Origin of the sequence: Streptomyces viridochromogenes DSM 40736 (assembly GCF_000158955.1) — a bacterium.
GTDB classification, from domain to species: Bacteria; Actinomycetota; Actinomycetes; order Streptomycetales; family Streptomycetaceae; genus Streptomyces; species Streptomyces venetus.
The window spans coordinates 5,062,753-5,109,948 of the sequence record NZ_GG657757.1 but is presented as its reverse complement, the minus strand read 5'-3'; the positions used below and the strand labels follow the sequence as shown (position 1 = coordinate 5,109,948).

At 71.4% G+C, this 47,196-nt stretch carries 44 protein-coding genes and 1 pseudogene (1 of these 45 only partly in view); 28 read left to right on the top strand and 17 right to left on the bottom strand.

What is annotated here, in order from left to right; genetic code table 11:
- Window positions 1-19: 19 nt before the first annotated feature.
- The 3 genes from SSQG_RS22485 to SSQG_RS22475 all read right to left on the bottom strand — a co-directional run bounded on the left by SSQG_RS22485 (window position 20) and on the right by SSQG_RS22475 (window position 1,156).
- On the bottom strand, window positions 20-199 hold the full coding sequence (locus tag SSQG_RS22485) for an FxLD family lanthipeptide (protein WP_003992136.1): 180 nt from the start codon (window positions 197-199) through the stop codon (window positions 20-22).
- A gap of 94 nt (window positions 200-293) precedes the next feature.
- Window positions 294-428, bottom strand: a complete 135-nt coding sequence (locus tag SSQG_RS39485; RefSeq protein WP_338117283.1) for a hypothetical protein — start codon at window positions 426-428, stop codon at window positions 294-296.
- A 281-nt stretch (window positions 429-709) separates the two neighbouring features.
- On the bottom strand, window positions 710-1,156 hold the full coding sequence (locus SSQG_RS22475; protein ID WP_003992134.1) for an ATP-binding protein: 447 nt from the start codon (window positions 1,154-1,156) through the stop codon (window positions 710-712).
- Window positions 1,157-1,396: 240 nt separating this feature from the next.
- Here SSQG_RS22475 and SSQG_RS22470 point away from each other — a divergent pair, with 240 nt between their 5' ends.
- Together SSQG_RS22470 and SSQG_RS22465 are read left to right on the top strand one after the other, a co-directional pair.
- Window positions 1,397-2,683, top strand: a complete 1,287-nt coding sequence (locus SSQG_RS22470; protein WP_244299225.1) for an XRE family transcriptional regulator — start codon at window positions 1,397-1,399, stop codon at window positions 2,681-2,683.
- Complete coding sequence (locus SSQG_RS22465) at window positions 2,680-3,219, top strand: GNAT family N-acetyltransferase (RefSeq protein WP_208865662.1); 540 nt, start codon at window positions 2,680-2,682, stop codon at window positions 3,217-3,219. The genes SSQG_RS22470 and SSQG_RS22465 overlap by 4 nt, the downstream gene beginning before the upstream one ends.
- Window positions 3,220-3,437: 218 nt before the next feature.
- Here the strand turns inward: SSQG_RS22465 and SSQG_RS22455 are convergent, their stop codons facing one another.
- A complete protein-coding gene (locus tag SSQG_RS22455; protein WP_003992130.1) occupies window positions 3,438-3,764 on the bottom strand; it encodes a DUF6087 family protein in 327 nt (108 codons plus the stop codon).
- A gap of 138 nt (window positions 3,765-3,902) precedes the next feature.
- Between SSQG_RS22455 and SSQG_RS22450 the strand changes: the two genes are divergently transcribed.
- The 4 genes from SSQG_RS22450 to SSQG_RS22435 all read left to right on the top strand — a co-directional run bounded on the left by SSQG_RS22450 (window position 3,903) and on the right by SSQG_RS22435 (window position 7,452).
- Window positions 3,903-4,298 carry a TOBE domain-containing protein gene (locus SSQG_RS22450; protein ID WP_003992129.1) on the top strand — a complete coding sequence of 132 codons (396 nt, stop codon included), beginning with the start codon at window positions 3,903-3,905 and terminating at the stop codon, window positions 4,296-4,298.
- Window positions 4,299-4,736: 438 nt separating this feature from the next.
- Window positions 4,737-5,564 (top strand): molybdate ABC transporter substrate-binding protein, encoded by an 828-nt coding sequence (gene modA, locus SSQG_RS22445; RefSeq protein WP_039933409.1) that lies wholly within the window; start codon window positions 4,737-4,739, stop codon window positions 5,562-5,564.
- Window positions 5,561-6,370: a molybdate ABC transporter permease subunit gene (modB, locus tag SSQG_RS22440; RefSeq protein ID WP_003992127.1), complete on the top strand. Its 810-nt coding sequence runs from the start codon at window positions 5,561-5,563 to the stop codon at window positions 6,368-6,370. Before modA ends, modB begins: the two co-directional genes overlap by 4 nt.
- Window positions 6,367-7,452 (top strand): ABC transporter ATP-binding protein, encoded by a 1,086-nt coding sequence (locus tag SSQG_RS22435; protein ID WP_039933405.1) that lies wholly within the window; start codon window positions 6,367-6,369, stop codon window positions 7,450-7,452. Before modB ends, SSQG_RS22435 begins: the two co-directional genes overlap by 4 nt.
- Window positions 7,453-7,519: 67 nt before the next feature.
- On the opposite strand, the gene SSQG_RS41470 is transcribed toward SSQG_RS22435, so the two are convergent.
- From SSQG_RS41470 to SSQG_RS22420, 3 genes and pseudogenes are all read right to left on the bottom strand, one after another.
- Window positions 7,520-9,136: a hypothetical protein gene (locus SSQG_RS41470; RefSeq protein WP_158681091.1), complete on the bottom strand. Its 1,617-nt coding sequence runs from the start codon at window positions 9,134-9,136 to the stop codon at window positions 7,520-7,522.
- Window positions 9,137-9,236: 100 nt separating this feature from the next.
- A pseudogene (locus SSQG_RS22425) lies at window positions 9,237-10,127 on the bottom strand (M20/M25/M40 family metallo-hydrolase); the annotation flags it as partial.
- Between the two features lie 73 nt (window positions 10,128-10,200).
- Window positions 10,201-10,413, bottom strand: a complete 213-nt coding sequence (locus SSQG_RS22420; protein ID WP_244299224.1) for a hypothetical protein — start codon at window positions 10,411-10,413, stop codon at window positions 10,201-10,203.
- A 181-nt stretch (window positions 10,414-10,594) separates the two neighbouring features.
- Here SSQG_RS22420 and SSQG_RS22415 point away from each other — a divergent pair, with 181 nt between their 5' ends.
- Window positions 10,595-11,398, top strand: a complete 804-nt coding sequence (locus SSQG_RS22415) for a GNAT family N-acetyltransferase (protein ID WP_003992122.1) — start codon at window positions 10,595-10,597, stop codon at window positions 11,396-11,398.
- Between the two features lie 17 nt (window positions 11,399-11,415).
- On the opposite strand, the gene SSQG_RS22410 is transcribed toward SSQG_RS22415, so the two are convergent.
- Window positions 11,416-11,766: a hypothetical protein gene (locus tag SSQG_RS22410; RefSeq protein ID WP_003992121.1), complete on the bottom strand. Its 351-nt coding sequence runs from the start codon at window positions 11,764-11,766 to the stop codon at window positions 11,416-11,418.
- Window positions 11,767-11,790: 24 nt separating this feature from the next.
- Window positions 11,791-12,825, bottom strand: coding sequence for a LacI family DNA-binding transcriptional regulator (locus tag SSQG_RS22405; protein ID WP_003992120.1), 1,035 nt, complete (start codon window positions 12,823-12,825; stop codon window positions 11,791-11,793).
- A 298-nt stretch (window positions 12,826-13,123) separates the two neighbouring features.
- Between SSQG_RS22405 and SSQG_RS22400 the strand changes: the two genes are divergently transcribed.
- From SSQG_RS22400 to SSQG_RS22385, 4 genes are read left to right on the top strand one after another with little or no spacing between them, the layout of a single operon-like run.
- Window positions 13,124-14,401: an ABC transporter substrate-binding protein gene (locus SSQG_RS22400; RefSeq protein ID WP_003992119.1), complete on the top strand. Its 1,278-nt coding sequence runs from the start codon at window positions 13,124-13,126 to the stop codon at window positions 14,399-14,401.
- An 11-nt stretch (window positions 14,402-14,412) separates the two neighbouring features.
- Window positions 14,413-15,396 (top strand): carbohydrate ABC transporter permease, encoded by a 984-nt coding sequence (locus tag SSQG_RS22395; RefSeq protein WP_039935347.1) that lies wholly within the window; start codon window positions 14,413-14,415, stop codon window positions 15,394-15,396.
- On the top strand, window positions 15,393-16,229 hold the full coding sequence (locus SSQG_RS22390; RefSeq protein ID WP_003992117.1) for a carbohydrate ABC transporter permease: 837 nt from the start codon (window positions 15,393-15,395) through the stop codon (window positions 16,227-16,229). Before SSQG_RS22395 ends, SSQG_RS22390 begins: the two co-directional genes overlap by 4 nt.
- Before the next feature lie 24 nt (window positions 16,230-16,253).
- Entirely contained in the window at window positions 16,254-17,894 is a 1,641-nt protein-coding gene (locus tag SSQG_RS22385) for a glycoside hydrolase family 13 protein (RefSeq protein ID WP_003992116.1), read from the top strand.
- 7 nt (window positions 17,895-17,901) lie between these two features.
- On the opposite strand, the gene panD is transcribed toward SSQG_RS22385, so the two are convergent.
- Genes panD through SSQG_RS22360 form a run of 4 tightly spaced genes read right to left on the bottom strand, consistent with a single transcriptional unit; the run spans window position 17,902 to window position 23,398 of the window.
- The gene (panD, locus tag SSQG_RS22380; RefSeq protein WP_003992115.1) at window positions 17,902-18,342 is read right to left on the bottom strand and encodes an aspartate 1-decarboxylase; all 441 of its coding nucleotides are present in this window, start codon (window positions 18,340-18,342) and stop codon (window positions 17,902-17,904) included.
- Entirely contained in the window at window positions 18,260-21,064 is a 2,805-nt protein-coding gene (locus SSQG_RS42915; protein WP_244299222.1) for an MFS transporter, read from the bottom strand. The genes panD and SSQG_RS42915 overlap by 83 nt, the downstream gene beginning before the upstream one ends.
- Window positions 21,061-22,335: an ATP-grasp domain-containing protein gene (locus tag SSQG_RS22365; protein WP_003992112.1), complete on the bottom strand. Its 1,275-nt coding sequence runs from the start codon at window positions 22,333-22,335 to the stop codon at window positions 21,061-21,063. Before SSQG_RS22365 ends, SSQG_RS42915 begins: the two co-directional genes overlap by 4 nt.
- Window positions 22,336-22,384: 49 nt before the next feature.
- Complete coding sequence (locus tag SSQG_RS22360) at window positions 22,385-23,398, bottom strand: hypothetical protein (RefSeq protein WP_003992111.1); 1,014 nt, start codon at window positions 23,396-23,398, stop codon at window positions 22,385-22,387.
- 248 nt (window positions 23,399-23,646) lie between these two features.
- Between SSQG_RS22360 and SSQG_RS22355 the strand changes: the two genes are divergently transcribed.
- The 12 genes from SSQG_RS22355 to SSQG_RS22300 all read left to right on the top strand — a co-directional run bounded on the left by SSQG_RS22355 (window position 23,647) and on the right by SSQG_RS22300 (window position 37,417).
- Window positions 23,647-24,396, top strand: a complete 750-nt coding sequence (locus tag SSQG_RS22355; RefSeq protein WP_039933400.1) for an SDR family oxidoreductase — start codon at window positions 23,647-23,649, stop codon at window positions 24,394-24,396.
- A gap of 234 nt (window positions 24,397-24,630) precedes the next feature.
- On the top strand, window positions 24,631-26,991 hold the full coding sequence (locus tag SSQG_RS42910; protein ID WP_003992109.1) for an iron-containing redox enzyme family protein: 2,361 nt from the start codon (window positions 24,631-24,633) through the stop codon (window positions 26,989-26,991).
- Window positions 26,984-28,816, top strand: a complete 1,833-nt coding sequence (locus SSQG_RS22345; RefSeq protein ID WP_003992108.1) for a carbamoyltransferase family protein — start codon at window positions 26,984-26,986, stop codon at window positions 28,814-28,816. The genes SSQG_RS42910 and SSQG_RS22345 overlap by 8 nt, the downstream gene beginning before the upstream one ends.
- Before the next feature lie 173 nt (window positions 28,817-28,989).
- Entirely contained in the window at window positions 28,990-29,940 is a 951-nt protein-coding gene (locus SSQG_RS22340; RefSeq protein ID WP_039933397.1) for a TauD/TfdA family dioxygenase, read from the top strand.
- A gap of 55 nt (window positions 29,941-29,995) precedes the next feature.
- On the top strand, window positions 29,996-31,273 hold the full coding sequence (locus SSQG_RS22335; RefSeq protein WP_003992106.1) for an ATP-grasp domain-containing protein: 1,278 nt from the start codon (window positions 29,996-29,998) through the stop codon (window positions 31,271-31,273).
- 29 nt (window positions 31,274-31,302) lie between these two features.
- Window positions 31,303-31,608 carry a hypothetical protein gene (locus SSQG_RS42190; protein ID WP_063749170.1) on the top strand — a complete coding sequence of 102 codons (306 nt, stop codon included), beginning with the start codon at window positions 31,303-31,305 and terminating at the stop codon, window positions 31,606-31,608.
- A gap of 228 nt (window positions 31,609-31,836) precedes the next feature.
- The gene (locus SSQG_RS22325; RefSeq protein ID WP_003992104.1) at window positions 31,837-32,022 is read left to right on the top strand and encodes a hypothetical protein; all 186 of its coding nucleotides are present in this window, start codon (window positions 31,837-31,839) and stop codon (window positions 32,020-32,022) included.
- Window positions 32,023-32,077: 55 nt separating this feature from the next.
- Window positions 32,078-32,842, top strand: a complete 765-nt coding sequence (thyX, locus tag SSQG_RS22320; RefSeq protein WP_003992103.1) for an FAD-dependent thymidylate synthase — start codon at window positions 32,078-32,080, stop codon at window positions 32,840-32,842.
- Window positions 32,843-32,864: 22 nt separating this feature from the next.
- A complete protein-coding gene (locus SSQG_RS22315) occupies window positions 32,865-33,425 on the top strand; it encodes a TIGR00730 family Rossman fold protein (RefSeq protein ID WP_003992102.1) in 561 nt (186 codons plus the stop codon).
- A 55-nt stretch (window positions 33,426-33,480) separates the two neighbouring features.
- The gene (locus SSQG_RS22310; protein ID WP_052310330.1) at window positions 33,481-34,530 is read left to right on the top strand and encodes an isopenicillin N synthase family dioxygenase; all 1,050 of its coding nucleotides are present in this window, start codon (window positions 33,481-33,483) and stop codon (window positions 34,528-34,530) included.
- A gap of 56 nt (window positions 34,531-34,586) precedes the next feature.
- On the top strand, window positions 34,587-35,822 hold the full coding sequence (locus SSQG_RS22305; protein WP_003992100.1) for an ATP-grasp domain-containing protein: 1,236 nt from the start codon (window positions 34,587-34,589) through the stop codon (window positions 35,820-35,822).
- 116 nt (window positions 35,823-35,938) lie between these two features.
- Entirely contained in the window at window positions 35,939-37,417 is a 1,479-nt protein-coding gene (locus SSQG_RS22300; protein ID WP_052310329.1) for a uracil-xanthine permease family protein, read from the top strand.
- Window positions 37,418-37,696: 279 nt separating this feature from the next.
- Here the strand turns inward: SSQG_RS22300 and SSQG_RS22295 are convergent, their stop codons facing one another.
- Window positions 37,697-38,566: a hypothetical protein gene (locus tag SSQG_RS22295; RefSeq protein ID WP_039933396.1), complete on the bottom strand. Its 870-nt coding sequence runs from the start codon at window positions 38,564-38,566 to the stop codon at window positions 37,697-37,699.
- A 296-nt stretch (window positions 38,567-38,862) separates the two neighbouring features.
- Window positions 38,863-39,825, bottom strand: a complete 963-nt coding sequence (locus SSQG_RS22290; RefSeq protein ID WP_039935339.1) for a helix-turn-helix domain-containing protein — start codon at window positions 39,823-39,825, stop codon at window positions 38,863-38,865.
- A 443-nt stretch (window positions 39,826-40,268) separates the two neighbouring features.
- Here SSQG_RS22290 and SSQG_RS22285 point away from each other — a divergent pair, with 443 nt between their 5' ends.
- The 5 genes from SSQG_RS22285 (at window position 40,269) to SSQG_RS22265 (ending at window position 45,736) form a co-directional block, all read left to right on the top strand.
- Complete coding sequence (locus SSQG_RS22285; protein ID WP_158681087.1) at window positions 40,269-41,393, top strand: ATP-grasp domain-containing protein; 1,125 nt, start codon at window positions 40,269-40,271, stop codon at window positions 41,391-41,393.
- A 1-nt stretch (window position 41,394) separates the two neighbouring features.
- Window positions 41,395-42,627: an MFS transporter gene (locus tag SSQG_RS22280; protein ID WP_003992095.1), complete on the top strand. Its 1,233-nt coding sequence runs from the start codon at window positions 41,395-41,397 to the stop codon at window positions 42,625-42,627.
- A 75-nt stretch (window positions 42,628-42,702) separates the two neighbouring features.
- Window positions 42,703-43,959 carry an ATP-grasp domain-containing protein gene (locus SSQG_RS22275; RefSeq protein ID WP_003992094.1) on the top strand — a complete coding sequence of 419 codons (1,257 nt, stop codon included), beginning with the start codon at window positions 42,703-42,705 and terminating at the stop codon, window positions 43,957-43,959.
- A gap of 3 nt (window positions 43,960-43,962) precedes the next feature.
- Complete coding sequence (locus tag SSQG_RS22270) at window positions 43,963-45,222, top strand: ATP-grasp domain-containing protein (RefSeq protein ID WP_003992093.1); 1,260 nt, start codon at window positions 43,963-43,965, stop codon at window positions 45,220-45,222.
- Window positions 45,223-45,304: 82 nt separating this feature from the next.
- Complete coding sequence (locus SSQG_RS22265; RefSeq protein WP_003992092.1) at window positions 45,305-45,736, top strand: PPOX class F420-dependent oxidoreductase; 432 nt, start codon at window positions 45,305-45,307, stop codon at window positions 45,734-45,736.
- Between the two features lie 37 nt (window positions 45,737-45,773).
- Here the strand turns inward: SSQG_RS22265 and SSQG_RS22260 are convergent, their stop codons facing one another.
- Window positions 45,774-47,189 (bottom strand): sensor histidine kinase, encoded by a 1,416-nt coding sequence (locus tag SSQG_RS22260; RefSeq protein ID WP_003992091.1) that lies wholly within the window; start codon window positions 47,187-47,189, stop codon window positions 45,774-45,776.
- A protein-coding gene (locus SSQG_RS22255; RefSeq protein ID WP_003992090.1) for a response regulator transcription factor crosses the window boundary here: on the bottom strand, window positions 47,190-47,196 show its end. It continues 716 nt past the right edge of the window; only the last 7 of its 723 coding nucleotides appear in the window; its start codon lies off the right edge, out of view — the gene reads right to left on this strand; it ends in the stop codon at window positions 47,190-47,192.

The following is a 47,196-nucleotide window of genomic DNA, read 5'->3' as shown; positions in this document are numbered from 1 at the left end:
AGAGACGTGAAGCCTCAGGTCAGGCGACGTTGGTGGTGCAGGCGCCGCAGGTGGTTCCGCAGTTGTCGTCGGTCAGGTTGACCAGGCCCGCCGGGTCGGCCAACTCGACGAGGGAAACGTCCAGGTCGAAGCCGTCCGACGTCCCCGGTGTCTGCTGGCTCACCTGAGTGCTGCTCGGTACTACGGTGCTGCGTGTCATGCCAACTCCTCTGAGTAAATGGGATGTTGTTGTGCGGTGCTGCCCGCCTCCGGCCGTACGGCACAGCACCGCACGACCGGGAGCGGGAGTCTGGTCAGACGGCAACTGGCCGTCGCTGCATGAAGTAGGCGAGCGCCCGAGCCTTGAGCCGGTCGAGGCACGGCTTGCAGGAGTAGACCGGGGCGGGTCGCCCGTCCCACTGCAGCGGGCCGAGCCAGATCACGGGCACGCCGGTGCGCTCGCAACCCGAGCCAGCAGTCACCGGTGACCCAGTACTCGTCCACACGCGAGCTCATGCCTAGGCTCCGCTCTGCGGCCTGGGGGTGGGCGACCGGCAGGCGGGCCCACAGACCCAGAGCCGGAACAGCAGGCCCCGATGACGCACATCGACCAAGACCTCGCCGCTCGCACCCAAGTACCGGGCGCAGCGGGCACACTCCATGGCCATCTGCTGGCGTGGCCGGAGGCCCGCGACGTCCGGGATGGGCGGGGTCACCGTGGCCGGGGTGCTCACTCGTCGCCCCCTATGAGGAGTTCGGCCCAGACTTCTTTGCCCCAGGGGCGCTTGTCCGGGCCATAGAGGTCATAGCCCCAGCGGTCGGCGATGCCGTCAATCAGGAGCAGGCCACGGCCTGACTCGTCGTCCTCCCTGGCCTGACCGAGAACCGGCAGGCGCGAGGGTGCCCGGTCCACCACCCCGACACGCACCCGTATCGCACTCGACCGCCCAACGATCAGCCGGATCGAGTGGCACGAGGTGTGCCTGACGGCGTTCGCAATCAGCTCCGACATGATCAGCGCGGCGACGTCAGCGAGGTTGTCGAGGCGCCATACGCCGAGGGCGTCACGGACGAGCCGGCGGCCGATCTCGGCCGTGGCCGGCTCGCACGGGAAGGTCTGGCTGTAGGCGGGACGGCCGATGGGGGCGTCCTGAAGTGGCGTGATGAGACTCGTCATTGGGGTTGAGCCTTCGCGTTGTCTCGGCGCCCGGCTCACCCTGAGAAGGGCGTTAGGGGCGGGCCGGGCCGTCAACAGCCGCTCGCACCGGAGGGAGTGGCGAGCGACCAGCAACCAGACAACTCCCTTTTGGAGCACGGTGATTAGGGCGATCAGCCATCCACCCGAAAGAAAGACCTAGGGTGATTTGACCTTCCCTTTACCTGGTGGGTGAGGGGGCGTGAGAGCTACCGTGCGTGCATGGACACCCCGCGCAACAGGGTTCTCGAGGCGTGGATGGCCGAACACGGCTACAGCTCCAACAGCCTTGCTGACACTGTGAACAGCGCCTTAGAGCGGCTGACCGGGCGGCCTGGCGGCCTCGACGGCTCGTCGGTCCGGGCCTGGAAGGCAGGACGGGTCACGTGGCCCAAATCGGCTACCCGCAGGGCACTCGAGGACGTCAGTGGCCTACCTGCCGTCGCTCTGGGGTTCGTGCCACGGGGCCGGACTCCGTCCAGCCCAGCCCCACCGCAGCAGGAGGACCCCGACATGAAGCGTCGTACCCTCGTCGGCGGCATTGCAGCGGCTGCAGCCGTAGCAGCAGCCGCACCCGGCACCGCATCCCCGCGACGCATCGGCATGAGCGACGTCAACCGCCTGAACACGCGCTTCGCCGAGATCATCGCCAGCGACCACCGCCACGGCGGACAACTCGGCATCGAGCAGCAGGCTGCCGCGCTCGCCGACGAGGCGCTGAACCTCCAGAACGCCGGCAGCGCCACCCAGCGCGTACGCAGCAGCCTCTATGCCTCCGCGGCGGCGTTCCGCTCGTCGGCGATGTGGGCCGCGATCGACGGCCGTCGCTACGACGTCGCCAAGGCACACATGCGTGAGGCTCAAGCCCTCGCCGAGATGTCCGGCGATCAGGCGATCAAGTTCCGAATCTGGAGCCACGCGGGGGCGATGTACCGGCACATGGGCCGACCCGCCGACGCGCTCGCCGCCAATGATGTGGCCCGCAACCTGCACATCACGCGCCGTGACCCGCTGTTCGCGTCCCTGGGTCTGGCCCGGCAGGCGGCGATTCACGGTACGGCGCAGAACCGCACTGGCCTCCGCCGCGCGTTCGATCAGGCACAGGACGCCATGCTGCGCGCCGACCCGGCCGAGTACCGGCCGGTGTGGATGCTCGCGTTCTACGACCAGGCCGAGCTGGACTCCTTGGCGCTGTCCGCCTACTTGGCGCTCGGCGACTACGCGACCGCCGAGTTCCACGCCCACCGCTGCCTGTCCGCGCTGCGGCCCCACATGGTCCGGTCCCGGGCCATCACCACGACCCGGCTCGCGCACGCCCAGCTCGCGCAGGGTGCCGCCGACGCCGCCACGGCCACCGCGATGAAGGTCCCCGCCGACGCCGCCACCCAGCACGCCCGGGTAACGCGCATGCTGCAGGAGTTCGGAGCTGCGCTGCGTGCCACCGCACCGGGCAGCCCCACCGTGCAGACCTGGACCGAGCACACCGCCTCCTGGAGGATGGCCGCATGACCACGGCGCCCGCCATCGAACTGCGTACGTTCACCACCCTCGACACAGCCCGCGGCGATCTCCTGGACGTGTACGCCGAGGTTCGCGCACCGCTCCTCCACCTGCCGAACTATGCGATCACCGCCTTCGGCGAGCGCCTGGACCGACACGGCACCGAGCCGGGGTTCACGGCCGTCCTCGCGTACGCGGACGGGCACCCGGTCGGCTACGCCTACGGCAACACCATCGAGCACGGTGACCGCTATTGGCAGCGCACCAGTCCGACGCCGGCGGACAAGTACACCGAGCATCCGGCCGTGGCTTTGAAGGAGATCGGCGTCCGGCCGACCTGGCGGAAGACGGGCACCGCCCGCCGTATCCACGACGCCCTCCTCGCCACACGCGACGAACCGTTCGTTACGCTCATGGTCAACCCCGCTGCGGGGGACGGAAAGGTCCATGCGCTCTACAGGTCGTGGGGGTACGAGGACATTGGGCAGAGCCAGCCGTCACCGGCCTCGCCAGTCCTCACCGTGATGATCCGCGCCAGCAGCTGACCAGCACCCACAGCAGTCCACCGTCTTCGCATGCCTGGATGAGGGATGTGGCCCGATCCGCTCCTGGTGAGAGTCAGGCTCGGCCAGGCCATGAGCTGTCCGGCATAGCCGGAGTCAGTCCAGACGATGGTGATTTTCGGGTGCATCAGCCGCTGCCGGAACAGGACTTCCTTGGCCGCTTCGCGGTCGTACCGGTCCACGAGCCGCGGCGGCATTGATCACCTCTGTGTACGGCCGCCACCGTCCGGCCTGGGTGCCTGGGGCTTGCGGTGCTTGCCGGAGCCGGAGCCGAGAGGCTTCGCCATCGGCCTTAGGGACGAGGGCTCGTTGGCCTCCGGGTACAGGATGGCTTTGGCGTCGGCCAGGCTCGCGGCGAACCCGTACAGCTCCCATGCGTGCCCGTTCCAGCGCTCGATGGCGCGGGGTGCATCCGGGTTCAGATGCGATGCCCTGGGCCCGTCGCCGGGCATGACCGGCACGGCGCGAAGCCGGCCGATCATCGCATCACGGCGTTCCGCCCAATCCTTCAGCGATTCGTCGTCCATCTGGCGTTCCTCGCGTCGGTGGCGGTTGTCTCAGGAGGGTAGCGCCGGGCATCCCGGACATCAGCCGTCCTGCCTGGTGTGGCCCTGACTCGTCTTCACTTACCCGGCCTTGTCTTGGCCTGGCCTTATCTTGGCGCGATGCAGTCATACACGATCGGCCAGGCAGCCCGGCTGCTCGGCGTGAGTCCGGACACCGCGCGGCGGTGGGCGGACGCGGGGCGGGTGGCGACCCATCGGGACGAGGGCGGCAAGCGGCTCATCGACGGGAAGGACCTGGCCGCGTTCTCCGTGGAGCTCGCCAAGGGCGGGAGCGGCGAGGAGGACGTCTCCTACACCTCGGTGCGCAACGCCTTCCCCGGCATCGTCACCGCGATCAAGCTCGGTGACGTGGCGGCCCAGGTGGAGATCCAGGCCGGTCCGCACCGGCTGGTGTCTCTGCTGACGCGGGAGGCCGTCGAGGAGTTGGGCCTGGAGGTCGGCATGGAGGCCACCGCCCGGGTGAAGTCGACGAACGTGCACATCGACCGCGTCTGAGTCATACCGAGCCGGACCGGTCCAGGGGTGTGTCGTCGAGGGTGAGGTGCAGGAGTGGCCCCGTGAGCGGTGGTGCTGGACGCCGCTGGTGGCGCACTCGAAGCTGACCTGTGCCCGGTGCTGGGGCCATGCGGGCAGGTCGGGCACCGTCAGGCGGGTGGGTCGGTCCAGGTCGCCCGTGAGGGCGAGTTCCGCCGCGGGTCCGGCGGACGTGCGGGCGGCTGCGAGGGGCTGACTCACTGGCTACCACCTCCCCGATGACCGTACCCGCACCACCTCCTCGTACAAACGCACATGCCATGCCGATGCGTGAAGAGCCCGGCTCATGCGATAGGACAGCAGACTTTCGCCTGGCATCTGCGGAAGTATCATCGGCGCATGCGTCCGTCAGGACCAGAGTCCGTCAGGACCAGCAGGACCAGAGGGAGTGGACCCGTGATGATCCGTACCGTGCGCCCGACCCGTCGGATGCTGCAGGTGACCGGTGCGGGTGCCGCCGCGCTGCTGGCCCTGAGTGCCTGCTCGTCCTCCGACGGCTCCTCGTCGGCGGCGTCGGGCTCCTCGGCGTCGGGGTCCGGCTCGCCGAAGCTGTCCGGTGAGGTGACGGTCTTCGCCGCCGCCTCGCTGAAGGAGAGCTTCACGACGCTGGGCAAGGAGTTCGAGAAGGCCCACCCGGGCACCAAGGTCACCTTCAGCTTCGGCGGCAGCGACGCGCTCGCCGCGAGCATCACCGGTGGCGCCCCGGCCGACGTGTTCGCCTCCGCCAGCCCCAAGACGATGAAGGTCGTCACGGACGCGGGGGACGCCTCCGGCACGCCCGCCACCTTCGTGCGCAACCAGCTGGAGATCGCGACCCTCCCGGGCAACCCCGACAAGGTCGCTTCCCTGAAGGACCTCACCGGCTCGGACCTGAAGGTCGTGCTGTGCGACAAGTCGGTGCCGTGCGGCGCCGCCGCCCAGAAGGCCCTGGACGCGAGCAGGCTGAAGCTCACCCCGGTCTCCTACGAGGAGGACGTGAAGTCCGCCCTCAACAAGGTGGTTCTGAAGGAGGCCGACGCCGCCGTCGTCTACAAGACCGATGTGAAGGCGGCGGGTGACAAGGTGGAGGGCGTGGAGTTCCCCGAGTCCGCCGACGCCATCAACGACTACCCCATCACCCTCCTCAGGAGCTCCGAGAACACCGAGACCGCCAAGGCGTTCATGGAGCTGGTGCGGTCCGCGGAGGGCCAGAAGGTTCTGAACGCGGCCGGATTCCTCAATCCGTGAGGCCTCCCTCCCTGCGCAGGGGCGTTCGCGGGGGTGCCCCGCTGCCTCTCCTGCTGCCCGCGCTGATCGGCCTGGCCTTCCTGGTCCTGCCGCTCGTCGCGCTGCTGGTCCGGGCGCCCTGGCGCAGCATGCCCGAGCTGCTGACCAGCACCGAGGTGTGGCAGGCGCTCCAGCTGTCCCTGGTCTGCGCGACGGCGGCGACCGCGGTGAGCCTGGTGATCGGGGTGCCGCTGGCCTGGCTGCTGGCGCGGGTCGAGTTCCCCGGGCGCGGTCTGGTACGGGCCCTCGTCACCCTGCCGCTCGTCCTGCCGCCGGTGGTCGGTGGTGTGGCCCTGCTGATGGCCCTGGGCCGCAACGGGGTGGTCGGGCAGTGGCTGGACTCCTGGTTCGGGATCACGTTGCCCTTCACGACCACCGGGGTCGTGATCGCGGAGGCCTTCGTGGCGATGCCGTTCCTCGTCATCAGCGTGGAGGGCACGCTGCGCGCGGCCGACCCGCGCTACGAGGAGGCCGCGGCGACGCTGGGCGCCTCGCGCTTCACCGCGTTCCGCCGGGTCACCCTGCCGCTCATCGCCCCGGGTATCGCGGCGGGCGCCGTCCTGGCCTGGGCCAGGGCACTCGGCGAGTTCGGCGCGACCATCACCTTCGCCGGCAACTTCCCCGGCCGTACGCAGACCATGCCGCTCGCCGTCTACCTGGCCCTGCAGAACGACCCGGCGGCGGCGATCGCCCTCAGCCTGGTCCTGCTGGCCGTGTCCATCGCCGTACTCGCCGGCCTGCGCGACCGCTGGATGACTGCCTCATGACCGACCCCGAGACGACCACACTCGCCGCTCCCGAGCCGGCCGGCGAAGGGCTCGACGCCCGGCTCGTGGTCGAGCGCGGCTCCTTCCGTCTCGACGTCGAACTGACGGCGGCCCCGGGCGACGTCGTCGCCCTGCTCGGTCCCAACGGCGCCGGCAAGACCACGGCCCTGCGGGCGCTGGCCGGGCTCGTTCCCCTCACCGGCGGCCATCTGCGCCTGGACGGCGTGGAGATGGACCGCATGCCTCCGGATGCCCGGCCGGTCGGGGTGGTCTTCCAGGACTACCTGCTCTTCCCCCATCTGTCCGCCCTGGACAACGTGGCCTTCGGGCCGCGCTGCCACGGGGCGACGAAGGCGGAGGCCCGCGCGCAGGCCGCCGCGTGGCTGGAGCGCCTGGGTCTGGCCGAGCACGGCTCCGCGAAGCCCCGCCGCCTCTCCGGAGGCCAGGCCCAGCGTGTCGCCCTCGCCCGCGCCCTGGCCACCCGCCCCCGTCTGCTCCTCCTCGACGAGCCGCTCGCCGCGCTCGACGCCCGCACCCGCCTCGACGTGCGCGCCCAGCTCCGCCACCATCTGGCCGAGTTCGAGGCCGTCGCCGTCCTCGTCACGCACGACCCGCTCGACGCCATGGTCCTCGCGGACCATCTGGTCGTCATCGAGGACGGCCGCGTCGTCCAGCGGGGCACCCCCGCGGACATCGCCCGCCGTCCGCGCACCGACTACATCGCCCACCTGGTCGGCCTCAACCTCTACCGGGGCGAGGCCGAAGGGCACACGGTCCGGATCGACCGCAAGTCGACGATCGCCACCACGGAGGATCTGACCGGCCCGGTCTTCGTCGCCTTCCCCCCGAACGCGGTCACCCTCCACCAGGACCGCCCCAGCGGCTCCAGCGCCCGCAACCTGTGGCACTGCGAGGTGACCGGCATGGAGACGCACGGCGACCAGATCCGCGTCGCGCTCACGGGGGAACTCCCCCTGGCCGCCGACCTCACCACGGTCGCCGCGGCAGAACTCGGCCTGCGCCCCGGCGCCAGGGTCTGGGCGGCGGTCAAGGCAGCCCAGACGCACGCCTACCCCGCCTGACGCGTCGCCAAGGAGGTTCGGCGATCTCCGCGGCCGTTCACCGACTCGCTGGTGTACGCGGTCACGGTCACAGCACTTCGGGACTGTGCAATGCCGCCCTGCCGGCTGCGTGTGCGCGAGCTTTGACCATCCACTCTCGACTGTCCGAGGGAAGTCCGGCTCGGGTGGTGTCGACCTGGGAAGATCGACATGAATCAGCTATATGACGGCGGATCATGTGCAGGATTTCGGGATGGGTGAGGTAAGACGTATGAACCATGGACTTTCCGGCAGCGTCCAGCTGGTGGTCTGCGAGAACCGCGGACAGCCGCGTGCCGTTCATGGCTGCGCGGGCGATCAGTTGGCGCACCTCGATGCCGAGCAGCCCGGCATGCGACGCCGCTCCCTCTTCCAGTGATGTGTCGACGCGGTCCGGCAATCCGGTGACACCCGCATCAATAGGCACCGGCCAAGGCGAGACGTAGACGAGGTCGACATACGGAATATCGCACCCTTGGGCAGTGCGCCGCAGACGACCGGCCAGAAGCCTGTTGATCTTCGGCATGATCCATCCGTTTACCCCGTCATAGACTTTGTCAGTCAGCGTGGAACCAGAATAGTAGTACCCGTATCCGAACGATGCCTCGGGGGCAAGCGCGACATGTCTGAGCGGTGCGTTCAGGCGCAGCAAGGTGGGTATTTCAGGCCACGCCGCAGTCACTTTCTGTGGAATTGAACGCTGCGCGGGAGGCAAGCGCAGTTGCGAATAGTCGAGAGCCTGAGGCGGACAGAGCGTTCGAAGCCCCGTGATGGCCTCGTCCGTCGTAGCGTAAAGGCCCAGCCACCGCGCGGAGAAGTGTGCGAATGCTGACGGCGCAGCTTTTGCACGGGTGGTCACCGCATGGGCAACTTCGCTTCTTACCACGATCGAGATCGTTATCTTGAGCGCCGTCACAGAGGATGCCAACCACACAAGGATCCACATCGGGCCGACCGACCCGAAGAGGGCCAACCCCAGTCCCAGCATCACGCTCACGGCGAAAACGGTCGCGACGAACCATACGGTCCAGCTCGGAGCTTTGGCATCCTTGGCACTCACGGAGCCAGCCAACGAGAATGCGGCGTGGCGCCATCCCCTGGAAAACCAACCGCCTTCCGGCAGATGACACAGGAAAGGCGTTCCGATCGTCGTCCAGCTCCGCAGGTGGTTGAGCTTCAGCTCCTGGCCCAATTCCTGATACTTGTCAACCAGTAATTGCCTGTTACCCGCCGCCAGATCATGACCTTCAGGTGCGAGGACTCCCCGCCGCACCAGCGAGTAGTACAAATGATCAACGAGCCCGCCTTTGCGCTGAAGAATGTGACACGTCAGAAGCGCTTCCCAGATGACCGATCCGCCATGGCTGTGCCCGACCAGATGGTACCCGCGGCCTTTTCGCTCCAGTTCGAGAAGAAACGCCAGCAGGTCCATGGAGGCGAGCAGTCGCGCCGACTGTGTGTTCGCTCCACTCCAGTGGAACAGCCTGCCGTTCTGCGGCAAGCTCGTTCCTGCCGGGAGATTGCGTTCCAGCCATCTCCACGTATCGCTGCCGCGCTGCCACCATCGGCTTCCGGAATCGTTCCCGTCCTTGTCACCGGCGAAAGTGCCGTGCACAAGGATCACTACCTCGTCCTGGTTCTGCGCGTCCGCAGGTAAGTCCGCCACCCGTACATCATGCCCAGCCGGGTCCCCACGCGCTTCGAGAACGCCGATTCGCTCAACCACCGCCCTGACCAGCGAAACCAGCGGGATCCACACGCTCGGCTCAGCCGCGCAGGGGCTCCGTCAGCCGGGTCAGCAGGCCGGCGACCAGGGCGGTCTGGGCGGGCACGGTGTCGGGGTAGATGAACTCGCCCCGGGCGTGGGCGCCGTCGCCGACGGCGCCCATGCCGCACAGGACCGGCAGGCCGAGGGCGGCCACGAAGTTGGCGTCGCTGGCGCCGCCGACGGCCGCGTCGGGCAGCTCGGCGCGGCCCTGTTCGCGGGCGACGTCGCGGGCGAGGTGGAGCAGCGGGGCGGAGGCGGCGTTGAGGGTCATCGGCGGCCTGTTCCAGGCGTGGTCGACCTCGATCCGTACGCGGGGATCGCTCACCCCGATCGCCGCGAACTCGGCGTCGACGCGGTTCTGTTCCAACTCGCTCCTCACCCGGATGTCGATGCTGGCGGTGGCTCGTCCGGCGACGACGTTGGTGGCGCTGCCGCCCGTGATGAGCCCGGGGTTGACGGTGGTGCCCCGGTCGGGGGCGGCCACCGCCGCGGCCGCGAGGACGAACTCCGACAGTGCGGTGATGGCGCTCGCCCCGTCCTGCGGCGCGAGTCCGGCGTGCGCTTCGACGCCGGTGGCCGTCACCTTGAAGATGCCGGAGCCTTTGCGGGCGGTCTTGACGGCGCCGTGCGCGGTGGGTTCCAGGACCAGCGTGGCTTCGGCCTTCCGCGCCACCTCCTCGATCACCGGGCGGGAGGCCAGGGAGCCGATCTCCTCGTCGCCGTTGAAGAGGAAGGTGACGGTGGGGAGGGGGGTGCCGCTCTCGCGGGCCAGCTTCAGGGCCCAGATGCCCTGGGCCAGACCGGTCTTCATGTCGAAGACGCCGGGCGCGCTGAGCTTCTCGCGTCCGTCGCCGTCCGGCTCCGGCTGCTCCCATCCGGCGAGGGTGCCTCATAGTGAAAGGACCCCTAAGAGCACGGGAGCTCCGACGACTTCGCGGAGCTCCCGCGTACGACGAAACCGCTCAGTCGTCCACGCACTTGGGGTACTTCGACCCCCGGTTGCAGTCGTGGTAGTCGTACTTGCTGACCCGGAACTTGGTCTCCTCGCCCCCCTTGGCGGGATCAACGACGAGGTAGAACTTCTTCCCGTCCTTGACCTTCTCCGCGACCTTCCCCTCAGGTCCCTTGTCGAAGTCCTGGGCACATCCGGCGAGTGCGAGGACGCTGACTGCCAAGGCGGCAGCGAGGCGACGCATGTCATGCTCCGATCATTTGAAAAAACCGGGCACAGTCTAGGGGAGCACTTCGCAGTCGCGATCAAGGAACTCAGGGTGGAGGGTGAAGGACCTCCGTCGTGGGCAGTACGTTCACGGCATCGTCAACACCCGTTCTCCACAGATTATCTGAGGGAGCATCATGCCTGATCTCGCGGACTCGATCGAATCCCTGGAGCAGCTCAGCGCCGTCTGGCGCGTGATGGTGCTCGACCGGGATTCGCACGCGGACGTGTCCGATCTGCCCGGTGTCGCCGTCCGCTGGGCCGACTGCCGGTTCGCCTTCTGGAACTGTGTCACGCTGACCGAACAGGGCGCGGGTCCCGGGCTGTTGGAGCAGCGACTGGGCGAGGCCGCGGAGATCATGCGGTCCAAGGAGCGGCCCGGGTTCCTCTGGGTCTTCGAGGATCTCCTCGACGACGAGGCGCGGGCCGGGCTCGCGGGCGCCGCCGACCGGGCGGGGCTCGCGTTCGCCTTTCCCGGGACCGGTATGGCGGCGGAGTTACCGGCCCTCCCCGAGCCCGCCCATCCCGATCTCACCTTCGTGCGGGTGACCACCGACGAACAGCTGCGCGCCTACGCGGACATCAACTCGCGTGCCTACGGGTTCCCGTTGGAGGACAGGCGGGACGGGCTCGGCCGGTCCGCGCTGTGGAAGGAGCGGGTGCACGCGTACCTGGGCGTGCGCGGTGACGGCACGCCCGTGAGCTGCGCCGCCACCGTCGAGGCCGAGGGGCGGCTCTTCGTCCTGCTCGTCGCCACCCACCCGGAGTGGGAGCGGCGGGGGTACGGGGAGGCGGTGACCCGGAAGGCCCTGTACGAGGGCGCTCGCGCCACCGGGCTGACCCGGGCGACCCTGCACGCGACCGCCGCCGGAGCGCCCGTGTATCCGCGCATCGGCTTCCGGCCGAACTCCCCGATGCGCTTCTTCGCCCTCAACGGCTGATCAGGCCGGCCACCGCGTCAGTCTCCCTGCGACCAGGCGGCCACCGGGAGCGAGAGATACACGCCGAAGTCGCGCAGGCCCGTCGCGGCCGCCACGCTGTCGTGCAGCACGTCGACTCGCTCCTGGCGGTTCGCCGCCCTGCTCTCGAACCACTTCGAGCGCACCTCGATCACGAGGTCCAGGCCGCCGCGGTCCAAGGGGCCGAGCCGCCGGAAGCGCAGCTCCACATCGCCGGGCTGCAGGTCTCCGTCGTAGGGCTCCTCGGGGCACTCGACCGCCAGAGACACCAAGTGCGGCAGGACCGACCCGAGTTCGCGGAGTGTCGCCTCGGGGACGTGGGGGGCGTACGTGATCTCGACCAGCGGCATCGGGCCAGCGTATCCACGCTGCCCCTACCCGTGGTCCTCCGCGTCCCGTTCCCGGACCACCGGATGAGCCACCGGGGCCGTCGTCTCCCGTGGGATCACGTGTGTCGGCAGGACGATGTGCCCCTTGTGGTCGGCGGCGGAGTCCTCGATGAGCTTCAGCGCCAGCTCCCCGGCCTGCCGCCCCATGTCCGACGGTGACTGGGCGACCGTCGACAGGTCGAACCAGTCGGCCAGCGGCTGGTCGTCGAAGCCGAGGACGGAGACGCGTTCGGGGACGGGGATCTGGGTCTTGCGCAGGTTCCAGATGAGGGCGACCGCCACCTCGTCCTGCTCGGCGAAGATCGCGGTGGGGGGCTCGCGCAGGCTCAGCAGGGTGCCGAGCGACTCGGCGGCGGCGCGCTTGCTGCCGACCAGGGTGGACACCACCAGGTCGTCGTCGAGCGGGACACCCGCTTCGGTGAGCGCCTGCTGGTAGCCGAGCAGCCGCTCGTTGGAGCTGAACGAGAAGCCGCTCGCGCCCACGGTCTGGACGAAGGCGATCCGGCGGTGGCCGAGGTTGAGCAGGTGCCGGGTGCCGTGCAGGGCGCCGGCCACGTCGTCGACGTAGACGCTGGGGCGTCCGTCGACGTGCTGGCTGACGTAGATCACCGGCATGCCGAGGTCGTCCAGCCGGGCGGTCTCCTCGTCGGTGAGGTCGAAGGAGAACACCAGGAGCGCGTCGGCGTTGCGGCGCGCCGGGAGGTGTTCGAAGAACGCGGTGCGCTCGGCCAGGTCCGGGATCTCGTAGACGTTCAGCTGCATGCCCGCCGCCCGCAGCAGCGGGGCCAGGCTGGACAGGGCGGACCCCATGAACCACGAGTTGAGCGTCGGGACCATCACGGCGACCGTCCCGGTCCTGCCCGTGACCAGGCTCGCGGCCTGCCGCGACACGGCGAAGTTCAGCTCGCGCGCGGCCTTCTCGACGCGGGCGCGGACCTCCGGGGACACCGTGGACAGACCACGCAGGGTGCGCGAGACGGTGGAGGTGGAGACCCCGGCCCGTTCGGCCACGTCGGCCATGGTGGGGTGCCGCTGAGCTGGTGGCATGAGCGGACGGTAGCACAGCGGCCACGCCGAATCCGGGTATTCATGACAGCGCTTTCACGCGCGTGAGGCGCGGATGTTCGGCTCATTACCCCCGCGTAACGCATTGACTTCGGCAAAGTGCAGCCCTAGCTTGCAAGCGTTGTCCCGGCGAGGTTGCACGGATTCCCCTCAGACTCTCTATTGGGCTTCTGACCTGCATATTTCCTCCAAGGTTTTCGTGACAACGCAGTCTCACAAGCCGTGACCCGGTTCCGCACGACCAGGAGAGACAGTGACGACCAGAACCACCATCAGAGCGACCGCGTTCGCTGCCACCGGGCTTCTCCTCGCCGCCTGCGGCGGCGGCTCCGGCCAGGACGACGGGAAGCCGTCGTTCGAAGGGCGCGGCCCCATCACGTACGTGGCCGGCAAGGACACCACCGGCACCGTGCAGCCGATGCTCGACCGCTGGAACAAGGCGCACCCGAAGGAGAAGGTCACCTTCATCCAGCTGCCGACGGACGCGGACGCGCAGCGCCAGCAGATGATCCAGAACGCGGAGACGAAGTCCGACGCCTACACGGTGCTGTCCCTCGACGTCGTGTGGACCTCGGAGTTCGCCGCCCACCAATGGATCGACAGGCTGCCCGGGAAGCGGTTCCCGATGGGGAAGATGCTGAAGCCGGTGGTGGAGACCTCGCGCTACCGCGGCGGTCTGTACGCGGTGCCGAGCAGCTCGGACGGCGGCATGCTCTACTACCGCACCGACCTGCTGAAGAAGGCCGGCGTCACCCGGCCCCCCGCCACCTGGGGCGAGATGACCGCCGCCTGCGCCAAGGTGAAGAGGCTCCCCGAGGCGAAGGGCATGTCCTGCTACGCCGGGCAGTTCCAGAAGTACGAGGGGCTGACGGTGAACTTCGCCGAGGCAGTGCACTCCGCGGGCGGCCGGGTCACCGACGCCAACGGCACGCCGGACGTCGACACACCGGAGGCGAAGAAAGGCCTGGACTTCCTCGCCCGCTCCTTCGAGGACGGGACGATCCCCAAGGAGGCCGCCACCTACCAGGAGGAGGACGGCCGCCAGGCCTTCCAGTCCGGCAAGCTCGTCTTCCTGCGCAACTGGCCGTACATGTACTCCCTCGCCCAGAAGAGCGGCGTCAAGGGCAAGTTCGCGGTCGCGCCCCTGCCCGGTCTGAACGGACCCGGCTCCTCCAGCCTCGGCGGGCACAACATGGCCGTCTCCGCGTCAGCCCGGAACAAGGCGACGGCCCTGGACTTCATCGAGTTCATGACCAGCGAGAAGAACACCAGGACCTTCCTGGAGGACGCCTCCGTCGCCCCGCCGTACGCCGCCCTCTACGACGACAAGGCACTCATCGGGCAGTACCCGTATCTGCCCGTGCTGAAGGAGTCCATCCTGCGGGCCGTGCCGCGGCCCCGGGTCGTGCAGTACGGCGACGTCACCTCGGCCGTGCAGCAGGAGACGTACGCCGCCCTGAACGGGGAGAAGAGCAGCGAGCGGGCGCTGAAGGACCTGCAGAAGCAATTGCGGAAGGCGGTCGCGCGGTGAGGGCCGGCACCATGACCGAGCTCCCGGCGGAGACCGGCGTCCGGGCCCGGCCCCGGCGGCCGGCGGCGCGGGGCCGGGCCACCGCCGGGGCCGGGCGGCTGGCCGCGCTGCTGGTCTCCCCCACGCTGCTGGTGCTGGCGGTCGTCGTGCTCTACCCGACGCTCATGGCGCTGAAGGAGTCGCTCTACGGCGCCAAGGGCCTCGACCCCAGCACCGGGTTCATCAGCGCCACCGAGCCGTTCGTCGGCCTGCGCAACTACGCCGACATCTTCGGCGAGGCCGGGGCGCGGTTCTTCAACGCCTTCTGGAACACGACCTTCTTCACCGTCGTCACGGTCTCGCTGGAGACCGTGGTCGGGGTGGCCATGGCGCTGATCATGCACCGGGCGTTCCGGGGCCGGGCCCTGGTGCGGGCCGGGATCCTGGTGCCCTGGGCGGTGCCGACGGCGATCTCCGGACTGCTGTGGCGGTGGATCTTCAACAGCGACGGCGTCGCCAACGCGCTGCTCGGACAGCAGATCCTGTGGACCACCGAGGGCTTCCACGCCAAGGTCGCCGTCATCGTCGCCGAGGTGTGGAAGACCGCGCCCTTCATCGGACTGCTGGTCCTGGCCGGCCTCCAGGTGATCCCGAAGGAGGTCTACGAGGCGGCCCGGATGGACGGGGCCCGCCCCGTGCGCCAGTTCTGGCACATCACCCTGCCCCTGGTGAAGCCGGCGCTGCTGGTGGCCGTGCTGTTCCGCTGCATGGACGCCCTGCGGATGTTCGACCTGCCCTACATCCTCGTCGGCGCGCAGAAGCACTCGGTGGAGACGCTGTCGATGCTCGCGCAGAACGAGGCGTCCAACGTCCGCTTCGGACCGGCCTCCGCGTACGCCGTGATCCTCTTCCTCTACGTCTTCCTGATCGCGCTGGCCTTCGTGCGGCTGCTCGGCACCGACCTCGTCGGGGGCGGGGACGGCAGGAGGCCCCGTCGTACGGAGGTGACGGCATGACGACCCTCACGGCGAAGTGGCGCGGCGGGCTCGTGTACGCGGGTGTCGTCGTGGTCGTGGCCTGCTGTCTGGCCCCGTTCTACTGGATGCTGGTCTCCAGTCTCCGCCGCACCGGCGACATCTTCGACACCACGCCGCTCCCGTCTCCGCTGTCCTTCGAGAACTACCGGGCCGTGTTCGACCCCGCGCAGGGCTTCGGGCGGGCGCTGCTCAACAGCCTGGTCGTCGCCGGGATCACGACCGTGCTGGCGCTGCTGCTGGCCACGTTCACCGCGTACGCGATGGCCCGGCTGGAGTTCCGCTTCAAGCGGCTGATCCTCACCCTGATCATCGCCACCTCGATGTTCCCGGTGGTGTCGATCGTGGTGCCGCTGCTGAAGCTGTTCACCGACATCGGCTGGATCAACACCTACCAGTCGATGATCGTGCCGAGCATGTCCTTCGCGCTGCCGCTGGCGGTGTGGAACCTGACCACGTTCTTCCGGCAGATGCCGGACGAGCTGGAGCACGCCGCGATGGTCGACGGCTGCACCCGCGGCCAGGCCTTCCGCAAGGTCATCGTGCCGCTGGCCGCGCCGGGCATCTTCACCACCGCGATCATCACCTTCATCGCCGCCTGGAACGAGTTCCTCATCGCCCTGTCGATGACGAACAAACCCGGTATGCAGACCGCCACGGTCGCCATCTCCAAGTTCACCGGCGCCACGACCTACGAGACCCCGTTCGGCAGCCAGATGGCCGCGGGTGTCCTGGTCACCGTGCCGCTGGTGGTCATGGTGCTGCTCTTCCAGCGCCGCATCGTCGCCGGACTCACCGCCGGCGCCGCGAAGTAGACCCTGAGACCCCTGAGGAGCAACGTGTCCCCCACCGGCCCCTGGTGGCGCAGTGCCGTCATCTACCAGGTCTACATCCGCAGTTTCGCCGACGGGAACGGCGACGGCGTCGGCGACATCGCCGGCATCCGCTCCCGGCTGCCCTATCTCAAGTCCCTCGGCGTGGACGCGATCTGGATCAACCCCTGGTACAAGTCGCCGATGGCCGACCACGGTTACGACGTCGCCGACTTCCGCGAGATCGACCCCCGGTTCGGCACCCTGGCCGAGGCCGAGCAGCTCATCGAGGAGGCGCACGGGCACGGGATCCGCGTGATTCCCGACATCGTGCCGAACCACACCTCGGACCAGCACGCCTGGTTCCAGGAGGCCCTCGCCGCCGGCCCGGGCAGCCCGGAGCGCGAGCGGTACGTCTTCCGCCCCGGCCGGGGCGCAGACGGTTCGCAGCCGCCGAACGACTGGGTCTCCTGCTTCGGCGGCCCGGCCTGGACCCGGCTGCCCGACGGGGAGTGGTACCTGCACCTGTTCGCACCCCAGCAGCCGGACCTGAACTGGCAGCACCCCGAGGTGCGGGCCGAGTTCGAGTCGGTGCTGCGGTTCTGGTTCAGCCGGGGCGTGGACGGGTTCCGTATCGACGTGGCCCACGGCCTGATCAAGCACCCGGAGCTGCCGGACCTGCCGCCGCGCCGGGATCCGGACGCCGGGCAGCCCGTGCGGCACGTGGACCACCCGCACTGGGACCGCGACGAGGTGCACGAGATCTACCGGGCCTGGCGCAAGGTGGCCGACGAGTTCCCCGGCGACCGCTCCTTCGTCGCCGAGGCCTGGGCGGACACGCCCGAGCGGCTCGCGGCGTACGTCCGCCGGGACGGTCTGCACACGGCGTTCAACTTCGACTTCCTGATGTCGAGTTGGGACCCGAAGGACCTGCGGGCGGTCATCGACGGCTCCCTCGCGATGCTGGGCGCGGTGGGGGCGCCGGCCACCTGGGTCCTCTCCAACCACGACGTGATGCGCCACCCCAGCCGCTACGGCCGCCGGACCGTCAGGCGCTGGGTGGCCAACGAGAGCTACCGCCCGGAGGGCCCCCTCGACCTGGAACTCGGCACCCGGCGCGCGCGGGCCGCCGCCCTGCTGATGCTCGCCCTGCCCGGCGGGGCCTACGTCTACCAAGGTGAGGAACTCGGCCTCCCCGAGGTCGAGGACCTGCCCGAGGACGTCCTCCAGGACCCGACCTGGGAACGCTCGGGCCACACCGACCGGGGCCGGGACGGCTGCCGCGTCCCGATCCCCTGGTCCGGCCGGACGGCCCCCTACGGCTTCAGTCCCGAGGGCGGATCGGCCGAGCCGTGGCTGCCGCAGCCCGCCCGGTGGGCCGACCACACCGTCGAGTCGCAGGCCGGCGACCCCGGCTCCATGCTGGAGCTCTACCGCGCGGCCCTGCGCCTGCGTCACGACCACCCCGCCCTCGGCGACGGCACCATGACCTGGCTGGACGCCCCCGAGGGAGTCCTGGCCTTCCGCCGCGAGCCGGGCTTCGTCTGCGTGGTGAACCTCTCGGCCGAGCCGTGCGAACTGCCCGCGCACTCCGCGCTCCTGCTGTCCAGTGGCCCGCTCGAGAACGGCCTCCTCGGGACGGACCAGGCGGTGTGGCTGGAGGTGTGAACCGGCCTCAGCGGGCCGTCCGGGCGCCCGCGCCACTCAGGACGGCCAGGGGGTTGCGGAGGGTGTCGGTGTTCGGGACGGGGGCGGCGGGGTCGTCGCCGAGGGTGATGACGCGGTTGGCGGCGTCCACGTGGACCACGCTGGGCACGAGGGAGCGGGCCGCCGCGTCGTCGACCAGGGTGTAGCTGATGAGGATCACCGTGTCACCGGGCTCGACGAGATGGGCGGCGGCGCCGTTGATGCCGACGACGCCGCTGCCGCGCTCGCCCTCGATGACGTACGTCTCCAGGCGGGCGCCGTTGGTGACGTCGACGATGTGGACCTGCTCGCCGGGGAGCAGGTCGGCGGCGTCCATGAGGTCGGCGTCAACGGTGACGGAGCCCACGTAGTGCAGGTCGGCCTGGGTGACGGTGGCCCGGTGGATCTTGGACTTGAACATGGTGCGCATCGGAGGGGCTCCTTCGGACGGGAGGGGTGGTCGGGGTGACGCCGGGTTTGACGCCGAGTTCGGCGCCGAAGGACGTGGCGCGGTAGGCGCGGACGAGCCAGAGGCCCGGCAGGGCGGCGCTCAGGGTCATGAGGACGATCAGGAAACCGGGGGCGCCGGCGGCCAGCAGCGCGCCGGCCAGGGCGGTGCCCACCGGGGTGGTGGCGTTCATGACGGTGCGCATCAGGATGAGCGTGCGGCCGCGCAGCTCCTCCGGGATGCGGGTCAGGCGCAGCGCCTGGGAGGAGACCGTCATCGGCGTGGACAGCAGGTTGCACAGCACCAGGCCGACGAGCACGACCGGCAGGGACGGCACCAGCAGCAGGAGCAGTGAACTCCCGGCGACGGTCTGGAGGATGCCGATGCGGAGCATCTGGCGGTCGGCGGGAGGGAGCATGCCGGCACACACCGAGCCGACCAGGTTGGCCGCGCCGGACACGGCGAGGATCACGCCGAGCAGGCCGGCACCGCCGTGGAACCTCTCGCGGGCCAGCCAGGGTTCGAGAACGAGCAGCAGCCCCATGGCGAGATTGAAGAGGCCGAACCCCACGGTGATGGCGCACAGCACCCCGTCCTGCCGCAACAGCCGCGCCACAGGCCGCCAGCCACAGGACGGTCGCGTCCCGCCGGGCGGGTGCGCCCCGCCGGGCGGCTGCTTCCCTGTGCGGGGCGTCGCCTTTCGGTACGGCAGGTGCAGCGAGAGGGCGGCCAGGGCGAGTGTGCCGTAGCTCAGTGCGTCGACCAGGAGTACCCCGTGCGCGCCGGCCAGGGGGATCAGCGCGCCGCCTACGACCGGGCCGAGGATCCGGCCGACGCCGAGCGACACCGACTCCAGTGCGGCGGCGCCGTGCAGCAGCCGGGGCGGCACCAGGTCGGGCAGCATCGCCGGGACCGCGCCCAGGGGCACGATCTTCAGCAGGCCGTAGACCGCGGCGACGACGTACAGATGCTCCAGCCGTACCGGGCCCAGGAGGGCGGCCGCCGGGACGCTCGCGACGGCCAGCCCGCGCAGCACCGAGTCGGCGACCAGCACCCGGCGGCGGTCGAAGCGGTCGAGCAGCGGCCCGACGAGGGCGCCGCCGCCGATCACCGGCGCGGTGTAGCACAGACCGAGGCAGCCGAGCGCCGCCGCGTCCCCCCGCACGATCGCCAGCCAGGACAGGGCCGTCCAGGTCGCCCCGTCACCGAGGTTGCTGAGCAGGGTCCCGCACCACAGCCGACGGTAGTCCCGCAGCCGCAACGGGGCGAGGGCAGCCGTGAGCCCGGCACGGCCCGGCCGCACGCCGCCACGGGCGGGCCGCAGGCCACCGGGGGCGGGTCGCGCGCCGTCGCCGTCGCCGCGCAGACCACCGCGGGTGGGTTGCGAGGCATCGCCACCGGCACGCAGGCCATCGCCCGTAGGCCGCGAGGCGGCACCACCGGTGCTCAGGCCATCGGCGGCCGGTGTCATGCCACGGCCTCGCACTCCAGGCGGAAGCGGGCGGCGGCCTTGGCTATCGAGCTTTCCACCTGGGCCGTACCCGAGCCGCGGAAGCGGAAGCGGGCGCCCACGTGTTCGTAGCCGCCGGCCTCGGGGACGACGGTGCCCCGGGGCGGTACGACCTGGGCGTAGGGGCCGTCGTCGCGGGGGTCGAGCGGCTGGGCGGCGACGACGCGGCAGGGCGCCGGGACCGGGGTCCTGACGAGCAGCCAGCCTCCGGTGTTCCAGGACGCCGGTGCGGACAGGGCGGGCGTGCGGCCCAGCTGGACGTCGACGGCCGCCCGCATCAGGTCGATGCCGTGCACCTCGCGCCACACGAAGGGGATCTCCGCACCGCCGACCCGGCACCCGGCCTCCAGGAACCGCAGCTCGGGCCGGTCGTCGCGCCCCGGCCGACAAAACCTCCAGGTGGAACACCCCAGGCCCGTCGCTGAGCGCATCGGCGGCCCCGGGCGGTGACTCGCCAGGCGCGGCGACGAGTTCCGGGTCGTCCTCCTCACGAGCCGAGGACGCGCCGGTGGCGAAGTCGGCGCAGGTGTTGACGTACCGGGAGGCACGCCAGGGGCCGAGCGCGTCGCCGGTCCACAGTCCGTCGACGTGGTAGACGGCGTCGCCGCAGAACTCCTGCACCAGGCGCGGCTCGTCCGGCAGGGCCGCGAGCTCGGACAGGCCGGCCGGCGAGTCGACGATCAGTACGCCTCGGCTGGCGGTGCCGCGGCGCGGTTTGACCACCACCGGCCAGCCGTGCGTCGCCGCGAAGCGGGCCACGGCGTCCGGGTCCGGGGCGTCGGCGAAGGCGGGCGTGGGAAGTCCGGCCGCCGCGACGGCCTCGCACATCTGGAGCTTGTCCCGGAAGCGGGCCAGTTCACCGGGCCGCTGCCCGGGGCAGCCGAGGCGGGTGCGCAGTTCGGCCGCGGTGTCGAGATCGCCCTCGTTGAGTGCCACGACCCGGTCCACCGGTCCGAACAGCGCGGACAGCGCCGTGGCGGCGGCGTGCGCCTGCTCGATGTCGTCGGTGGCGGCGACCTCGACGATCCCGGCGGCCGCCGCGGGCAGCGAGGGCCAGCCGAGGGGGTTGGTCACGTAGGTCACGCGGTGCGCGTCGTGGTCGATGTAGTTCTCGTAGAGGGCGTGTGCGTCGCGCCAGCGGTGCAGCACGAGGACGTGCGGCCGGTGCGGGGCGGTGGCCCGGTGCTCGCTCATGGCGCGGTGACTCCGTCGGTCTCGATGCGGATGCCCTCGGCGACCCGGGCGCAGCGGTCCACCGCTTCGTCGGCGTCACGGCCGGAGGAGATGACGTACCCGGCGCTGGCGTGGGCGAGGGTGAGCAGCTCGGGGACCTGTTCACCGGGGTTGAGGGCGATCGCGGCGCCGGTCTCGTGCCGCTTGAGCTCGTCGAAGAACGGCAGGTAGAGGTCGTTGGTGACCCCCTCGGGGACCCGCCTGACCTCGGCCGGCAGACCCGGGGCGACGGCGACCGAGGTGACGGTGCCGGGGCGTGGTGTGAGGTAGCGCAGGGCGGCGCCGCCCACGGGCGCCGGGGAGGCCTCGGGCAGCGGGTCGATGCCGAGCGGCACGGTCAGCAGCATGCGGGCCGGGTCCAGGCCGAAGGCGCGCCGGGCCAGTTCGGGGGCGCCGCAGCCGCCGAGGCGGGCGTGGGACTCCAGGACGCGCGGACCGTCGGCGGTGAGCACGAACTCGCTGTAGGAGGGGCCCTCGGTCAGGCCCACGGCGTCCAGCAGCCGTTCGGTGAGCTCGCGCAGTTCGGCCTCGTGCGGGGCGGCGATCCGGCTGGGCGCGCTGACCTCCCATTCCACGAACCGTTCGTTGATCCGGTACTCGGAGAACCCGAGCACGACGTGCCGCCCGCCGAGGGAGAAGGTGTCGGCGGCGACGACCGGGCCCTCCAGGTACTCCTCGCCCAGCGCGGCCGAACCCCCGGCCTGCTCGATGGTCTTGTAGGCGAGAGACGCCTCGTGGGCGCTGGAGACCAGCAGGATGTTCCGGCTGGCGGCGCCGTCGACCGGTTTGACGACGGCCCGGCCGGTGCCGAGGCCGGTGAAGAAGTCGGCCGCGTCCTGCGGGCTGTGCAGCAGCCGGTGCCGGACCGGGCTCAGGCCGTGCTCGGCGAGCCGCTCACGGGTGAGCCGCTTGTCCTTCAGGACGCGGGCGGTCTCCTCGCCGACCCCGGGCAGGCCGAGGGCGGTCACCACATGGCCGACGGCGACACCGGCCGGCTCGGAGGTGGTGAGCACGCGGTCGAAGGGGCGCTCCTCGTGCAGGGGCCGCAGGACGTCGAGGATCGCGGGGCCGTCGTTGACGGGGGCGTGCACGACGCGTTCGCAGTGCCGGAGGATCCCGGGGTCGTAGCTGCCCTCCTCGTGGACGAGCACGACGTCGATGCCCAGTTCGCGGGCGCCGGCGATCGGTGCGGGGCGGCCGCCGACCATGGCGACGCGGTACGGGAGTGTCATGAGGTTCCTCGCTGTCGTGGGGCGGACGGGCTGCGGATGACCTCGACGGTCAGGACAGGCGCAGTTCCTCGGCGAGCAGCCGGGCCGTGAGGTCGTGGCCCAGGTCCGTGAAGTGGGCGCGGTCGACGAACAGCCAGTCGCGCGGCCCGGCGGCCTCGGCGAGCAGCGGGTTGAGGTCGAGGAAGTCGACGCCGACCTTGTTGCAGGCGAGCTGGAGCTCGTAGGCGTAGCGGCGGGCGGGCTCCATGGTGGCGATGTCGCCGTACAGCTCCCAGAAGTTGGACCGCCGGTCGAGCTCGTCGAAGAGGAGCTTCTCCTCGGGGGCCGGCTCCTCGCGGACCCAGCCGGCGAGCGGTTGCAGGACGAAGGTGATGCGGGCGCCGGTGCCCTGTGCGAGGGCCTGCCAGTTCTCCAGGTGCCGGGCGGTGAGGTCGACGGCGGAGTCGATGCGCTCCTCCAGCGGCCGCACCGGCTCCTCGGCCCGCGGTGCCGGCTTCTCCGGCCGGCCGAACAGGGAGCCGCGGCCGCGGTGGTTGCGCCTCAGTCCCTCCATCTGCTCGTAGTACTCACCGCAGTTGAAGAACCCACCGTGGTCGCCGCGCTGCTCCTCGGGCAGCCGGGCCAGGGCGAGGTTGTTCAGGCCGGAGAACACGACGATGTCGCTGACCTGCGGCAGCAGGTGGCGGTACAGGGAGAACAGCAGGAACTCCTGGGCGGAGTTGTAGCTGCGGCCCGCGAAGTTCAGCCAGGGCGCGGCGGGGGCGTGGGTGCTCCACAGGCGGGACGGCAGGGTCGCCGCGTCGCCGGTGGCGCCGATGCCGAACGCCGTGGAGCTGCCGGCGAACAGCCGGACGGGCGTCTCGGGCAGCTCGGCCACGGACGCGCGCTGTCCGTCGGGGCCGTGGGAGTAGCGGAAGCCCAGTGCGTCGGTGTTGACCGCGTCCGAGCGGTACTGGGCGCGGTGGAAGTACATCAGGTACGGGAGCCAGCGGGTGCGGCCCCGGTCGTCGAAGTCGTCGTACTGCAGCATCTGCGGGGTGAGCGTCACCCTCTGCTCCGTCATGCCGTCCTCCCGGTGCTCCGGTCCTGTGCGGTTCACCGGTGACTCTTCCGGCGTCGGGAGCGCCGCGGAACCCTCACAAATACGCGGCCGCACAGGCATGAAGGACCCCGGGCCGCGCTGCACAACCCTGCACTGCACGCCTTTGACCCTTCCGGGCGCCGGGCGGCGCCCGCACAGTCGTCGTGGGTCCAGGCCCCGTACGGACCCCGTTGGACCCCGTGCGAACGACGACTTCGAGGAAGGCCGGTATGACGACGACCGCCGTGGTGACAGGAGCGAGCAGTGGGATCGGGGCCGCCGTGGCGCGGCGGCTGGCCAAGGAGGGGTACGACGTCGTGCTGGTGGCCCGGCGCGGCGAGCTGCTCGACCGGGTGGCCGCAGAGACGGGCGGCCGGGCCGTCGTCCTGGACGTCACCGACGCCGAGGCCGTGCGCGCCTTCGCGGACACGCTCGACGCCTGCGACGTGCTGGTGAACAACGCCGGCGGGGCGCTCGGCGCGGACACCGTGGCCGAGGGCTCGCCGGCGCACTGGCAGCAGATGTACTCCGTCAACGTGCTGGGCACGCTGCACCTCACGCAGGCGCTGCTGCCGCTGCTCAGGCAGGACGGGGGCGGCACGGTCGTGAACATCACCTCGACCGCGGCGCACTGCACCTATGAGAGCGGCGGCGGGTACAGCGCGGCGAAGCACGCCCAGTACGCGCTCGGGGAGACGCTGCGGCTCGAACTGTGCGGGGAGCCGGTGCGGGTGGTGGAGGTCGCGCCCGGGATGGTGCACACCGAGGAGTTCGCGCTGAACCGTTTCCACGGCGACCGGGAGCGGGCGTCGGCCGTCTACGCCGGGGTCGACCGGCCGCTGCGGGCCGAGGACGTCGCCGAGTGCGTGTCCTTCGCCGTCGCCCTGCCGCAGCACGTGAACGTCGACCAGCTCGTCGTCCGGCCGCTCGCCCAGGCCGCCCAGCACAAGACGCACCGCGGTCCGCTGTTCCAGAGCTGAGTCCGCTGTTCCAGAGCTGATCCGTCGCCCCACTCGCAGAAAATCGCTCACAGAAAACGGAGAACCCGGTATGGCCGCCCTGCGCAGCGCCCTCGCCCGCCTCATCGCCACCCGCCTGTTCCGCTCCCGCAAGAGCAAGCAGCCGGACGCCTCGATCTATCCCATGTTCTGATCCGCCGCACGTCGAAGCGCTGGGAGCACTGGGAGTACCGGGAGTACCGGGAGGGGAAGACCGTGAACACAGCAGCGTCCCGCACCGTCTACGCGACGGCGGCGGACCCCGAGTGCGGGCCACCGGGTACGCGCTTGCTCGCCGCGATCCGTACGGAGATCGGGACGGGGGGCGACGCGGGGGGCGGGTCGGCGGGCGACCGGGCGGGCGAGGAGCCGCAGGCGCTCCGCTCCTCCGTCGCCGCCTGGTCGCGGGACGCCGCCCGGCGGTTCCGGGAGCTGTACGGCACGTGCGACTCCGACGGGTCCCGGGACGCCCTCGTGCGGCGGGTCGCGCTCGACTGCGCGCCGTTGGCCCTGGTGTCCGGGGCGTGGCTGCAAGGGCTGAGCTCGCCGGGTGGCGCGGAGGATCCCGAGTCGCTGCGGGTGCTGGCCCGTTACGCGCAGGACGTGGGCGTGGGCCGGCCGGGCGCGAGCCGTGGCAGTGCCTTTCTGGCCCTGCTGCGGGATCTGGAGCTCGCCGAGTACGCCTCCTCCGCGCCCACCCTCGCCCATGACCGGCGGATCGACGACGACGCGTTCGGCCTGCCCGCCCGGCTGCTCACCATGAGCCGCGCACCGGAGCGGTTCCGCGACGAGCTGCTCGGCGCCGACGCGTGCCTGCGGGCGACCGGCCTGCTCCCGCCGCTCGCCCTGCTCCGCGAGGCCTGGCCGGACGCGCGGTGGGAGCGGATCGACCTGTCCTCGGCGCGGGCCGGGACCGACGGGAGGTGCCCGGACCCGGACCGTTCGCCGGAGGCCCGGGCCGGATTCCGCTGGGCCTTCGCCGCCCTGCGCCGGTGGGCCGACGGCCTGTACCTCCGGCTCGAAGCGGCCCGGGACCCCGCCCACGGTGTGGCCGAGCTGCTGCGGGAGCGGGCGCGGGAAGCCGCCGTGTACCACCATGACTTCCGGTTGGAGGGGCGGCCGCTCGCCGACTGGCTGGCGGAGTGCCGCAGCGACCCGTGGCCGCTGGTCGGCGCCCTGGCCCGCAGCCGGCTCGTACGGCCCGGCCGTGCGGAGGCGAGCCCGCTGGTCAACGGGCTCGTCGGCGAACGCGGTGCGATGTTCCGGGTGTTCACACCCGAGGAGCTGACGGTCCTCCGACACTGGATCGACTCACTGCCCACCGACACCGCCGACACCGCCGACACCACCGACACCACCGGCCACGAGGCCCCGGCACCGGCGCGCCGCCGGGGGGACCGCCCGCAGAGTCCCGCCCGCTCCACGCCCCCCGGCGCGGCCTCCCATCACACCGGGCGAACACCGGAGTCGGGCCGACACGCGGGCGCCCGCCCGGCGCTCCGAGAGCCGACCGTGCACACACCACAGCCCGCCCCACACGCCAACACCCGCCCCGCATGCCGGGAGTTCGCCCCGGGCGCCGTAGGGCCCGGCCGAGCGGCGGACGACCCGGCGTCGCGGAAGTCGGCGCGCTCGGACGTCCTGCCCGCCTGGCGTTCGGACGGGGACGAGTGGGGGCGGGAGCCGGAGGGGCTGCGGGAGGCGTACCGGATGTTGCAGAGCCGGACGGACACCCCGGCGCTGTGCGACTGGGCCGCCGGTTACGCGCGGGACTGGCTCGACCGGGCTCGCCGCAGCGTGGACCAGGGCGCCTACCGGCTGCCGGACGGCTGGCCCGCCGGAGGGCTGCGGTCCTGGCTGTCGGAGCAGCACGAGCGGCACGCCGAGGAGTTCACCGCCGGCCAGGACGCGCCGCTGCCGTCCCGTGAGGTGCTGGTGGAGTCGACGCTCCAGCTCGCCCCGCTGACCATGATCGACGGCGCGTGGCTGCACGGTTTCACCGACTACGCGCTCGCCGCCGCCCAGCCCGGGTGCGCGCTCTTCGAGACGTACTGGGACGAGCTCGGCAATGGCGACCCGGACCTCAACCACCCGAGGATCTACCGGGAGTTGCTGGCCGAGATGGGCGTCGAACCGCCGCCCGGCGGCTCCGCCGAGTTCGCGGGCTGGCCGCGCTTCGCGGAGGAGTCGTTCGCGCTGCCCGTCTTCTGGCTGGCCGTGGGCCGCTTCCCGCGCACCCTCCAGCCCGAGATCCTCGGCCTGAACCTCGCCATGGAGCTGTCCGGCGTCGGCGGCTCCTACCGCCGGGCCCGGCTGGCCCTGCGCCGGCACGGCTTCAGCACCCGCTTCGTGGACATCCACAACACCATCGACAACGTCGCCGGCGGACACGCCGCCTGGGCCTGCGACGCCGTCGACAGCCATCTCGCCGCGCTGCCGGGCGGCGGCTCCGGGGCCCGTGAGGCCGCCTGGGCCCGGGTCCGCGCCGGCTTCCGTTCGCTGTCCCTCGACCCCGGCCCGACCATGTCCCCGGCCCGCCGTCTGGTCCGCCGTTTGAGGAGAACCGTTCATGCCTGACCTGGTGCTCGGCATATCCGCCTTCTACCACGACAGCGCGGCCGCCCTGGTCGCCGACGGCACCCCCGTCGCGGCGGCACAGGAGGAGCGGTTCAGCCGCCGCCGCCACGATCCGTCCTTCCCCGCGCGTGCCGTCGAGTACTGCCTGGACGAGGCCGGGGTGGACCTGGAGGACGTGGCCGCCATCGCCTACTACGAGGACCCGGCGCTCAAGTTCCGCCGGGTGCTGGACAGTTACCTGCGGGCCGCCCCGTTCGGCTTCGCCTCGTTCGCCGACGGGCTGCCCGTCTGGCTCGCCCGCAAGCGCCGCGCCGACCGGGTGGTGGCCGACGAGCTGGCCGGGCTGGGGCGCGGCCGGGTGCCCGAGGTGCGGGTGCTGCGCCATCACCGCTCGCACGCCGCGTCCGCGTTCCTGCCGAGCCCGTACGAGTCGGCCGCCGTGCTGTGCGTCGACGGCGTCGGCGAGTGGGCCACCACCAGCCTGTGGCACGGGCGGGGCGGCAGCCTGACGAACCTGGCCGAGCTGCGTTTCCCGCACTCCCTGGGCCTGCTGTACTCGGCGTTCACGTACTACTGCGGCTTCAAGGTCGACTCCGGCGAGTACAAGCTGATGGGGCTCGCGCCCTACGGCCGGCCCCGGTACGCGGACGTGATCAGGGAGAAGCTGATCGACGTCAGGCCGGACGGGTCGTTCCGGCTGAACATGCGGTACTTCGCGTTCCTGCGCGGGCAGCGGATGACGGGCCCCGCCTTCGACCGGCTCTTCGGCGGCCCCCGGCGCACGCCCGAAGGCCCGCTCACCCAGCGGGAGTTCGACCTGGCGGCGTCGGTGCAGCAGGTCACCGAGGAGGTCATGATCGCCCTGGCCCGCACGGCCCGGGAGCGCACCGGCGAGCGCCGGCTGTGCCTGGCCGGCGGTGTGGCGCTGAACTGCGTGGCGAACGGCAAGCTGATCGAGGAGGGGATCTTCGACGAGGTGTGGGTGCAGCCCGCCGCCGGGGACGCCGGGGGCGCGCTCGGAGCCGCGCTCGACGTGGCGCGGGAGCGCGGGGCGCCCCGCGCCCATCTGGGCGGCGGGCAGGACGCGATGTCGGGTTCGCTGCTCGGTCCGGCCCACGACGACGAGGAGATCGCCGCGTACCTCGACGGTCTGGGCGTGCCCTACACCCGGCTGGATCCGGACGCCCTGGCGGACCGGGTGGCCAAGGAGCTAGCGTCGGGGCGGATCGTCGGCTGGTTCCAGGGCCGGGCGGAGTTCGGCCCGCGTGCCCTCGGGGCCCGGTCGATCCTGGGCGATCCGCGTGATCCGCGGATGCGGTCCGCCATGAACCTCAAGATCAAGTTCCGGGAGTCGTTCCGCCCGTTCGCGCCCGCCGTGCTCGACGAGGACGCCCGGGACTACTTCGATCTGCGCCAGGAGAGCCCGTACATGCTCGTGGTCGGCCAGGTCGCCGGCCGGCAGCGGCTTCAGGCGCGGGACACCGGCGCCACCGGGCTCGACCTGCTGAAGGTCGCGCGGTCGACGATCCCGGCGGTGACCCACGTCGACTCCTCGGCCCGGGTCCAGACGGTGTCCGCGCACCGCAACGCGCCCTTCCACCGGCTGCTGACCGCCTTCCGGGCGGAGACGGGCTGCCCGGTGCTGGTGAACACGTCCTTCAACGTGCGGGGCGAGCCGATCGTCAACTCCCCACAGGACGCCTACACCTGCTTCATGCGCACCGACATCGACCTGCTCGCCCTCGGCGGCTTCCTGCTGGACAAGTCGGAGCAGCCGCCCTGGCGGGAGCAGGGCGACTGGCGCACCGAGATCCCGCTCGACTGAGCGAGCCCCACCTTTCTTCAGCACGACACCGAGGAGCACCACACCATGCTCAAACCCGCCCTTTTTATACTGTATTTCCTGGTCATCACCCCCCTGGGGCTGGCGGCGAGAACCGTCCGCGCCCCACTCGCCCGGCTCGGACAACGGCAGTCGGCGAGCTTCTGGGGGCAGCCGTGAGCGCCGGGCCGGACATCGTGCGGTACGCCCTCGACGACGGCGTGCGGGACGTACTCGCCAAGGAGCTGGACGACCGGCTCGCCGACGCCCACCTCCTCGACCCGGACACCGACGGGGCGATCCTCGCGACCGTCGGGGCGTCGGCGCTGCGCCAGCACCTGCCCTGCGAACTCGTGGCGGAGCTCGGCGGGTTCCGCGCCCGGCAGGGCAGCGTCCTGGTCCTTCAGAACCTCCCCCGGCACGACGCCCCGCCCACCCCGGTCGGCGGTTTCACCCCGGAGGCCGCGCTCGCCCCCGTCAACGCCCTGCACCTGGGCCTGGTGCGGCTGCTGGAGGCGACCCCGTTCGCGGTGCCGTACGAGAACCGCGGCCGGCTGATGCGCAACGTGGTGCCCAATCCGGCCGCCACCGGCACCACCAGTTCGTGGGGGTCCGACGCCGAGTTCTTCTGGCACACGGACAACCCCCACCTGCCGTTCGGCGAACCGGGCCACGACCCCCGCCCGTACGTCCCGCGCCATCTGGCCTTCCTCGCGCTCCGCAACTCCGAGCGCGTCCCGACCGACGTGGTGGGAGTCGACCCCGTGCTCGCCCGCCTCGCGCCGGCCGTGCGCGAGGCGCTGACCCGGCCCGAGTTCGAGATCGGCGCCCCCGCCTCCATCAAACTCGGAGCGCCGCCCCCGGTGCGCGGAGCCGTCCTCGAACACAGCGGCGCCACCGCCCGCCTGCGCTACGACCACGGCACCACCCGGGGTCTGACCGCGCGGGCCGCGGCCGCCCTCGACGAACTCGCCGAGGCCCTGAGCGGGGCGGACGCCGAGCAGTTCGTGCTGCGGCCCGGCGACTTCCTCTTCTTCGACAACTACCGCGTCCTGCACCGGCGCCGGGCCTTCACCCCCGGGCCCAAGGCCGGCGCGCGCTGGCTGCGCCGCTGCTACGCGAGCTGACGAGCCGCCCCGAGTCCCCACCCACCCGCATCCGCGAACCGACGGGAGAACCGAGTTGTCCGGCACGCCCCACGCAAGCACCCTCACCTACCGAGTAGCGGTCGTCGGCGGCCGCCCCGCACCCATCGCCGGCGCCCGCGAGCTGGGCATCGACGTGGTGCTCGTGCACGAGGAAGGCGCCTACGACCCGGCGATCGCCGAGCACTGCGAGCGCATCGTGCACGCCCCGATCGCCGACGGCCCCGCGCTCCTCGACGTCCTGCTGCCACTGCACCGCGAGCGCCCCTTCGACCGCGTCCTGACCACCACCGAGCCCGCCGCCGAGTCCACCGGACACGTCGTCGACGCCCTCGGCCTGCCGGGCGTGGGCGAGGAGACCGCCCGGGCCCTGAAGGACAAGGCGCTGACCCGCGAACTGCTCGCCAAGCACGATCTGAGCCCGGTGCGGTACCGGGTCGTGCGCGACGCCGGCGAGGCGGCCGCCTTCCAGCGGGAGGTGGCCGGGCGGATCGTCCTCAAGCCGGTGGACGGGGTGGCGAGCCTGCACATCCACACCGCCGACGACCCCGGGCAGGCGGAGCGGGCCTGGCAGGACCTGGCCGCGGCCGGGTTCGACGCCCCGATCGCCGAGGAGTACCTGGACGGGCCGGTGGTCAGCGTGGACTCCTTCTCCTACGCGGGCCGGCACGTGCCGATCGGCTACTCCGAGTACCGGATGAACGAGCGGTACGTGGAGTGGGAGGTCAGCACCCCGAGCACGGCGGCCACGCCGCACCTCGGCGAACTGCGCGCCCTGACCGTGCGGTTGCTGGACGCGGTGGGGCTCACCGAAGGCCCCTCGCACAGTGAGTTCGTGCTCACGCCGGACGGGCCCCGGGTGCTGGAGTCGCATGCCCGGCTGGCCGGCAGTGGGGCTCCGGAGCTGGTGCGGCGCGCTTTCGGGGCGGACCTGAACCGCTGGTTCCTGACCGTGCCGCTGGGCATCGACGAGCTGCCCGCCGCCTCCCCGGAGCCGCTCGGCGGCGCCGCCGTGCGGTTCTTCACGCCCGAGCCGGGCCGGGTGCGGTCCGTGCACGTGGACCCCGGCGTGCCCGGCGTCGTGCGCCGGGTCCCGGCGGGCGAGACACCCCTGGTGTTCCTGCCCTACCTCGACGACTTCCGCGCCGAGCGGGCCGCCGCGGTCCTCTCGAAGAGCCCCGGGGACGTGGTGCCCGAGCTGCTCACCGTGGCCGACTGCACCTCCGGCTACGCCATCGCCTCCGCGCCCTCCCGCGAAGAGGCCGTGGAGCACTGCGCGCGGATCGACGCCGCCATCGATTTCCGGACCGAGTGATGCGGTCACCCCTACCGAGGAGATCCGAGTTGAACACGACCCAGAGCACCGTCAGCGCGGCCGCGCTGCTGAAGAGCGCCCGCTCCGCCGTGGAACAGAGCTATTCCTGCGACGACTCGCTGGCACGGGCCGCGCTGCATCTCATCGAATGCGCCACGGACGTCGTGGTGCGCCTGCCCGAGCGTGACCTGGACTCCGCCCGTGACGTGCTGGGCCTGGCCCGGGCCGCCGTGGTCACGGCGACGGTCGCGGTGCGCGAGATCCACGACCGGGAACGCGACGACCAGGCCACTCCGGCCGGCCCGGGAAGGGTGGTCTGCGGACTCGACCGTTAGGCGTTCTCCCCGGTCCGCCCCTCCCCCACCCTGAGCAGCCCCGTCACCGAAGCGCGGTTTTCAGCCGCCGGTGACGGGGCTGTTCCGCATACCGCGGGAGGTACGTGCATTGGATTCTCACCTGCGCACTGCACAAGTGTGACCTTATTGCGGAGGCGGTGCGACCGAAGAATGGACATTGCGAGCGGGGGAGCCGCTCAAATACTGAGACAGAGAAAGAGGAACGAAATGCTCCGCACGATCTCCCTTCACCTGGCCGCCACCCGCACCCGTGGTCTGCGCACCCTGAGCGCCGTCGCCGCCGCCGGTGTCCTCGCCGCCGCCGCGGTCCCCGCGGTCGCCATGACGGCCGGCACTCCCGCCCACACGACCGTCGTGGCGGGTGAGTCGCCCGACGACCACGGCTGGGACTGACCCCGCCGGTCAGCCGGCCATGTGACAACGAGCAGGTCAACGGAGGGAAAAGCAAATGACGATCAGCCCGGCCATCGAGACCGGAACCGACCAGGGGACGCTCTTCGCGCCCGAGATCGAACTGCGCAGCGAGATCACCGTCGAGCTCGTCGACCACACCGCGTCCGACCTCGGCGTCATCAAGGCGGCACGCGTGTCCACGGCCGGTGAGGAGGCGCACCGCGAGGAACGCGGTGACGAATACATGGGCGGCCTCATCCGCTATCTCATGCGCAGCCGCCATGGAAGCCCTTTCGAGCACAACTCCATGACTTTCCTGGTGCACGCGCCGATTTTCACGATCCGGCACATGATGCGGCACCGAATGTGGTCCTTCAACGAGGAAAGCGCTCGTTACAAAGACCTGAAGAACGTGTTTTACGTCCCGGACCGCGAGCGCGCCCTGAAGCAGATCGGCAAGCCCGGCCACTACCAGTACGTACCGGGCGACGAGCAGGACTACGAACTGGTGAGCACGGCCACCAGCGAGGCCTACCGGGCGGCGTTCCGCGAGTACCAGAAGATGCTCGACGCCGGCATCGCCCGTGAACTGGCCCGGGTGGTCCTGCCGGTGGCGACGTACTCCACCGTCTACGCCACCTGCAACGCCCGCTCGCTGATGCACTTCCTGGGGCTGCGCACCAACCGCGCCGACGCCGCCTACGTCTCGCACCCGCAGCGGGAGATCGAGGTCGTGGCGGAGCAGATGGAAGAGGAGTTCGCGCGCCTGATGCCGCTGACGCACGAGGCGTTCGAGAAGTTCGGCCGGGTCAGCCCCTGATCCGGAAGGGGGTATCCCTGCCGTGCGTATCACCGTCTACGCGGGATCGGCGCTGGGCAACCGGCCGGTCTACCGGGAAGCGGCGGCCATGTTCGCCAAGGAAATGGTCGCCGCCGGTCACGAGATCGTCTACGGCGGCGGAGCGGCCGGCCTCATGGGTGTGGTCGCCGACTCCGCCCTGGCCGCAGGCGGGCGGGTCACCGGCGTCATGCCGACCCATCTCGTCGACGCCGAGGTCGCCCACCGCGGCCTGACCGAACTGCATGTCGTCGACACCATGCACCAGCGCAAGCAGCTCATGGCCGACCTGGCGGACGCGTTCATCGCACTGCCGGGCGGAGTGGGCACCGCCGAGGAGATCCTCGAGGTCTGGGCCTGGCTGGTCCTCGGCACGCACAAGAAGCCCGTCACGCTGCTGAACGTCGAGGGCTACTGGGACCGGCTGCTGCGTGTGGCCTGCCGGATGTCCCACAGCGGCTTCCTGCGCGAGCAGGAGCTCGGCACCCTCGCGCCCGTCGCGGACGCCGCCGAGTTCCTCCGGCTCGTGCGGGACTGGGAGCCCCCGCCGCCGCGCTGGGGCTGACCTGCCGCTGTCCCAGCCCACCCCCTCGCCAGGCTCAAGATCGAGAGTAGGAGCGATGTCGCTACTGAATGCTGAGAGCGCGGTCGGTCGGACCGCCGAGGTCACCGTGGTCGAAGGCTACGTCCCGGTGATCGACCTGAGTTCGGCACGGTCGTCCGCCGAAGCGGACCGCCGGCTCGGCGCCGTGATCGACGAGGTGTGCCGCACCAGCGGCTTCCTGGTGATCGTCGGCCACGGCGTGCCGCGGGACGCCATCTCCGACATGTACCGGGCCACCCGTGAGTTCTTCGCGCTGCCGGCCGAGGACAAGGCGAAGCTGCTGGCGGCGCCCGAGGACCCGCTGATGCGCGGCTTCGGCCGCAAGGGCAGCCTCGCCGCGTCCAACCGGGACGCCGAGGTGGAGCACGAACGCAAGCTGCCCGACGTCTCCGAGACCTTCACCATCAACCGGCTCGGCGAGCCGGACGGGGCGGACCGGCTGCCGGCCGACGCCGACCCGGCGCTCGCGACCCCCAACCAGTGGCCCGAGCTGCCCGGCTTCGCCGAGGCCTACCGGGGCTACTACGCGGCCATGGAGACCCTGGCCGGCGACATCATGCGGCTGTTCGCGCTCGCCCTCGACCTGCCCGAGGACTGGTTCGAGGACAAGATCGACCGGCACATGACGAACCTGACCGCGAACTACTACCCGCGGCAGATCGAGCCGCCGGCCCCGGGCCAGCTGCGCAAGGGCGTCCACAGCGACTGGGGCAGCCTGACGATCCTGTACCAGGACGACGGCCCCGGCGGCCTGCAGGTCCAGGACAAGAACGGCGAGTGGCTCGACGTCCCGTACATCGAGGGCTCGTTCGTGGTCAACATCGGCGACCTGATGGCGATCTGGACCAACAACCGCTGGGTGAGCACGGTCCACCGGGTCGTCAACCCGCCCCGGGAACTGGCCGACATGGAGCGATACTCGGTGCCGTTCTTCCACCAGCCGTCCTACGATGCGTTGATCGAGTGCATCCCCACCTGTACCGGGCCGGACAACCCGCCCAGGCACGCATCGGTACGTTCCGGCGACTACATCGTCGGGAAGTTCAGCAGGGCGTACGGCGGTTGACGGTGGAGCCCGCACAACGCCCTGCGGCAGTACCGGCGAGAGCAAGGTGAGATGACGTGGCCAGAGCAGCTCTGCTCCTCGGTGTCGAGACCACGGCGGCGGAATGCGTCGTGCGGGCGGCCGAGCGACTCGATGTGAGCGTGCACGTCGCGACGCACCGGGAGTTGTACGCCCGGCGCCGTCCGCAGACCCGCAGCGAGCTGAGCGGGGTGGTCTTCACGGACTTCAGCTCCGCCGAGCAGGCCGTCGACCAACTCGCCGAGTACTGCGGTCGGCAGGGCATCGAGGCGGTGGCGGTCAGCGGGGCGCAGTTCTCCCCGCTGGCCGCGTCCCTCGCCGGCCGGCTGGGCGCGCCGGGGAACGTGGCCGACCTGGCCGCGGCCACGCGCAACAAGTGGCAGATGGCGCAGGCCCTGCAACGGCACGGCGTGCCCAGCGCCCGCACCGTGGCCCTGGTCTCGCCGGAGGCCGCCGAGCGGCGGCTGGCGGCGGCCGGGCTGGACTACCCCGTCGTGGTCAAGCCCGTGGAGAACACGGGGTCGGTCGGGGTGAGCGTGATGCAGGGTCCCAAGGAGCTCGGGCCTGCCGTCCGCCGGGCGCTGACCCACACCACCGACCCGGTGTACGGCCTCGCCTACGACACGGTCGCGCTCGCCCAGGAGTACCTGGAGGGCCCCGAGTACAGCCTGGTGAGCGTGGTGCACGAGGGCGCCAGCACCCACTCGGTGCTGACCCGGAAGTACACGACGCAGGGCCGGGAGCGGGAGGAGACCGGCTACACCGTGCCGCCGGACCTGGACGAGCTGACGGCGGCCCGGGCGGCCGGCATCGTGCTCCGGGGCCTGCGGGCGCTGGGGCTGCGCAACGGGATCGCGCACACCGACTTCAAGCTGACCCCGGACGGCCCGGTGCTCATCGAGGTCGACGCGGGCCCGCCCGACGGGGCCCTGCTCCAGACGATCCGGCACGCCACCGGCGTCGACCTGGCCGAGGCGTACGTCCAGGCCGTCCTCGGCGAGGAGCCGCGGGTGCGGCCGGTGCGCTCGGGTGCCGCCGCGCTGCGCTTCATCAACACGGCGGCGCACGGCACCTTCCGCGGACTCACCGGTCTCGGTGTGAGCCCGCATCTGGCCGCCGCGCGTTCCTACGTCGATCCGGGCGAGCTGGTCGGCGGCAACGCGGTCACGCACACGCGGGTCGGCCATGTGATCGTCACGGGCGGCACCGCGGCGGAGGCCGACCGGCGGGCCGAGGACGTCATGACGCTGGTCGCCTGCGACGTGGAGGCCTGAGGGGGTCCCGAGCCCACCGGGCTCCCTCGCTCGGCGTACGGCGGCCCACTTCTCTGTATTCGTACACCAGTTCGTGGCCGTCGTCGTGCGGCATCAGCGAGAACCGGAGAAATCCCATGAAGAACACGGAAGTTCCGGCACGAAGAAGGCTCGGGGTGGGATGGCGGCTGCACGGCGACGGCCGGGCGCCCCGTCCCGGAGCGGCCGTGCTGCCGCACGAGCGTCTGTCCTGGCCCCGCACCCTGGGCCTGGGCGCCCAGCACGTGGTGGCGATGTTCGGCGCGACGTTCGTCTTCCCCGTGGTGATGGGGCTCGACCCGAACCTCGCCATCATGATGTCCGGCGTCTCGACCGTGCTGTTCCTGCTCGTGGTGCAGGGCCGGGTGCCCAGCTACCTGGGCACCAGCGCCTCGTTCGTCGGCGGTGTCGCCGCGATCCGCGCGGCGGGCGGCGGCACGGCCGACGTCACCGGCGCGATCCTGGTCGCGGGCCTGGTCCTCGCGGCCGCCGGCCTGCTGATCCACCGCGTCGGACCGGACCTGGTCAACCGGCTGTTCCCGCCGGTCGTGGCGGGCGCGGTGGTGCTGCTGATCGGTCTCAGCCTGGCCCCCGTGGTGGCGGAGATCTACTGGCCGCAGGACCAGTGGACGGCGCTCGCGACCATGTGCGTGGTGATCGCGGCGGGTGTCCTGCTGCGCGGCTTCTGGAGCCGGCTCGCCGTGTTCGTCGGGCTGGTCTTCGGCTACGTCCTGTCCTGGGCCCTGGACCGGGTGGCCGGCCCGATCACCGCACCCGGCCCGGACGGCAAGGTCACCACGCACGCACGCGTGCAGCTGGAGTCCGTCGCCTCCGCCGACTGGTTCGGGCTGCCCACCCTGCACGCCCCGTCGTTCAGCGCCTCCGCGGCGCTGCTCGTGCTGCCCGGCGTGATCGCGCTGATCGCCGAGAACACCGGGCACGTGAAGGCGGTGGGCGAGATGACCGGCGAGAACCTCGACCCGGTGCTCGGCCGCGCCGTGCTCGGCGACGGTCTGGCCACGGCGGTCTCCGCCGCGGTCGGCGGCCCGCCCACGACGACCTACGCGGAGAACATCGGCGTGATGGCGGCGACCCGGGTCTACTCGACCGCCGCGTACTGGGCGGCCGCCGCCGCGGCCCTGGCCTTCGGGCTGTGCCCCAAGTTCGGGGCGCTCGTCGCGGCCACGCCGGGCGGGGTGCTGGGCGGCATCACCGTGGTGCTCTACGGGATGATCGGGCTGCTCGGCGCCAAGATCTGGATCAAGGCGAAGGTCGACTTCTCGGATCCGGTGAACCTGGTGCCCATCGCGGCCGGGTCGGTGCTCGGGATCGGCGGAGTCACCGTCACCCTGGGCGACTTCTCCGTCGGCGGCATCGCGCTGGGCACAGTGGTGACCCTGCTCGGCCACCACCTGCTCGCCGCGGGCCTGCGGTGGGGCACGGAGGAGCGTGCTCCGCAGGCCTCCGTGGAGCAGCAGGCGAGGGAGCAACGGCCGGGGGGCCGGCGGGCGGAGGAGCAACTGACGGGGGAACCGCAGGTGAGGGAAGAGCGGCCGGCCGAGCCCACCGCCGTCTGACCGACCGCACACCACCGCCGACCCACCGCGGACCGCCACCGTCTGACCGACCGCAGACCACCGCCGACCGCCACCGGCCAACCGACCCACCACCGCATGCCAGCGGCCGGACCGGCCAGCACCGACCAGACAACCGAACACCGGCACACCGAACCCGCAGGGCCGCGAGCATCCCCCGCTCGCGGCCCTGCCGCGTTTTCCGCCTCAAGGGGTGTTCACGGACTCCCGCCCGTCCCGAGGCCGGCCGGCGGGCTCACCGCCGCGCGGCCCCGGGTGCGGTCAGAGCTCCGCCATGTCTCCCGCCTCCGCGGCCTCCCGGGCCGCCAGCATGCCCAGCTCGTAGCCCAGCTGGAACCGTGTGTCCGCCTTCAGTTCGGACTTCAGTTTGGCCAGGTGCGTGGCGTAGGCGCGGGTGCTCAGCCCGATCCGCTTGGCGATCGCGGAGTCGCTGTCGCCGTTGATCAGGCAGCGGATGATGGTCTCCCGCAGCACACCGCTGATGTGGCTGGACTCGTTGGGCGTCCGGGAGCCCTCGAACGGCTTCGCCCGCAGCCAGTTCCGCTCGAACACGCCCACCAGGAACCGTACGACGGCGGGCTCCCGGATGATCACGGCCTGGTCGCGTTCGTTGTCGGCGGGGATGAACGCCAGGCTGCGGTCGATGACGATGAGCCGGTCGAACAGCTCGTCCATGGTGCGCACCTGGGCACCGAGGGCGGTCATGTCGGCCACGTACTGGCGGGTCGGGCTGTCGTGCCAGGCCGTGTGCTGGTACAGCGTGCGGACCTCCACACCCCGGCCGAGCAGCTCGGCCGTCTGCATCCGCACCTTCTCCAGCGTGTCCTTGGGCCGCCCGCCGCCGGGCTGCGCGGTGAACAGCTCCTTGGTGGCCTGCTGCACCGACTCGTTGACGATGGCGCTGATCGCGGCCTTGCCCTCGATCCGGACGATGGGTTCACCGTCCTGCGGCCGCGGACCCGTGCGCGACTCGGCGATCAGCGGTTGCAGCAGGTCCGTGAGGTTGCGCGCCTCGTCCAGCATGGTGAGGGCGGTGGACCGCAACAGGGCACCGAGCCGGGCCTCCACGACCCCGGGGTCGACGACGCTCAGCCGGTCGGGCGTGGCGGTGTCCTGACTGACCATGCCCATCGCCAGGAGCTCGCCGAGCGTGCCCTCGTCGAGGTCGCAATCATCCCGACGAATCGTTTCGCTATTGCCTCGTGACTGGCCCTGCCATTCCTTCCGCAGTAGCTCGACATACGTCGAGCGCGCTTTCGTGCTGGGTATCGGGACCCCAGACTTCGCTGGACTCATCGCCAACTCCCCCGCAGTGAGGTCGGTCAGTCGCAAACCCGCTGGAGTGTAGCCTTTCCCACCTGTCCGCGCGCGGACAATCGCAGAGCGTAATGTCCAGGCAATATTCCTGCGGACGCGCCGCTTTTGTGTCACTCCGGTTCAGGAAGAGTCCCGTCCGCGGGTTCCGGTTCCCCGGCTTCGTCCTCCAGCGGCAGGCCCAGTCGCCAGGCCCGGTAGCCGGCCTGGAACCTGCTCTCCGCGCGGAGTTCACCGGTGATGTCCCGCAGATGCCGGCGCAGGGTGCGCGGGGCCATGCCGAGGCGCCGGGCGATCACGTCGTCCTTGAGCCCGGCCGCCATCAGCCGCAGGATGGCCAGCCTCAGATCGTCGGCGGCCAGCCGGTCCTGGGCGCTCTCGTCCTGCTCGGTGAGCCGCCCGGCGATCACCTCGTCGAGGTCGAAGGGCCGGCCCGACCGCCACAGCGTCTCGAACATCCGGTACAGGAACCCCACCACGGTCGGGTCGGTGACGATCGACGCGCCCTGGGGGCGCCCCTCGACGCGCGACTGGGGTACGAACGCGGTCTCCCGGTCGAAGATGATCACCCGGTCGAACACCTCGGCGGTGGTGCGGATCCGCGCGCCTGCCGCCGACACGGCCCGCACATACGTCTGCGTCGCGAGGCTCGCCCGGGCCGTGTGCTGGTACAGCGTGCGCACCCGCACCCCCCGCTCCAGCATCGCGACACTCTCCTCGACGATCCCGTGCAGCGTGTTCGGGTTGCGGCCGCCGCCGGGCTGGATGCTGACCATCTCCTCGGTGCACATCCGGGTCATCGCCGACAGCTCCCGCCGCACGTCGGCGGCGCTGTCCACCTGCCGGAGCCGCTCGGCCCGGCGCTCGCTACGGGAGTGCTCGGCGTAGAGCGCGGCCACCGGGCGGAGCCGGGCGTGCAGCCGGCTCAACTCCAGTTGCCGTTCCCGTATCTCGCGCTCCAGCGGAGCCCGGGCGGTGACCTCCGCGACCGTGGGGTCCACCGGCGTCCACACCTCGTCCTCGCCGGCCCGGTGCACCAGGCCGAGCCGGGACAGGTCGTCGAGGGCTATGCTCAACTCCCTCTCGGCGAGACCGAGTTCCGCGGCAGCCCGGCCGGGATCGCGAAGCGCGCCATGGCGCAGGGTCCACTCGTAGAGAAGAAGCGAGCCCGGTCGGAGCGCGCCTTCCGGTTCCCGCTGCTGTGCTCCCGAACGCTCCATCGTCGGCTTCCTCTTCCGGTCAGGCCACCTTGGGCCACCGATTATCTCTCTGTTCGGCGCGGGAACGCTGCCAGACTTCTCGTATCGCGCTGCACGAATCGGTATGGCTGTGTGGCTATGGCTCCCCGAAAGGGTGACGAATGCGCCGAATCGCTTTTCTGCGATCCATCGAGATTCAGCAGACCAAGCCTTATCTCAAAAGCCTTGAGGCGAGGCTCGAACGGGAGGGAATCGAAGCAAGACTCTTTTATACGGACGGCGATTGCGGACCGGACGACTTCCCGGGCACGGCACAGAAGGTGCCCGCGGACATCACCCCTGCGGAACTTGCCAAGAAGGTCATCGACTGGTCCGCCGACGGAGTCGTCTCGTTGTCCATCGCGGACGAGAACGCCCTGCGTGACGCGGTGGTGAAACGGATCCTCGAACCCGTCGGCATTCCCATGGTCGGCCACAGTCTGGCGGCCGTGCACGTCGGCTCCAACAAGTGGGAGTCGAAGGGCCTGTTGAAGGAGTACCGGTTCGACATACCCGGCGGCGTCCTCGTCGACAGCGATGTGCTGGCCGGCCGTGGACTGCTTATCCCCGCCTATGTCGAATCCATTCTGATGCAGGCGTCAGATCTCGGTTATCCGTTGATCAGCAAGCCGCTGTGGGACTGCATGGGCGCCGGCATGGTGGCGATATCGGGCGAGAGTGAACTCCACGAGCATCTGTCCCGGCCGCACGACGGCAATTTCATTCTTGAACAGTGCGTCTCCGGTGAGATCTGCTCCGTGGAAGTCGTGGGCGCCCGCGGCACCTACGTGGTGCAGCCCAAGGTGTGGCAGGGCCCCGCCGAGGCGGGACCGGTGTTCAACTTCGGCCGGCTGCGCTACGCGGCCCCGCGCCCCGAGCACGACGCGGCGTTCGCACCGGTGGCCGAGAAACTCCAGGCGCTGTGCCGCGGGCTGGAGTTGGAGGGCGCCATCGGGATCGACATGATCTACGAGGACGGGCGCTACCAGATCCTGGAGATCAACCCGCGGGTCACCGGCACGACCACGCCGTGCATCGCCGCCTCGGGTTTCAACACCTACGACTGTCTGCTGTCGATCCTGGACGGCAGCTGGCCCGCGCCCGAGGTGCCGGCGGTGGCTCCGGTGCGCCAGGTGTGCCTGCAGTTCCCGATCCACGACCCGACACCGGAGTTCGTCCGGGACGCCACGCGAGAACTGGACGTCGTGCGCACCCAGACGCTCACCATCGACGGCGCGCGGCATCCCAACATCATCATCACCTGCGCGCTGGACGACCGGCCCGGACTTCCCGCGAAGCTGGCCTCGTTGTGGGAGCGGCACCGGTTCACCGACGAGGCGTTCCTGCCGCAGATCGCGCGGGCCGTCGGAGCCGACGTACCCGACCTGAGGGAACCGGTTCAGTGACATGAACATGAAAATGTATCGAAAGGTGCTGGCTCTGCCGGGCATCGGTCCGCTGATGCTCCTGGGCCTGTTCTCCAAGATCGCCGTGGTGGCGATCCCCGTGGTCCTCAACCTCGCGGTCGTCCTCGGTCTGGACCGCGGGTTCGGCGCCGCCGGCCTGGTCATCACGGCCTGGACGGTCGGCGTCGGCATCGGCGGCCCCCTCCAGGGCCGCATGATGGACCGCTACGGAGCCCGCCCGGTCCTGCTCGCCTCGGTCGCCGCGCAACTGCTGTTCTGGGGCTTCGGACCGCTGCTGCCCTACGAGGGGCTGGTGGCCGGCGCGGTCGCGGTCGGCCTGCTCAACCTGCCCGGCTTCGCCCTGGTGCGGCTGCGGCTGGCCGTCGCGGTCCCGGCCGAGGACCGCAACGCGGCCTTCGCCCTGGACGCCATGACGTCGAACATCTCGTACATGGTGGGCCCCGCCCTCGGTGTCACCGTCGCCACCGCCGTCTCCAGCACCGCCTCCATGCGCGGACTCGGCGTCATCGTCAGCCTCGCCGGGCTCGGGCTCGCCCTGCTCGACCCCGCGGTCCGGGCGACCACCCCGGACTCCGGCACCGACACCCCGGCGCCGAAGCCGACGTTCCGGGACTGGTTCACACCGGCCCTGGTGCCCGTACTCATGGCGACCACGGCCACCACCCTGGCCACCGCCGGTTACGAGACGGCCATCGTCGGCGGTCTGCGCGAGTCCGGCCAACTCGGGTTCTCCGGCGTGGTGCTGACCGTCTGCGGGTTCTGCTCGCTGATCGGCGCCCTCGTCTACGGCACCGTCAAACGGCCGCCCGGCTTCGCCGTCATCGCCGGTCTGGTGGGTCTCACCACCGTCGTCGGCGGCTTCGCGACGGGCCAGTGGTGGCTGCTCTGCCTGGCCATGGCGCTGCCGGCGGCCCTGTGCTCACCCGCGTTCGCCTCCACCGGCAGCGCGGCCAGCGCCCTCGCCCCGGAGGGGGCGCGCGGAGTGGTCATGGGCTGCTACAGCGCCGCCCTCACCGTCGGCAACAGCGTCGGGCCCGCGGTGTCCGGCGCGGTCCAGGACTCGGCGGGCCCGCGCTGGGCCTTCGTGGTGATCGGCCTGGCCGGTGCCGCCCTGTCCACGCTCGCCCTCCTCGGCACGACCTGGCTGGGCCGCCGGGCCGAGACCGCCGCGCCGCCGGAGCCGGACCGGGCCCTGGCCGACGCGAAGGCGTGACCCGGGGCGGCCACCGCGCCGCCCCGGCCACCCCGCCCCGACTTCACAACCCCCTGACGCAACAAGGAGCAGTGGATGAGCACCAAGGGTCACGTCGTCCTCGTCGACGCGTTCGGCACGGCACGGTTCTACCCGCCGGAGTTCCGCAAGGCCGGTTACGCGTGCGTGCGTGTGCAGAGCTCACCCGACCAGCCGGAGATCCTCGCCTCCGGGCTCGACCTGTCCCTCTACGAGGACAACATCCTCCACACCGGGGACTTCGAGGAGACGCTGCGCGCGGTGAGCGCCTACGAGCCGGTCGCCGTCATGGCCGGCCACGAGTTCGGCGTCCCGTTCGCCGACCGGCTCAGCGAGGCGCTGGGCCTGCCCACCAACGGCACCGCCCTCAGCGCGGCACGCCGCGACAAGTTCACGATGATCGAGACGATCAAGGCGGCGGGTCTGCGCGGCGCCCGTCAGCTGCGCGCCACCAGCGCCGACGAACTGGAGGCCTGGCACCGCGAACACGGCGGCCGGGTCGTCGTCAAGCCCCTCTCCAGCGCCGGCAACGACGGCATCCGGTTCTGCGACACCCCCGAGGACAGCGCCGCCGCGTTCCGCGAACTCACCGGCGCCGACAACCTGTTCTCCCGGATCAACGAGGGCGTCGTCGCCCAGGAGTACCTCTTCGGCGGCGAGTACATGGTCAACACCGTCAGCCGGGACGGCCGCCACCACGTCACGGACATCATCGCCACGTCCCGCCTCTCCGTGAACGGCGTGCACGACATCAGCAACTCCGTGCACCTGCTGCCCCGGCGCGGCGACGCCCAGGACCAGCTCGTCCCCTACGCGCTCAGCGTGCTGGACGCCCTCGGCGTGCGGCACGGCCCCGCCCACATCGAGCTGAAGCTCACCCCCGAGGGGCCGGTGCTGATCGAGATGGGCGCCCGCATCTGCGGCGGCGACCTGCCGTACTACGTCCGCCTCGCCACCGGCGAGTCCCCCTTCGACTGGGCCGTCGACGCCTACGTCCGCCCCGAGCGCTTCCACGAGCGCTACGAGCAGGACTACACGATCAAGCAGCACTTCGCCTCCGTCGGCCTGGTCTCGCCGACGACCGGGCAGCTCGCCGGACTCCGCCACATCGAGGAGATCAAGAAGCTCGAGAGCTTCTACGACTTCTCCCAGTTCGTCCCCGCCGGCGGCCGGCTCGTCCCCACCACCGACGACCTGACCTACGTCGGCTTCGTGCGGCTCTTCCACGAGATGCAGGAGGTCGTGATGCGCGACATCGGCACCATCCACTACCTCGACGGCGAGGGCATGTACGAGCTCGCCGGGGAGGAGTGAGCCATGACGGACCAGGGTGACGGCTCCACGAAGCCGCACATCGTCGTCGTCAACCGCTGGCGCGAGAGTTACGCGCGCTACGCCGAGTACGTGGACCACGCGACCCACCACGTCACCTACGTCAGCACCGAGGTCGGACTGCCCTCCGTCCCGGAGACCGCCGCCGACGTCGTCCTGGTCGACCGCACCGACGACCTGGACTCCGTCCGCGCCGCGGCCCGGCTGCTGGCCGCGCGGTTCGGGCCGCCGCGGGGCATCGTGGCGCTCAAGGAGGACGACCTGCTGGTCGCGGCGGCCCTGCGCGAGGAGTGGGACTGCCCGGGCCCGCGCACGGCCTTCCTGGAGCCGTTCCGCGACAAGTACCTGATGGCCACGGCGGTCGCCGAAGCCGGCCTCGACGTGCCCGACTTCGCGCTCGCGCCGGACCGGCGGACCATCGTGGAGTTCGGCCGGGAGCACGGCTGGCCGCTCGTGGTCAAACCGACCCGGGGCAGCTGCAGCGAGGGCGTCGTACGGCTCGACGGCCCCGAGGACGTACCCCGCCTGGAGTTCACCGGCGAGCCGTTGCTCGTCCAGCGCTTCCAGGCGGGCCGGATCTACCACGTCGACGGCGTCTTCACCGGCACGGACCTGCTGCACTGGACCGCGTCCCGGTACGTCAACACCTGCCTGGGCTTTCGCACCGGCAGCTTCCTCGGCTCGGTGGAGGAGGACGACCCGACCGTCCTCGCGGCCATCGGCGCCTACGCGGTGCGCTGCCTGCGGGCGCTCGCCGGGCAGGCCACCGTCTTCCACCTGGAGGTGTTCGTCGACACGGTCGCCGGCCGGCCGCACGTCAGCTTCCTGGAAGTGGGCGCCCGGGTCGGCGGCGCCGAGATCGCCTTCGTCTGGCGGGAGGTGCACGACTACGACCTGATGCACACGGCCTTCCGGCTCCAGCTGGACCGGCCCCTGCCGGCCGGCGCGCCCAAGCAGGACCGCGAGTTCGGCGGCTACCTGCTGATCCCGGCCCCGGCCGCACGCCCCTGCCGCATCACGGAGGTCACGCCGATGTCCGGCCGCACCCCCGGCCCGTACGCCGAGGCACTGCTCGACGTGGGCGAGGTGCTGCCGCTCGCGGACGCCTACTACGAGCACGTCGGCGGCCGGTTCCGGTTCCGCGGCCGCGGCAGCGGGGAGGTCGAAACCGCGCTGGCGGCCACGGCCACCGCGTTCCGTGTGGCGGCGGAGCCCGTGACGGTCGCGGACCCGGTCGCCGCATGACACCGCCCGGGCCCCCGGCACGATCGCCCTCGCCGGGGCCGGGACAGACCACGAACCACAGGGAGCGCGGCAGATGCACACGATGACCGACGAGCAGTGGCGGTCCTTCGTCCTGACCGGGACCCGCACCGCGAAGCTGGCCACCCACCGCAAGGACGGCCGGCCGCACGTCACCCCGGTGTGGTTCCTCCTGGACGAGGCCCCGGACGGCACCGTCCAGGTCCTCTTCACGACCTGGCACGCCTCGCTCAAGGCCAGGGCACTGCTGCGCTCCCCCCGCTTCGCGCTCTGCGTCGACGACCAGGAACCGCCCTACGGCTATGTGATGCTCGACTGCACGGCGCGGCTCACCCAGGACCCCGACGAGTTGCGCCCCTGGGCCACCCGCATCGGCGCCCGCTACATGGGCGAGGCCCGGGCGGAGCGGTACGGGGCCCGCAACTCGGTGCCCGGGGAGTACCTGGTGCGGGCGACGGTCCACGAGGTCGTGGCCTACGGCGGGATCGCGGATTAGGGGGGCTGCTCGCCGGTCCCTGCTCGCCGGTCCCTGGTCACGCTCCCCCGCCCACCGTGAAGCCGATCACCGTGCCGCCGCCCTCCCGGCGGTACGCGAAGGGTGCTCCGCCGTGCGCGAGCGCCACCTCACGGACGATGGACAGGCCCAGTCCGGAACCGGGCAGGGAGCGGGCGTCGGCGGCGCGGTAGAAGCGGTCGAAGACGCGGGCGAGGTCGTGGTCGGTGATGCCGGGGCCGCGGTCGAGGACCTCGATGCGGATCGTGCCGGGCCGGGCGGGCCCGGCGACGACCATCTCGACGGGGGCCGTGCCGCCCTGGTCGAACTTCACCGCGTTCTCCACCAGGTTGGACAGCGCCCGGGTCAGCATCCCGGGCCGCCCGTCCGTCGTGGTGTCGCCGCTCGCGCGCAGCACGATCCGCCGCCCGCTGCGGCGCCGGGCGAGAGCGGCGACCTCCTCCGCGATGTCGGCGACGTCCACCCGCTGCGGCGGCTCGGTGTCGGACTGCCCGGCCGCGAGGTCGACGAGCTCGTTGACCAGGTCGGTCAGCTCCCGGGCCTCCTGCCCGAGGTCGGCGACCAGTTCCTCGCGGGCCTCGGGCGGGAGCTCGTCGATCCGGCGGAGCAGGGAGATGTTCGTACGCAGGGAGGTCAGCGGTGTCCGCAACTCGTGGCCCGCGTCCTGGACCAGGCGGCGCTGGTCCTCCTCGGACTGGGCGAGCCGGCCCAGCATGCGGTCGAAGGCGCGGCCCAGCCGGCCCACCTCGTCGTGCCCGGCGACGGGCACCTGGATGCCGAGCCGCCGGGTGCGGGCGACGTCCTCGGCGGCGTCGGTGAGGACGACCAGACGGCGGGTGATCCGCCGGGCCAGCCACCAGCCGAACAAGCCGGCGCCGACCACCACGGCCGCCATCAGCACCAGCGTCCGCCGCTGGAGCGCCCGCAGCAGGTCCTCGACGTCGCTGAACTCCTGCGCGATCTGCACCGCGCCCCGGCCGCCGCCGAGGGAGACGGTCGCGACACGGTAGACGTCGTTGCCCACGTCGACGTCCTTGTGCTCGGCGACCCGCCCGGACGTCGACGCGGCGGCGATCCGCACGTCGGTACCGGTGACCGGCAGCCCCGGACTGCCCGGGTCGACGACATGCCCGTCCGGGCCGAGCACCTGCACATCGGTACGGGCGGGCCGGACCAGGTCGTGGCCGGGCGCGGCGGACGAGAAGTCGCCGGGCGACATGCGGTTGCCCCGCACCTCGTCCCGCAGGTCCTGCACGACCTCGTCGAACACCGTCTGCTGGTCCACCCGCACCAGCCGGGCCGCCGCGCTGTAGGACAGGATGCCGACCAGGATCGTCACGGCCGCCGTCACGGCCGCGAACGACACCGCGAACGTGGTCCGCAGCGAGACGAGCTTCGGCCGCCGCCCGCTCAGCAGCCGGCGGAGGCGGCCCACTCAGTCC

What these genes read in the sequence shown, in the direction of transcription:
- SSQG_RS22465 (WP_208865662.1), top strand. Translation starts at nt 2,680, where the DNA reads ATGACCACGGCGCCCGCCATCGAACTGCGTACGTTCACCACCCTCGAC.
- SSQG_RS22450 (WP_003992129.1), top strand. Translation starts at nt 3,903, where the DNA reads ATGCAGTCATACACGATCGGCCAGGCAGCCCGGCTGCTCGGCGTGAGT.
- panD (WP_003992115.1), bottom strand. Translation starts at nt 18,342, where the DNA reads ATGCGCACCATGTTCAAGTCCAAGATCCACCGGGCCACCGTCACCCAG.
- SSQG_RS22325 (WP_003992104.1), top strand. Translation starts at nt 31,837, where the DNA reads ATGCTCCGCACGATCTCCCTTCACCTGGCCGCCACCCGCACCCGTGGT.
- SSQG_RS22395 (WP_039935347.1), top strand. Translation starts at nt 14,413, where the DNA reads ATGACCGAGCTCCCGGCGGAGACCGGCGTCCGGGCCCGGCCCCGGCGG.
- SSQG_RS22390 (WP_003992117.1), top strand. Translation starts at nt 15,393, where the DNA reads ATGACGACCCTCACGGCGAAGTGGCGCGGCGGGCTCGTGTACGCGGGT.
- SSQG_RS22270 (WP_003992093.1), top strand. Translation starts at nt 43,963, where the DNA reads ATGACGGACCAGGGTGACGGCTCCACGAAGCCGCACATCGTCGTCGTC.
- SSQG_RS22355 (WP_039933400.1), top strand. Translation starts at nt 23,647, where the DNA reads ATGACGACGACCGCCGTGGTGACAGGAGCGAGCAGTGGGATCGGGGCC.
- SSQG_RS22265 (WP_003992092.1), top strand. Translation starts at nt 45,305, where the DNA reads ATGACCGACGAGCAGTGGCGGTCCTTCGTCCTGACCGGGACCCGCACC.
- SSQG_RS42915 (WP_244299222.1), bottom strand. Translation starts at nt 21,064, where the DNA reads ATGAGCGAGCACCGGGCCACCGCCCCGCACCGGCCGCACGTCCTCGTG.
- SSQG_RS22410 (WP_003992121.1), bottom strand. Translation starts at nt 11,766, where the DNA reads ATGCCGCTGGTCGAGATCACGTACGCCCCCCACGTCCCCGAGGCGACA.
- SSQG_RS22435 (WP_039933405.1), top strand. Translation starts at nt 6,367, where the DNA reads ATGACCGACCCCGAGACGACCACACTCGCCGCTCCCGAGCCGGCCGGC.
- thyX (WP_003992103.1), top strand. Translation starts at nt 32,078, where the DNA reads ATGACGATCAGCCCGGCCATCGAGACCGGAACCGACCAGGGGACGCTC.
- SSQG_RS22310 (WP_052310330.1), top strand. Translation starts at nt 33,481, where the DNA reads ATGTCGCTACTGAATGCTGAGAGCGCGGTCGGTCGGACCGCCGAGGTC.
- SSQG_RS22345 (WP_003992108.1), top strand. Translation starts at nt 26,984, where the DNA reads ATGCCTGACCTGGTGCTCGGCATATCCGCCTTCTACCACGACAGCGCG.
- SSQG_RS22415 (WP_003992122.1), top strand. Translation starts at nt 10,595, where the DNA reads ATGCCTGATCTCGCGGACTCGATCGAATCCCTGGAGCAGCTCAGCGCC.
- SSQG_RS22360 (WP_003992111.1), bottom strand. Translation starts at nt 23,398, where the DNA reads ATGACGGAGCAGAGGGTGACGCTCACCCCGCAGATGCTGCAGTACGAC.
- SSQG_RS22455 (WP_003992130.1), bottom strand. Translation starts at nt 3,764, where the DNA reads ATGGACGACGAATCGCTGAAGGATTGGGCGGAACGCCGTGATGCGATG.
- SSQG_RS22470 (WP_244299225.1), top strand. Translation starts at nt 1,397, where the DNA reads ATGGACACCCCGCGCAACAGGGTTCTCGAGGCGTGGATGGCCGAACAC.
- SSQG_RS22365 (WP_003992112.1), bottom strand. Translation starts at nt 22,335, where the DNA reads ATGACACTCCCGTACCGCGTCGCCATGGTCGGCGGCCGCCCCGCACCG.
- SSQG_RS22405 (WP_003992120.1), bottom strand. Translation starts at nt 12,825, where the DNA reads ATGGCCGACGTGGCCGAACGGGCCGGGGTCTCCACCTCCACCGTCTCG.
- SSQG_RS22300 (WP_052310329.1), top strand. Translation starts at nt 35,939, where the DNA reads ATGAAGAACACGGAAGTTCCGGCACGAAGAAGGCTCGGGGTGGGATGG.
- modA (WP_039933409.1), top strand. Translation starts at nt 4,737, where the DNA reads ATGATCCGTACCGTGCGCCCGACCCGTCGGATGCTGCAGGTGACCGGT.
- SSQG_RS22275 (WP_003992094.1), top strand. Translation starts at nt 42,703, where the DNA reads ATGAGCACCAAGGGTCACGTCGTCCTCGTCGACGCGTTCGGCACGGCA.
- SSQG_RS22475 (WP_003992134.1), bottom strand. Translation starts at nt 1,156, where the DNA reads ATGACGAGTCTCATCACGCCACTTCAGGACGCCCCCATCGGCCGTCCC.
- SSQG_RS22280 (WP_003992095.1), top strand. Translation starts at nt 41,395, where the DNA reads ATGAACATGAAAATGTATCGAAAGGTGCTGGCTCTGCCGGGCATCGGT.
- SSQG_RS22295 (WP_039933396.1), bottom strand. Translation starts at nt 38,566, where the DNA reads ATGGGCATGGTCAGTCAGGACACCGCCACGCCCGACCGGCTGAGCGTC.
- SSQG_RS22485 (WP_003992136.1), bottom strand. Translation starts at nt 199, where the DNA reads ATGACACGCAGCACCGTAGTACCGAGCAGCACTCAGGTGAGCCAGCAG.